At 65.0% G+C, this 47,844-nt stretch carries 49 protein-coding genes and 3 pseudogenes; 15 read left to right on the top strand and 37 right to left on the bottom strand.

The annotated features are described in order from the left end of the window. Positions 1-1,364, bottom strand: a pseudogene (locus RCJ92_RS05820) (ABC transporter); the annotation flags it as partial. Positions 1,365-1,588: 224 nt separating this feature from the next. Between RCJ92_RS05820 and RCJ92_RS05815 the strand changes: the two are divergent. Beyond that, a complete protein-coding gene (locus RCJ92_RS05815) occupies positions 1,589-2,077 on the top strand; it encodes a DUF6328 family protein (RefSeq protein WP_246049574.1) in 489 nt (162 codons plus the stop codon). On the opposite strand, the gene RCJ92_RS05810 is transcribed toward RCJ92_RS05815, so the two are convergent. Beyond that, on the bottom strand, positions 2,074-2,880 hold the full coding sequence (locus RCJ92_RS05810; RefSeq protein ID WP_446754011.1) for an oxygenase MpaB family protein: 807 nt from the start codon (positions 2,878-2,880) through the stop codon (positions 2,074-2,076). The genes RCJ92_RS05815 and RCJ92_RS05810 overlap by 4 nt on opposite strands. Positions 2,881-2,992: 112 nt before the next feature. Between RCJ92_RS05810 and RCJ92_RS05805 the strand changes: the two genes are divergently transcribed. Further along, on the top strand, positions 2,993-3,667 hold the full coding sequence (locus RCJ92_RS05805) for a metal-dependent transcriptional regulator (protein ID WP_446754010.1): 675 nt from the start codon (positions 2,993-2,995) through the stop codon (positions 3,665-3,667). On the opposite strand, the gene RCJ92_RS05800 is transcribed toward RCJ92_RS05805, so the two are convergent. From RCJ92_RS05800 to RCJ92_RS05760, 9 genes and pseudogenes are all read right to left on the bottom strand, one after another. Then, the gene (locus RCJ92_RS05800) at positions 3,664-4,539 is read right to left on the bottom strand and encodes a metal ABC transporter permease (protein ID WP_446754009.1); all 876 of its coding nucleotides are present in this window, start codon (positions 4,537-4,539) and stop codon (positions 3,664-3,666) included. The genes RCJ92_RS05805 and RCJ92_RS05800 overlap by 4 nt on opposite strands. Beyond that, positions 4,536-5,273, bottom strand: coding sequence for a metal ABC transporter ATP-binding protein (locus tag RCJ92_RS05795; protein ID WP_138175897.1), 738 nt, complete (start codon positions 5,271-5,273; stop codon positions 4,536-4,538). Before RCJ92_RS05795 ends, RCJ92_RS05800 begins: the two co-directional genes overlap by 4 nt. Further along, entirely contained in the window at positions 5,270-6,229 is a 960-nt protein-coding gene (locus RCJ92_RS05790; RefSeq protein WP_446754008.1) for a metal ABC transporter substrate-binding protein, read from the bottom strand. Before RCJ92_RS05790 ends, RCJ92_RS05795 begins: the two co-directional genes overlap by 4 nt. A gap of 168 nt (positions 6,230-6,397) precedes the next feature. After that, positions 6,398-6,748 (bottom strand): cupin domain-containing protein, encoded by a 351-nt coding sequence (locus RCJ92_RS05785; RefSeq protein WP_446754007.1) that lies wholly within the window; start codon positions 6,746-6,748, stop codon positions 6,398-6,400. Positions 6,749-6,850: 102 nt separating this feature from the next. Then, positions 6,851-7,501, bottom strand: a complete 651-nt coding sequence (locus RCJ92_RS05780; RefSeq protein ID WP_446754006.1) for an aminoacyl-tRNA hydrolase — start codon at positions 7,499-7,501, stop codon at positions 6,851-6,853. Positions 7,502-7,577: 76 nt separating this feature from the next. Beyond that, positions 7,578-7,928 carry a cupin domain-containing protein gene (locus tag RCJ92_RS05775; RefSeq protein WP_446754005.1) on the bottom strand — a complete coding sequence of 117 codons (351 nt, stop codon included), beginning with the start codon at positions 7,926-7,928 and terminating at the stop codon, positions 7,578-7,580. A gap of 100 nt (positions 7,929-8,028) precedes the next feature. After that, the gene (locus RCJ92_RS05770) at positions 8,029-10,233 is read right to left on the bottom strand and encodes an SH3 domain-containing protein (protein WP_446754004.1); all 2,205 of its coding nucleotides are present in this window, start codon (positions 10,231-10,233) and stop codon (positions 8,029-8,031) included. 249 nt (positions 10,234-10,482) lie between these two features. Further along, positions 10,483-10,938 (bottom strand): flavin reductase family protein, encoded by a 456-nt coding sequence (locus RCJ92_RS05765; RefSeq protein ID WP_446754003.1) that lies wholly within the window; start codon positions 10,936-10,938, stop codon positions 10,483-10,485. 28 nt (positions 10,939-10,966) lie between these two features. Further along, positions 10,967-11,107 (bottom strand): annotated as a pseudogene (locus RCJ92_RS05760) (flavin reductase family protein); the annotation flags it as partial. A 127-nt stretch (positions 11,108-11,234) separates the two neighbouring features. On the opposite strand from RCJ92_RS05760, the gene RCJ92_RS05755 reads away from it, so the two are divergent. Beyond that, on the top strand, positions 11,235-11,768 hold the full coding sequence (locus RCJ92_RS05755) for a sugar O-acetyltransferase (RefSeq protein WP_446754012.1): 534 nt from the start codon (positions 11,235-11,237) through the stop codon (positions 11,766-11,768). Positions 11,769-11,775: 7 nt separating this feature from the next. Here RCJ92_RS05755 and RCJ92_RS05750 read toward each other — a convergent pair whose 3' ends face one another. Further along, the gene (locus tag RCJ92_RS05750; protein WP_446754002.1) at positions 11,776-12,624 is read right to left on the bottom strand and encodes a hypothetical protein; all 849 of its coding nucleotides are present in this window, start codon (positions 12,622-12,624) and stop codon (positions 11,776-11,778) included. 380 nt (positions 12,625-13,004) lie between these two features. Here RCJ92_RS05750 and RCJ92_RS05745 point away from each other — a divergent pair, with 380 nt between their 5' ends. Next, positions 13,005-13,931, top strand: coding sequence for a MerR family transcriptional regulator (locus RCJ92_RS05745; RefSeq protein WP_446754001.1), 927 nt, complete (start codon positions 13,005-13,007; stop codon positions 13,929-13,931). 43 nt (positions 13,932-13,974) lie between these two features. Here RCJ92_RS05745 and RCJ92_RS05740 read toward each other — a convergent pair whose 3' ends face one another. Beyond that, positions 13,975-14,178, bottom strand: a complete 204-nt coding sequence (locus RCJ92_RS05740; RefSeq protein WP_054821201.1) for a helix-turn-helix domain-containing protein — start codon at positions 14,176-14,178, stop codon at positions 13,975-13,977. A 220-nt stretch (positions 14,179-14,398) separates the two neighbouring features. On the opposite strand from RCJ92_RS05740, the gene RCJ92_RS05735 reads away from it, so the two are divergent. Then, positions 14,399-14,884 (top strand): Lrp/AsnC family transcriptional regulator, encoded by a 486-nt coding sequence (locus RCJ92_RS05735; RefSeq protein WP_138175877.1) that lies wholly within the window; start codon positions 14,399-14,401, stop codon positions 14,882-14,884. A 29-nt stretch (positions 14,885-14,913) separates the two neighbouring features. On the opposite strand, the gene RCJ92_RS05730 is transcribed toward RCJ92_RS05735, so the two are convergent. The 6 genes from RCJ92_RS05730 to RCJ92_RS05705 form a co-directional block, all read right to left on the bottom strand. Next, the gene (locus RCJ92_RS05730) at positions 14,914-15,531 is read right to left on the bottom strand and encodes a TetR/AcrR family transcriptional regulator (protein WP_138926771.1); all 618 of its coding nucleotides are present in this window, start codon (positions 15,529-15,531) and stop codon (positions 14,914-14,916) included. A 120-nt stretch (positions 15,532-15,651) separates the two neighbouring features. Next, positions 15,652-16,791: an MFS transporter gene (locus tag RCJ92_RS05725; RefSeq protein ID WP_446754000.1), complete on the bottom strand. Its 1,140-nt coding sequence runs from the start codon at positions 16,789-16,791 to the stop codon at positions 15,652-15,654. Between the two features lie 70 nt (positions 16,792-16,861). Beyond that, positions 16,862-17,266, bottom strand: a complete 405-nt coding sequence (locus tag RCJ92_RS05720; protein WP_138175873.1) for an arsenate reductase/protein-tyrosine-phosphatase family protein — start codon at positions 17,264-17,266, stop codon at positions 16,862-16,864. A gap of 119 nt (positions 17,267-17,385) precedes the next feature. Continuing rightward, positions 17,386-18,897: an APC family permease gene (locus RCJ92_RS05715; protein ID WP_446753999.1), complete on the bottom strand. Its 1,512-nt coding sequence runs from the start codon at positions 18,895-18,897 to the stop codon at positions 17,386-17,388. 70 nt (positions 18,898-18,967) lie between these two features. Beyond that, positions 18,968-19,837 carry a universal stress protein gene (locus RCJ92_RS05710; RefSeq protein ID WP_446753998.1) on the bottom strand — a complete coding sequence of 290 codons (870 nt, stop codon included), beginning with the start codon at positions 19,835-19,837 and terminating at the stop codon, positions 18,968-18,970. Beyond that, the gene (locus RCJ92_RS05705; RefSeq protein WP_446753997.1) at positions 19,834-21,258 is read right to left on the bottom strand and encodes a flavin monoamine oxidase family protein; all 1,425 of its coding nucleotides are present in this window, start codon (positions 21,256-21,258) and stop codon (positions 19,834-19,836) included. Before RCJ92_RS05705 ends, RCJ92_RS05710 begins: the two co-directional genes overlap by 4 nt. 107 nt (positions 21,259-21,365) lie before the next feature. On the opposite strand from RCJ92_RS05705, the gene RCJ92_RS05700 reads away from it, so the two are divergent. Both RCJ92_RS05700 and RCJ92_RS05695 read left to right on the top strand, forming a co-directional pair. Then, entirely contained in the window at positions 21,366-22,010 is a 645-nt protein-coding gene (locus RCJ92_RS05700; protein WP_346921259.1) for a TetR/AcrR family transcriptional regulator, read from the top strand. A 2-nt stretch (positions 22,011-22,012) separates the two neighbouring features. Then, complete coding sequence (locus RCJ92_RS05695; RefSeq protein WP_446753996.1) at positions 22,013-22,228, top strand: hypothetical protein; 216 nt, start codon at positions 22,013-22,015, stop codon at positions 22,226-22,228. Between the two features lie 41 nt (positions 22,229-22,269). Here RCJ92_RS05695 and RCJ92_RS05690 read toward each other — a convergent pair whose 3' ends face one another. The 3 genes from RCJ92_RS05690 to RCJ92_RS05680 all read right to left on the bottom strand — a co-directional run bounded on the left by RCJ92_RS05690 (position 22,270) and on the right by RCJ92_RS05680 (position 23,662). Beyond that, positions 22,270-22,458: a hypothetical protein gene (locus tag RCJ92_RS05690; RefSeq protein ID WP_138175861.1), complete on the bottom strand. Its 189-nt coding sequence runs from the start codon at positions 22,456-22,458 to the stop codon at positions 22,270-22,272. Positions 22,459-22,630: 172 nt separating this feature from the next. Then, entirely contained in the window at positions 22,631-23,002 is a 372-nt protein-coding gene (locus tag RCJ92_RS05685; RefSeq protein ID WP_054821156.1) for a hypothetical protein, read from the bottom strand. A gap of 417 nt (positions 23,003-23,419) precedes the next feature. After that, positions 23,420-23,662, bottom strand: coding sequence for a hypothetical protein (locus RCJ92_RS05680; protein WP_054821157.1), 243 nt, complete (start codon positions 23,660-23,662; stop codon positions 23,420-23,422). Positions 23,663-24,132: 470 nt separating this feature from the next. Between RCJ92_RS05680 and RCJ92_RS05675 the strand changes: the two genes are divergently transcribed. Next, on the top strand, positions 24,133-24,819 hold the full coding sequence (locus tag RCJ92_RS05675) for an SDR family oxidoreductase (RefSeq protein WP_138175857.1): 687 nt from the start codon (positions 24,133-24,135) through the stop codon (positions 24,817-24,819). A gap of 96 nt (positions 24,820-24,915) precedes the next feature. Here the strand turns inward: RCJ92_RS05675 and RCJ92_RS05670 are convergent, their stop codons facing one another. From RCJ92_RS05670 to RCJ92_RS05650, 5 genes are all read right to left on the bottom strand, one after another. Continuing rightward, positions 24,916-25,404 carry an Lrp/AsnC family transcriptional regulator gene (locus RCJ92_RS05670; RefSeq protein WP_374700247.1) on the bottom strand — a complete coding sequence of 163 codons (489 nt, stop codon included), beginning with the start codon at positions 25,402-25,404 and terminating at the stop codon, positions 24,916-24,918. A gap of 97 nt (positions 25,405-25,501) precedes the next feature. After that, positions 25,502-25,984, bottom strand: a complete 483-nt coding sequence (locus RCJ92_RS05665; RefSeq protein ID WP_396277302.1) for a DedA family protein — start codon at positions 25,982-25,984, stop codon at positions 25,502-25,504. Positions 25,985-25,994: 10 nt separating this feature from the next. Beyond that, positions 25,995-27,242: an MFS transporter gene (locus tag RCJ92_RS05660; RefSeq protein WP_446753995.1), complete on the bottom strand. Its 1,248-nt coding sequence runs from the start codon at positions 27,240-27,242 to the stop codon at positions 25,995-25,997. A gap of 16 nt (positions 27,243-27,258) precedes the next feature. Next, entirely contained in the window at positions 27,259-28,395 is a 1,137-nt protein-coding gene (locus tag RCJ92_RS05655) for an NAD(P)/FAD-dependent oxidoreductase (protein ID WP_446753994.1), read from the bottom strand. Next, positions 28,396-28,713 carry a bifunctional 3-phenylpropionate/cinnamic acid dioxygenase ferredoxin subunit gene (locus tag RCJ92_RS05650; RefSeq protein ID WP_446753993.1) on the bottom strand — a complete coding sequence of 106 codons (318 nt, stop codon included), beginning with the start codon at positions 28,711-28,713 and terminating at the stop codon, positions 28,396-28,398. Between the two features lie 183 nt (positions 28,714-28,896). Here RCJ92_RS05650 and RCJ92_RS05645 point away from each other — a divergent pair, with 183 nt between their 5' ends. Then, positions 28,897-29,346 carry a MarR family winged helix-turn-helix transcriptional regulator gene (locus RCJ92_RS05645; protein ID WP_446753992.1) on the top strand — a complete coding sequence of 150 codons (450 nt, stop codon included), beginning with the start codon at positions 28,897-28,899 and terminating at the stop codon, positions 29,344-29,346. 217 nt (positions 29,347-29,563) lie between these two features. Then, a complete protein-coding gene (locus tag RCJ92_RS05640) occupies positions 29,564-31,636 on the top strand; it encodes a hypothetical protein (RefSeq protein ID WP_446753991.1) in 2,073 nt (690 codons plus the stop codon). A 101-nt stretch (positions 31,637-31,737) separates the two neighbouring features. Here the strand turns inward: RCJ92_RS05640 and RCJ92_RS05635 are convergent, their stop codons facing one another. Continuing rightward, a complete protein-coding gene (locus RCJ92_RS05635; protein ID WP_138175845.1) occupies positions 31,738-32,448 on the bottom strand; it encodes a FadR/GntR family transcriptional regulator in 711 nt (236 codons plus the stop codon). Between the two features lie 45 nt (positions 32,449-32,493). Beyond that, positions 32,494-34,173, bottom strand: coding sequence for an L-lactate permease (locus RCJ92_RS05630; protein WP_446753990.1), 1,680 nt, complete (start codon positions 34,171-34,173; stop codon positions 32,494-32,496). Positions 34,174-34,318: 145 nt separating this feature from the next. Between RCJ92_RS05630 and RCJ92_RS05625 the strand changes: the two genes are divergently transcribed. Genes RCJ92_RS05625 through RCJ92_RS05615 form a run of 3 tightly spaced genes read left to right on the top strand, consistent with a single transcriptional unit; the run spans position 34,319 to position 37,181 of the window. Next, positions 34,319-35,083, top strand: coding sequence for a (Fe-S)-binding protein (locus RCJ92_RS05625; RefSeq protein WP_446753989.1), 765 nt, complete (start codon positions 34,319-34,321; stop codon positions 35,081-35,083). Beyond that, entirely contained in the window at positions 35,080-36,552 is a 1,473-nt protein-coding gene (locus RCJ92_RS05620) for a LutB/LldF family L-lactate oxidation iron-sulfur protein (protein WP_212743883.1), read from the top strand. Before RCJ92_RS05625 ends, RCJ92_RS05620 begins: the two co-directional genes overlap by 4 nt. Continuing rightward, entirely contained in the window at positions 36,549-37,181 is a 633-nt protein-coding gene (locus tag RCJ92_RS05615) for a LutC/YkgG family protein (RefSeq protein WP_446753988.1), read from the top strand. The genes RCJ92_RS05620 and RCJ92_RS05615 overlap by 4 nt, the downstream gene beginning before the upstream one ends. 441 nt (positions 37,182-37,622) lie before the next feature. Here the strand turns inward: RCJ92_RS05615 and aztD are convergent, their stop codons facing one another. From aztD to aztB, 4 genes are read right to left on the bottom strand one after another with little or no spacing between them, the layout of a single operon-like run. Beyond that, positions 37,623-38,816: a zinc metallochaperone AztD gene (gene aztD / locus RCJ92_RS05610; RefSeq protein ID WP_446753987.1), complete on the bottom strand. Its 1,194-nt coding sequence runs from the start codon at positions 38,814-38,816 to the stop codon at positions 37,623-37,625. A gap of 30 nt (positions 38,817-38,846) precedes the next feature. Further along, positions 38,847-39,770, bottom strand: coding sequence for a zinc ABC transporter substrate-binding protein AztC (gene aztC / locus RCJ92_RS05605; RefSeq protein ID WP_446753986.1), 924 nt, complete (start codon positions 39,768-39,770; stop codon positions 38,847-38,849). Further along, a complete protein-coding gene (locus tag RCJ92_RS05600; RefSeq protein WP_446753985.1) occupies positions 39,767-41,071 on the bottom strand; it encodes an ABC transporter in 1,305 nt (434 codons plus the stop codon). Before RCJ92_RS05600 ends, aztC begins: the two co-directional genes overlap by 4 nt. Next, complete coding sequence (gene aztB / locus RCJ92_RS05595) at positions 41,068-41,946, bottom strand: zinc ABC transporter permease AztB (RefSeq protein WP_446753984.1); 879 nt, start codon at positions 41,944-41,946, stop codon at positions 41,068-41,070. The genes RCJ92_RS05600 and aztB overlap by 4 nt, the downstream gene beginning before the upstream one ends. Before the next feature lie 53 nt (positions 41,947-41,999). Here aztB and RCJ92_RS05590 point away from each other — a divergent pair, with 53 nt between their 5' ends. Continuing rightward, the gene (locus tag RCJ92_RS05590) at positions 42,000-42,614 is read left to right on the top strand and encodes a metal ABC transporter ATP-binding protein (RefSeq protein WP_446753983.1); all 615 of its coding nucleotides are present in this window, start codon (positions 42,000-42,002) and stop codon (positions 42,612-42,614) included. 202 nt (positions 42,615-42,816) lie between these two features. Here the strand turns inward: RCJ92_RS05590 and RCJ92_RS05585 are convergent, their stop codons facing one another. After that, complete coding sequence (locus RCJ92_RS05585) at positions 42,817-44,643, bottom strand: L-aspartate oxidase (protein ID WP_446753982.1); 1,827 nt, start codon at positions 44,641-44,643, stop codon at positions 42,817-42,819. 92 nt (positions 44,644-44,735) lie between these two features. Here RCJ92_RS05585 and RCJ92_RS05580 point away from each other — a divergent pair, with 92 nt between their 5' ends. Then, positions 44,736-45,683: a LysR family transcriptional regulator gene (locus RCJ92_RS05580; RefSeq protein WP_446753981.1), complete on the top strand. Its 948-nt coding sequence runs from the start codon at positions 44,736-44,738 to the stop codon at positions 45,681-45,683. Here the strand turns inward: RCJ92_RS05580 and bioD are convergent. From bioD to RCJ92_RS05565, 3 genes and pseudogenes are all read right to left on the bottom strand, one after another. Further along, positions 45,649-46,437, bottom strand: coding sequence for a dethiobiotin synthase (gene bioD, locus RCJ92_RS05575; protein WP_446753980.1), 789 nt, complete (start codon positions 46,435-46,437; stop codon positions 45,649-45,651). The two genes, RCJ92_RS05580 and bioD, sit on opposite strands and share 35 nt — an antisense overlap. After that, positions 46,434-47,621, bottom strand: coding sequence for a cytochrome P450 (locus tag RCJ92_RS05570; RefSeq protein ID WP_446753979.1), 1,188 nt, complete (start codon positions 47,619-47,621; stop codon positions 46,434-46,436). The genes bioD and RCJ92_RS05570 overlap by 4 nt, the downstream gene beginning before the upstream one ends. After that, positions 47,618-47,844 (bottom strand): annotated as a pseudogene (locus RCJ92_RS05565) (aminotransferase class I/II-fold pyridoxal phosphate-dependent enzyme); the annotation flags it as partial. The pseudogene RCJ92_RS05565 and the gene RCJ92_RS05570, both read right to left, overlap by 4 nt.

Raw genomic sequence — 47,844 nt, 5'->3', positions numbered from 1 at the left:
TCCTGCAGCCCGGGCACCGGGCCGCTGTAGAGGACTTGTCCCCCGTTGCGTCCGGCCCGCGGGCCGACATCCACGATCCAGTCGGCGGCGGCGACCACATCCATGTTGTGCTCCACCACGAACACCGAATTTCCGGCCTCCTTCAGCGAACCGAGCACCTGGATCAGCGGCTGCGCGTCGGCCGGGTGCAGTCCCGCGGAGGGTTCATCCAGCACGTAGATCACTCCGAACAGGCCCGAGCGCAACTGGGTGGCGATGCGCAGGCGCTGCATCTCCCCCGGGGAAAGGGTGGGGGTGGCCCGGTTCAGACTCAGGTAGCCCAACCCCAGGTCCAGCAGCACCTGGATGCGGGCGCGCAGGTCCGTACCGATGGTCTGGGCGACCTGCTGCTCGGCGGCGGTGGCCTGCTGCTGGGGTTGATAGGTATCAAGCAGTTCGGCCAGCTCGGTGAGCGAGGCCGCGTTGAACTCGGCAATGGTGCGCTCTGCGAAGCGCACCGCGAGGGACTCCTGACGGAACCCGGTGCCCCCGCACAGCGGGCAGGGCCCGGTCTTCAGGAAGCGCAGGGCCTTGGCCCGCATGGTTTCACTCTTGGACTCGGCCACCGTGTGCAGCACATAGCGTTTGGCGCTCCAGAAGCGGCCCTTGTACGGCTTTTCGATGCGGTCCCGTTCCGGGGTCACCTCCACCACCGGCTGCTCGTCCGTGAACAGCAGCCAGTCCCGGTCCTTGCGGGCCAGCTGCCCGAAGGGCTTGTCCACGTCATAACCCAGGTGGCTGGCCACGTCGCGCAGGTTCTTGCCCTGCCAGGCCCCGGGCCAGGCGGCGATCGCGCCCTGTCGGATGCTCAGGGATGGGTCGGGCACCAGCAGCTCCTCGCTGACCGTGTGGGCCTGGCCCAGCCCATGGCATTGCGGGCAGGCACCGACCGCGGTGTTCGGGGAGAACGCGTCCGAATCCAGGCGCGCCGCACCCGGCGGGTAGCTGCCGGCCCGGGAGAAGAGCATGCGCACCGAATTGGACAGGGTGGTCAGGGTGCCCACGCTGGAGCGGGAGCTGGAACCGGCGCGACGCTGCTGCAGCGCCACCGCCGGGGGCAGACCTGAAATGTACTCGACCTTCGGGGTGTGGCCCTGGGAAATCAGCCGGCGCGCGTAGGGGGCCACGGATTCCAGGAAACGGCGCTGGGCCTCGGCGAAGATGGTGCCAAACGCGAGCGAGGACTTGCCCGAACCGGAGACCCCGGTGAACGCCACGATCGCATCCCGCGGGATGCGCACCTCCACGTTCTGCAGGTTGTTCTCACCCGCCCCGCGCACGTGCACGAATCCGTCCTGCCCGGCCGTGGCGCCGGGCGCCGGCAGTCCGGGAGCGGGGTCGGTGCCCGGGGCGGGGTGAATGCTGTCGTCCTGCTGTTCCAAGGTCTTCACCTTCCCCACCCTAGGCGCAAGCGCCCGGGCCGCTCAATGAACTGGCTTACCCTTGTCCGTTGGCAGGAAACACGCTGGACGCCGCTCCGCCAGGCGGCACGCTTGCGGTAGGCTTTCGACACTTGCACGCTGTGTTGTTGTCACGAGGAGTCCGGAATATGGGGAAACGGCGAAGCATGCCCGATGACAGTCCCGAGGCGCCGCACCGCCAGTGGAATGAGCTGTTGCAGGAGATGCGCGTCATGCAGACGGGCATCCAGATCCTGGCGGCGTTCCTGGTGGTGCTGCCCTTCCAGTCGCGGTTCGAGATCGTTGAGCCGCGCGAACAGGTGATCTATGCGGTGCTGCTGCTGGTCTCGGTGCTGCTGATACTGCTGATGATCTTCCCGGTGGCGGTCCACCGCTACCTGTTCGGGCAGCGGGTGAAGGCCACCACCGTGCACCTGGGGCATATCGTGGTCAAGGTCGTCGGGATCGGGGTGGGTCTGCTGATCTGCGGTTGTGTCTGGTTCGTGGTGCAGGTGCTGTTCGGCTGGCAGATCGGCTCGCTGGTCGGCGGTTCACTGATGCTGGTGACCATCTTCCTGCTGGTGATCCTGCCGCGGTTGGTCACCCCGCTGGACACCCTGCCGCAGCAGGACCGCTAGCCCAGCCGTCCCTCGTCAATGCGGCGCAGGCTGTAGCGCATCGGGGCGTGGCGCACCGCCCGGGGCAGTACCCGGTTCGCGGTACGCAGCACCCGAACCACCGCGCCGTAGCGCCGACGCACCGTGGGGGTGAGCCGGTACCCGTAGAGTTCGCGCACCCGCGGCGGCAGCTGGGCAATAGTCACATCCCGCACCAGCGGCAGCACCGCCCGAATCCACCAGGGGGCGTGGCGCCCGGTGAACAGCTCATCTGCTGCCTGGCGCACCTCCTCGGTGACCTGCAGCTGCTCCAGCATCTGCTGGAAGTAGCGTTCAAATTCCGCGCGGTCCGCCGGCCAGAAACCGTCGGGCATCTGCAGCGCGCTTCCCAGCACCGCGTACTCGCGGTACAACGCCTCCTCATCGTTCGCTTCCAGGGCCGGCAGCGTCAGCCGGGCGGCGAGGGTCGCCGAATCGTAGAGGGTTGCCGCCACCCACACCTGTAGCCGGGGGTCACGGGCGGAGTAGGCCGGGGTCCCGTGCCGCGGATCGCGCGGAGCGCGCACCGGCCGGTGGGCGGCGTCCACGAAGTTCACCACGCGCTCGCGCTGCCGTTCGTTGCCGGCACCCAGTGCGTAGACGTAGGCAAGGGTGTTGTGCAGCCGGGAGAGCGGGTCGGCGACAAAGTTCGAGTGGCGCACCACTGCGGTGCCGATGCGCGGTTCGGCCAGCTGCAGCAAGATGGCCCGCCCCGCCCCCAGCAGCAGGCTCGCCTCCGGGGCGATGCGACGCAGAAGGCCTTCTTGGGGCTGGCGTGGATCCATGGTGTCCAGAATAGGTCAGCGCCCTGCATGCCCGATGGGAAGGCGTCGGTGCGGCCACGCCTGGACCTGTCCACCAAGCTGGCACCAATCAGCATTGACTATGATGTAAGACGTGTCAGTCACCCAGCTTTCGGATAGCGCGCAGAACTACCTGAAGATCATTTTCAGTCTCAAGGAGTGGTCTGATAAGCCGGTTACGCCCACGGTGATTGCCGAGCGGGCCGGGGTGAAGCTATCCACTGTCTCCGGGGCTTTGGGCAAGCTGCGTCAGCAGGACCTGCTGGATCACGCCCCCTACGGAGAAGTCAGTCTCACCGAGACCGGGCGCGCCTACGCGGTGGCCATGGTCCGCCGCCACCGGCTGATTGAGACGTTCCTGGTGCAAATGCTCGGGTACCGCTGGGACCAGGTCCATGCGGAGGCCGAACACCTGGAGCACGCGGTCTCGGATTTCATGATCAGCCGGATCGACGAGCTGTTGGGCCACCCGACCCGGGACCCGCACGGGGACCCGATTCCCAGCGCCGACGGACTAATCGACATGCCCAACGCCCACCCCTTGGGGGAAACCGCCCCGGGCAGCGACGTGGTGGTTGAACGGATCTCGGATGCGGATTCGCAGCTGCTGCAGTACTTCTCCGACCACGGCATTGTGGTTGGCGCCCGGTTGCACGTCACCGGCGGGGATCCGTTCTCGGACACCATCGAGGTCAGCGCCGGGCCCGAGGCCAAGACCGTGGTCCTGGGCAGCCGGGCCTCCGGCGCCGTGTGGGTCTCCGCGACTTAGGCGCGGGCCGTTAGCGCCTTGCGCCGCCGGGCCGCGCGCACGGATTTGGCGACCATCCCCTGCCTCGGGCTGAAGAGGTAGACCCCCAGGAAGATCAGGCCCTGGGCCAGTACCACCATGCCGCCGGTCGAGGCGTCCAGGTAGTAGCTGGCGTACACGCCCACCACCCCGGCTGAGGCGGCCAGCACCGGTGCGATCACCAGCATTCGTCCAAAGCGGTCGGTCAGCAGGTACGCGGTGGCACCCGGAATGATCAGCATGGCCACCACCAGGATCACCCCCACCGCCTGCAGCGCGACCACCGAGGTCATGGCCAGCAGGCCAAGCAGAACCGCTCCCAGGATCCTGGGGTTCATGCCCAGCGCATGGGCGTGGATGGGGTCAAAGGCATAGAGCGTGAAGTCTTTGCGCTTGGTGATCAGCACCGCGAAGGTGACCGCCCCCAGGGCCAGCACCTGCCATAGGTCTGCCCGGGATACACCCAGCAGGTTGCCGAACAGGATGTGGTTCAAATCCAGGTGGCTGGGAGTCACGGAGATCAGCACCAGACCGAACGCAAACAGGGTGGTGAACACGATCCCGATTGCCGCGTCCTCCTTCACCCGGCTGGTGTCGCGCAGTCCCCCGATCAGCGTCACCGCCAGCAGCCCGAACACCACCGCCCCTAGCGCGAACGGCGCCCCAAGGATGTAGGCGATCACCACCCCGGGCAGCACCGCATGGGAGACCGCATCCCCCATCAGTGACCAGCCGATCAGCACAAGCCAGCAGGAGAGCACCGCACACAGCACCGCGGCGATCACGGTCACGGCCAGGGCGCGCAGCATGAAGGTGTAGCCCAGCGGCTCGGAGAGCAGTTCGATCAGATTCATTTTCCGCCTCGGTTCATCGGGTCCAGGCCAAAGGCCAGCGCCAGGTTCTCGGGTTGCAGCACGCTCTGCGGGCTGCCGTGCATCAAAACCCGGGTCATCAGCAACACGGCTTCATCGGCCAGGTTCGGCAGGGCATGCAGGTCATGGGTGGAGATCAGCACACTGCCGCCCTCCGCGGCGATCTCACGCAGCAGTTCGGTGATGGTCCCCTCACTGCGCTTGTCCACCCCGGCGAACGGCTCGTCCAGCAGCATGATGGTCGCCTCCTGGGCGATGCAGCGAGCCACGAAGGTGCGTTTCTTTTGACCCCCGGAGAGCTGGCCGATTTGCCGGTCCGCGTGCTTGGCCAGGCCCACGCGTTCCAGGGCAGTGTCAACGGCCCGGTGATCGGCCTTGCTGGGTCGGCGCAGGAAACCCATCCGCCCGTAGCGTCCGGTCATCACCACTTCACGCACGGAGATTGGAAAGTCCCAGTCCACCGCCTCGTTCTGCGGCACGTAACCGATGGCGGCCCGCTTGCGCGCCAATTGCGGATCCATTCCGTTGATCCGCACGGTGCCGGTGTCCGGGCGAATCAGGCCCATGATCGTCTTGAACAAGGTGGACTTGCCCGAGCCGTTCATGCCGATCAGCGCACACACGCTGCCGGGGTGAACCTGCAGGCTGGCCGAGTCCAGGGCCAGCACCGGCCCGTAGTGCACGGTGGCGTCACGCACGTCGATTGCTGGTGTCATTTTCCGTTTCCATTCAGGGCCCGGGCGATCGCCCGGGTGTCGTGGGTGATCAGATCCAGGTAAGTGGGTACCGGACCGTCGGGCTCGGAGAGCGAATCCACATAGAGCGCTCCCCCGTAGACGGCGTCGGTGGACTCAACGACCCGCTGCATCGCGGCATCGGAGACCGTGGATTCGCAAAAGACCGCAGGCACCTGGTGCTCACGCACATAGTCGATGGTGGAGGCCACCTTGCGGGGGGTGGCCTGGGATTCGGAGTTCACCGCCCACAGGTACTGTTCATGCAGCCCGGCATCGCGGGCCAGGTAGGAGAACGCGCCTTCGCAGCTGACCAGCGCCCGCTTGGTCTTGGGCAGGTGGGCCACGTCGGCCAGCAACTGATCGTGCACCTGCTGCAGTTCCCGCTGGTAGTCGGCCGCGTTCCGCCGGTAGTCGGCGGCGTGCGGCGGATCCAATGCCGCAAACGCCTCTGCCATGTTCTGCACATAGGTTTGCACGTTGACCGGGCTCATCCAGGCATGGGGATTGGGTAGGCCGCTGGCATCCCCGTGCGCGATGGCAATCGGTTCGATGCCCTGGCTGACGTTCACGTGCGGCGCATCGACGTCCGCAACGAACTGCTCAAACCAGGCTTCGAGCCCCAGCCCGTTGTCCAGGATCAGATCCGCCCCGGCTGCGCGGCGCAGGTCATCGGGGGTAGGCTCATAGCCGTGGATCTCCGCCCCGAACTTGGTGATCGATTCGACGCGCAGATGCTCACCGGCAACGTTGTGTGCGATATCGGCCAGCACGGTAAACGTCGTGAGCACGGTGGGGCGTGAATCGGCGGCGGGTTCGGCGCTGGGATCCGTGCTGGCTGGCGCCGCGCAGCCTGCCAGCAGCAAGGCCAGGACCAGTGCGAGCGCTGCTGGGCGGGTCACGGCGTGCCGCCGTTTCCAGCTTTCGGGTAGGTGCATCAGCGGACCCCGACTCCATTCTCAGTGTGCAGAATGCGGCACCTCTGCGTGCCACACCCCCAGAGTAATGTTTGAGGGGTCAAACATTCAAATTTGATACACCTGACCTTGGGTTCGTGACAATGGATTCCCCACGGCGAACCGTGAAGGTTCCGGTGTGCCCCGCAGCTAGTGGTACAGGAAGATCAACAACAGCCGCGCCTGCTCCAGGGCGGTGACCGAATGCTCCAGGGACGCCTCCAAATGCATCATCGCCCCGGCGGCCAACTGATGCACCGTTCCACCGATCTCCAGCTCAACGCTTCCGGAGGCTACCTGGATGATCACGGGGTGCGGCGAGGAATGCTCACTGAGGACCACCTGGTCGTCAAAGGCCAGCTCGGTCACTCGGAAGTTATCGGCCTTGTAATAGGTGTGCGGGGAAATTCTTCCCGGCTTAAAAGGATTGGTCTCGGCCAGCTGATCGACCCCGGTCGTAATTACGCCCCGAGGCAAGTCGCCGTTGACTGGGTGCTCCATCTGCTGCGTCCCTTCGCTCGCTGCCGCTTAGTGCAACCTTGGCACAACTGACGGCAAGGAACCAGAGCCAACGTTGCCCCGTGGGGCTCTACCGCCCCAACGCTATCCGGCCAGCAGCACGTAGGCCGTGGCCGAGCCCGGTTCGATCTCGGTGCGTCCGGCGTCATGAATCACCGGGCCGTGGGCAAGCTCCATGCTGGCGGTGAAGTCATCACGGCTCAGCTGCCGCACCCCCAGGGTGGCGCCGTCGGCGATCCATTGCTGCACGATGTCCTCGTCGGTTTCCAGCAACCAGGCAAACAGGGCGTGGGCGGCCTGGGCGCTGGCCTTGCCGGTGGACATCTCCAGGGAGGTGTCCAGGACGATCACCACTTGCCCGCCCAGCACCCCGCCGGATTGCGGCAGCTGTGTGCCGGAGACCTGCAGCTTGGCCAGGATCTTGGGCATGTCATCGGCCGGAACCGGGGCAAGCCCGGCGGCCTGTGCACCGCCAATTTCAATGAGGGCGTGCTCGGGGAACTCCCGCCGCACCTTGGCGAACGCCTTGGGGTTCGCCCGTCGCACCGACTTGCCGAAAGCACCGTGCGCCCAGGGCTGCCAGGCTGGGTTCACCGGATCCTGCAGGAAAGCGGCGATCGAAGCCAGTGCGACGGCGGCAATGGCTTCGTCCTCGCCGGCCGGGTCTTCCTTGTCGACCAGCAGGATGATGGGTTGAATCAGCTCCGAGGCGACACGTTCGGTATATTTGCTCATTGCTTCATCTTCGCATTCCCGGGCGGATTACGGCACTCGTTGACTTCGGCGGCGTCCTTCGTCCGGGTGAGGACGTTTAGCGGTTGAGGAAGGTGACCGTGATGCGTGCCGGTTCGGGGGCGAAGACGGCGTGGGGAACCATCTCCTCCAGGTGGATCACGCCGCCGACCCCCAGGCGGTGGACTTCTCCACCCACTGTGAAGTCGACTTCCCCGTCAATGACCTGCACCAGGATTGGGGTCCGGGCCTTGTGATCGGGCAGTTCCACCCCGGCGTCGAATGTGATCTCGGTAATCTGCACCATCTGACCGGCGAAGATCCTTTTTGCCGAATACTTGCCCGACTTAACAGGGTTGCGCTCGACATAGTCCTGCACGCTCTGTGCAATCAGCGTCGATTCCTGCGGCGTGCCGCTTTCCTTCGCCACTACGGTGTCCTCCTTGGATGCTGGACGTTGAACTGCCTTGCCACCATCATCTCCCCAAGGGCACGGCCTTGTCTGCCGGGGCGACACGCACGGCGGCGGGTCAGCGCACCGCGCTGTCGTCCAGCTTGCCGCCGGTTGCGGCGTTGCCATAGGTTTCCACGTGCACGTGGTCATTGTGCAAGGTGGTGTCATTCCAATTGCCGGTGAACTGGGTCCCGTATTTTCCGGACTTGGAGTACTCAGTCCACCCGGTGGTCGGCAGCCAGATCTTGTCCCGCCAGATCAGGTACTCCACGCCCAGCTCCATGCGGTTGTCCAGCAAGAACTGCGCGATTCGGTTACCGGCGGCGATGGACTGCGGGTCCTTGTAGTTGCGGATCATGATGTCCACCGCGCGGCCACTGCTGTGCCCCACGGATCCGGAGCGCAGGGTTCCCATGGACGTGTAGTAGCCAGCGAACCGCTGTTGGACGGCTTTCATAACGGCACGGGTGTCGGGCTGCACCGTCGCCGGGCCGGAGGTGCTCAGGTAGCGTTCACTGACCCAGCCGGTGCCCTTGGTGCTGGAGATGTACGCCCACCCGGAGTCCGCCTTCAGGTAGGTGACCTTTTCGGCCGGGGGAACGACTGCCTTGCTCGGGTAGCTGGTTCCAGCCCCGGTGCGCAGGTTCAGGTTGGCGGTGGTCCATCGATACTGGATGGCTTCGGGGCGGGGCGCTTGGGGCTTGGGCGGGGCCGGCTGCTGCGTGGGCGCAGTGGCCGCCGGGGCCTTGGAGGAGAGATAGCTGCTGCTGACCCAGCCGATTCCCTTGCTGGTTTGGACCCGGCTCCATCCGGCGGAGGTCCCCTTGACCGTCAGACGTTCCCCGGTTGGCAGCACACCGACCGACTTGTACATCGTGCCGGCCCCCGACCGCAGGTTCAGGTTCGTGGTGGTCCACCGGTATTGTCCACTGACCGGGGTGTAGGCGGTGGTGATGAGTGATGAGGTGGGCACCCAGCCGGTTCCCTTTGAGGTTTTCACCTGGCTCCAGCTGCCCTTGCTCTGCAGCAGGTCCACCTTCTGGCCAGCAGGAACTGTTCCCAGCGAGCCGGCCGTCGTGGAAGCACTCTTGCGAACGGCGGTGGGGTCAACGAACCAGCGCTGTCCAATGACCTTGGGAGCCTGCGGAGTTGGCTTGGCAGGAGGCTTCGGAGCGCTGGTGGACAGCTGCTTCGAGGCAACCCACACGGGGCCCTTCGCCGTGGAAACCTGCGACCACGAACCCGAGGACCGCAACCACTCGACCTTCGTCCCGGCCGCCAAACTCACGACCTTACTCGACTTGGTACTGGCGCTCTTATACCCGGTCTGCTTCGAAGTCAGCCACCGGTACGAAGCCGCAGGAGCCTTCACCCCCAACTGATTCGAAGGCACGAAACCGGTCTTGCCAGAGACCTTGACCTTGCTCCACGAACCAGACGCACCCAGGTACTGGACCTTGGTCTTACGCGCGACCGCGCCCAGCGACTTCGACTTCGCCGACGCCGAAGCCCGCAACTCCTGATACGACTGCGCATACCGATACACCGCAGGCTTCGGAGCGCTGGTGGACAGCTGCTTCGAGGCAACCCACACGGGGCCCTTCGCCGTGGAAACCTGCGACCACGAACCCGAGGACCGCAACCACTCGACCTTCGTCCCGGCCGCCAAACTCACGACCTTACTCGACTTGGTACTGGCGCTCTTATACCCGGTCTGCTTCGAAGTCAGCCACCGGTACGAAGCCGCAGGAGCCTTCACCCCCAACTGATTCGAAGGCACGAAACCGGTCTTGCCAGAGACCTTGACCTTGCTCCACGAACCAGACGCACCCAGGTACTGGACCTTGGTCTTACGCGCGACCGCGCCCAGCGACTTCGACTTCGCCGACGCCGAAGCCCGCAACTCCTGATACGACTGCGCATACCGATACACCGCAGGCTTCGGAGCGCTGGTGGAAGTCAGGTACTTGCCGGAGACCCAACCCGTTTTTGACGCATATTTCACCTGCTCCCAGGTGCCGCTCTTCTTTAGGACGGTCAGCGTGACGCCTGTAGGAATCACCAGAAGCGACTTGGATGAGGCCGTTGGTTTTTGGCGCAGGTTGAGGTTGGTAGTGGTCTTCTTCTTGATCGTTGCCTTGGCTGTGGCAACGCTGGCAGATGCGACAGGAGAAGCCAGCGCTGCCGCTGCGACGGGATCTGCCGTAGCGGCGGGCAGGGCTCCACCGACGACAACGGACAGGGCAAGCAGCAGCGCTGTGCCGCGTAGTGTGCGAGCCATCTATTCAACTTTCACCCGGGGCTGCTCTGCGCCCCGGGTGCCTCAGTACAGCCGGTCGCCAGTCTTGCCTAGCATTCCAAAAGATTGCGCATGCCCTTCGAGCACGGCGCGGGGAAGGGCGACGAGCAGATTCGAAATGTCACGGCTGCTTAATTTTATGTCAGGTTCGGCATAAGAAAGTACACTTTTTCTGTTTAGTGCAGCTCGCTCAGTAAGTCGCCAAGTGGTGCGGCAAGAATTGTCGCTTGCTTAGTCGGCGGCGGCTCGCTGTTCGTCCCATTTCTCCACCGAAATTCGGCGAATGCTCATGATGTCGCCGATGGAACACCACTGGGCGCCACCCAATCGCGCCACCGGATTCAGCAGCTGGGCATCCGGGCGCTGCTGGTCATTACAGACGTTGTCATCCACCGCAACGTGCACGACCTCGCCGAGCACCAGGAAGGAATCGCCCACCTCAATGATTTGCTCCAGTTCGCACTCAAGTGCGGCAGGGGAACCAGCCACGCGTGGGGACTTCACACGGAAGCCAGGCTCGGATTCGAGAGCTATTTCCGCGAATTCACTGCGGCCGGGCTCGAACTCTGTGGCGCTGGCGTTGATTTCCTCGACATGGTGACGAGAGGCGAAGCAAATGGTGAATTGGCCTGTCTGTATCAATGTTCCGTAGCGTGTCTTTTCGCCCCACTGAGGTGAACTGAACAATGGGTGGATTCGCACTGGCAACCGTGAAGAAGGAATGCGGCGCAAGATTCGGCGTCCCGCGCTGATCCACGGTTGACACCCAGGCAATCGGGCGGGGAATGATGAGATTCTTCAACAGGTGATAGACATCCGCAGCAGCAACTTGCTGCGGATCCGTTTCGATGCGCATGCCAACCAGCTCACCAGATTTACCTGCGCATTTCCATCAGCGCCTTTGGCCTGGATGCGAAACCATTTTCTATGCTGATGCCATAACTGAGCTATTTGCCGATGACTCCCGCTCCAATCGGGAACGAATGCTTGCCGGTGACCCATACATCGCGGACGCCGAATTGGCGCAACTATCGCAGCAAGCGTTGTCCCGAACCTACGAATATGAGCGGGCCTACCTTGAGGATCCGGCGAGCGCCCGTCGCATCCTGGAAAATCTGATCGGCGAGCTGGGAACCGGGGTCGACATTCGCCCGCCCTTGCGAGTCGATTACGGAAGCAATATCAGCATCGGTGAAGGCACGTTCATCAACTTCAATTTTACGGCCCTTGACGTCGCACCCATCAAGATCGGCGCCGATTGCCAGATCGGCCCGAACGTCCAACTGCTTACCCCCACTCATCCGCTGGATCCGGAAGAGCGTCGCAGCAAGATCGAGTCCGCGCAGCCCATCACACTCGGGGATAATGTGTGGCTCGGCGGGGGCGTCGTCATCGTCCCCGGAGTCAGCATCGGACACAACTCGGTCATCGGTGCCGGCGCGGTGGTTACCCGTGATATTCCCGCAGGGGTTGTGGCCGCAGGCAATCCTGCTCGGGTCATCAAACAGCTTGCATGAGCGGCAATCATCGGTGTCGCGCCCGGCGTACGAAGAGGAGGATGACGCTAAGCAGCATGGCCGTGGCCAGCGTGCCCAACCCTAGATAGACGTGGTGAAGCTGGAGCAGCTGCTCGCGGCCGACGGCCCAAAGGTTGTTCGGGGACCGCAGGTCCTCGGCGGACGAGGAGAAGCTGGCAGCCACCGACAACACTGCGGGCATGATCCATTGCACCAGTAGCGCGGCGCACCACAGCAATAGGGCACTACCCCGGGCAAATCCCAGGTAGCCCAAGGCGATGCCCAGCATTATGGGTCCGAGGAAGTCCAAGTGTGTTTGCACCGCGTCCACTGCCAGAACTTCGCCGAGCCAGTACCCCGGCATCAGGCTCAACACCGCCAGGGCTATGGAGAACCCGCCCAAGGGTGCCAAGGACAGTCCGGCATGGAGGACTAATACGCCCACCACCATCGACAGTGTCAGTCCGAGATGCACGCCCAGCTGCTCCACGTCGAGCACCGCGGTGCGAAGCACCGTCCAGGATTGGTAGATGGCCGCCGTCCATCCCGTCAGCAGTCCAAGGCCACAGAGTACCGCGCACCTTCCACGCCGGTCGGCAAGCAGCCGGGTGCCCAGGCCGGTCAGCAGCGCCGAGGCGCCGCCCATGAGGAAAAGAAGGTGGGGCTTCTTGCTCGCAAGGGGAAGCAGGCTCGTGGCCGCCTCTTGCCCCGCTGTGGCTTGGATTCCAGGTTCGGCCGTCAGCCAGGGAAGCAAGGCCAGCACAACGGCGGCTATTCCCAGCAACCACTGCACCCACCAAACGGTCAGGGCCGAGCGGACGGCGGAGACGAAACGTGAAGTAGTTCGAGGGCTCACACTGCAATTCTCCCAAAACCGGCCAGCGAATCGATGAGTCCCGCGCGCGTCAAGGATTTGCGGGGCCGACAGATGGGCTGGGGAAGGACCGGGGAGACATGGGCCACGAGCATCAATATTGCCGCGTCCGGAATAGCGACGGACGACCGCTGAACATGCAGATGGTCCGAAACGCTTCGCTCTGCCACGAAGCCTTTCGGACCATCTGTAGTATTTCTGCTGACCCGGTTCGGCTGGTAAGCGTCCTCTGCACCCTGAACATGAATATGCTTGGTTCACGTTCCGGTGGGTCCTCGGCCCCGCTGGCGGTAGCCCTCGGTTGCCTGTTCTGGTTCTAGTAAATACGCATTCGACAGACTGAGCAATAGGCACATTAATCGTTGATCAATCTGATCAAGCGACGACGAGTCGCCTGTCGATTCCTGGTCATTCTGCCGAAAAAGCTAGTGGATGTGACTTGCGACATATCTAATTCGACGCGAAACCCCCTTGACCCTGACGTTGCGTCAACCTTTAGCGTTGTGGGCATGCAAACCAATTCCTCCCGCCCAGTCGAGCGCTACTCGATCCAACAGGTCGCCAAGGCCGCGTCGGTCACCAGCCGCACCCTGAGGCACTATGACCACATCGGGCTGCTTGAGCCGGTTGAGGTTTCCACCGCCGGATACCGCCTCTACGACCAGGCATCGATCGTGCGGCTTCAACGGATTCTGCTGCTGCGCAACATGGGCATGGAGCTCAAGGCCATCGGCGCGATCCTGGATCAGGAGCAGGACCAGATTGCGGCACTCACCGAACACATTGAGGTATTGAAAGGACAGCGCGCGGCCTTGGATCGGCAATTGGAAACCCTGCAGAAAACCATTGAAAGGCTCAACCGAGGAGAGAGCATGGACTTAAATGAATTTTTCGAAGGAATCAACGAACAATACCGGAAGGAGGTCATCGAGCGCTGGGGTGAAGAGAGCTACACCGCTTCTGACCGCTGGTGGAAAGCCCTGTCCGCAGACGACCGGGGAGATTTCATGGCGCAGTCCAAGGCCCTGATCGCGGCGTGGACCAATGCCGGGACACGGGGCCTGAGCCCCGATTCGGCCGAGGCCCAGCAGCTGGCGGCAGAACACGTGCGGTGGCTGCGTGGCATTCCCGGCACTCCAGGCCACGGGAGTGACGACCCCAGCGTCCTGCACCGGTACGTGCGCAACCTCGCGGAAATGTACGTGGCGGATCAGCGCTTTGGCGATACCTACGGGGGCCAGGCACAGTTTGTGCACGATGCCCTGATCCACCATCTCGACCAGCAGTAGCCCCGACCGGGCACCGGTCAATCCCCGGTGCCCGGAAGGGTTCTCACTTGGTTTCGCGGGCAATGTCCTCCCGCGCCTCCGCGTAACGCCGTTGAATGTAGTTCTCCAGCTCCACACGCTCCACCCGCCACATCCCGCGTCCACCGATCTGGATCGCCGGCAGCTCTCCGCTTTTGACCAGGGCACGCACCTGGGGCAGCTTCACATTCAGCTCTTCGGCAACATCTTCGAGGCGTAGGAATCTCATAACCAACACGTTACGTCCATTAGCTGTCTTTGGGTTCGATTTACTGCGGTTTTGTGGATAACCGTGCGTTTCGGTTAGCCGAGAGGACCTTCCGGGCAGCCGACACATTACCGGTCATACCGTGCAACACGCTTGGGGGTGGCTGATCATTTTGACTAGTATTTCACGAAGGCAACCCGCCTGATTGTTCGATTTGACGCTACCGCGCAGGAGAGACCCCATGATCCCGGAGACGTATCAGCTCGATGAAACCGACCGGCGGATCCTGCTGGCGCTGGACAACGATCCCCGGGTGCCGATCATGATGTTGGCCCAGCAGTTGGGCCTGGCCCGCGGAACCGTGCAGACCCGGCTGGAGCGCCTGGCGCACTCCGGCGCCCTGCGCCCTAACACTGCACGCATTCGTCCGGCCGCACTGGGGCGTGGGGTCTCCGCTGTGGTCAGCGCCGAGCTGGATCAGGCGCGGCTGGATGAATCGATTGAGGCCTTGCGCCAGATTCCCGAGGTATTGGAGTGTGTGGCTCCGGCCGGGGACACCGACCTGCTGATCCGGGTGGCCGCCAAGGACCCGGATGACCTTTACCGCGTCAGCGAGGTCATCCGGCTGTGCCCGGGCATCACCCGCACTTCGACCTCGATGATCCTGCGCGACGTGATCCCCTACCGCACCACCGCCATGCTCAAGCACGACACCGCCACCAAGTAGCCGCGAGTCTTCCGGCTGCCCTGCCGGGCCTAGTTCACCGCAGCTTCTTCAGGCACATCCGCCCGCAATTCGCTGATGCGCCGGCGCAGGTGCCCGGCATGCTGTTGGATTGTTTCTTCCCGGTCATCAAGCTGAACCATCACGTGTGCCCCCACCGTCAGCGTCAGCAGCTCATCGGCCACCGTTGACGGGTCCCACCGGCTGTGCAGCTGCCCGAGGCTCACCGCCTGATGCAGGTACATCACGGCCAGGTTGCGCCAGGGACTGAGGTTGCGCAGGAATGCCTTGCTCAGTTCCAGGTTGCCAATGGACTGCTCCCAAAAGGTCAGCAGCACCCGGGCCAGTTCCTTGTTGTCCTGCCGGTCGGGCAGGGTCTGCTCGAAGATCGCCGAGACCGCGTCCATCCCCTGCAGCCCGGAGACAGTGCGCTGCAGACGCTCAACCAGGACCGCGGTGGCGTACTGGCTGGTGGCCATCAGGATCTCGTCCTTGCCCTCGAAGTATCGTTTGAGGGCACCATTGGCGTACCCGGCGGCCGCCGCGATCTCGCGCATGGTCGCCGCCCGGAAGCCGCCGTCGATGATCAGCTTTTTGGTGGCCAGCACGATTTCCAGGCGCCGCTGATCATGGTCGATAATTTTCGGCACCAAGTACCTCCTCGGGCTGAAGTTCAGCGTCGGGGTTTCCAGCTGGGAATTTCATGAGTGCAGTCCTCGTTCCCAGGGAACCTGTGATAGCGGGCCACACCAGCTTACTGAGCGTTGGGGTTAACTACCAGATTTTACCGGCTGCATCTTGGGTCCGGCCAACAGTGTCCGATTGCTGAGCACGCAAACCAAGCTGAGCACGCACAGCACCCCCAACAGGAGGATGAAATACAGCGGGTCGGCGAACAGCCGCCACAGTGAGAGCAGCGTGGGAATCAGGAAGCCGATGTAGCACACCGAGTAAAACCGTCCAGTCAACTTGCCCACCTCGCCGGAACCGGCCAACGCCAGCACCTGGCCCAGCCCACCCAGCAGCAGGATCCCGTTCGCGCAGCCGGCCAGCACCGAGGCCACCAGGCCCAGGGCGGTGGAACCGGTCAACGCCACGGGGATCATCACCAGGTAGGTGGTGATCGCGGTCAGCAGTCCAATGATCAGCAGCCTTGCCGTTCCCGGCCGGTCCCAGCGCCGGGCAAAGGGCTGGATCAGGGCCCCCAGGCCCATGGTGACCGCCACGGTGATGGTGGAGAACAACAGGCTCGCCCCGGCACCCCTACCGGTCAGCGCCGGGACCACCGCGAAGCCACTGGTGGCCAGGCCAAAGACCCAGGGGGCCATGGGCAGTACCAGGCGGTTGAAAATCTTCAGGCCCTGCGCGCTGGTGCCCTGCACCGCCTGCTGCACCGGTTCCGGCCGGGGAGTGCCGGGTTGGAAGGCAATGAGCACCAGCCAGGCTGCGGCCGTGATCGCGTGCACCAGGTAGGCCAGTTCCGGGTTCCAGGTCGCCCCCACCAGGGCACCGGAGATCACCGGACCGACCGCGAAGCCCAGCGACGTGCACAGTCCGGCGCGCACCGCACCGCTGGCCCCGGGGCTGACCTCCTTGATCCAGCTGGTCACCGCAACCATGGCCAGGCCCATGCCCACCCCGGTCAGCACCCGGCCGGCATGCAGCCACACCTCGGCCTGGGCGCCGAGCATCAGCAGCACCGATCCCCCAATCGAGGCGATCAGCGCCAGCAGGGTGAAGGGCTTGCGTCCCAGCCGGTCCGCCCAGGAACCGGCGAACACCAGCATCGGCAGCAGACCCACCACGTAGCTGGCCAGCACCAGGAACGCGGCCACCTCGCTCAGCTCGCGGTGCTGCTGGTACCAGCCGATCAGGGAGACGTACTGGTTGGCGCACCAGCCGGTGAGCACCAGACAAATTCCGGGGAACCACCAGGAGCCGGCGCGCTGCGTCCGGATGGCCGCGGTAACCGCCGTGATGCTACTGCCCCAGGTCGTAGCTCAGCGAGCGGACCCGCTCGGCGATCTCGTCACGGATCCGGCGCATCCGCTCGGCCCCGGTGTAGCCCTCGTCGCTGGGTTCGGAAAGGATCCAGCGTTCGGTGCGCACCGAGGAGTCGAACGTCGGCTGCGCCTCGCTGCCCAGGATCACCACCCGGTCCACGGTGGCCACCACCTGCGGGTCGATGGCCTTGGGTGTTCCGGCGGACATGTCCGCCCCGGTTTCGGCGATCACCTGCACCGATTCGGGGTTGATGCCCCCGCCCGGGTTGGTCCCTGCGGAGTAGGCGGTGATCTTCCCGTCGGAGAAGTGCTCCATCAGCGCGGCGGCCATCTGGGATTTGCCGGCGTTGCGCGAGCAGATGAACAGTACTGAGTTACCCATGCAGTCATTCAACCACCCCAACGAACAATAGCGGCAACCCGCCGTCCAATTGTTATGCCGTGGCCATGGTGGCCGTCCGGCGCAACAACCTGGCGGGTGCCGCTATTGCGTGGGGGGTGCTAGCGCTTGGTCTTGATCGTCTCCCCGCGGAAGAACGCCGGGTGCTTGACGCGCATGACCAGCATGATCACCACGCCCAGGGCCAGCACGCCGACCCCGAGGATGAACACCATGCCCACCCCGCCAATCGAGGAGCCCGAACCGTAGGCGGGGTCCATGGAGTCGATGCAGGTGCGCACGAACATCACCAGCAGCACCACGCCGCCGATCAGCGGAGCCAGGAACTTGAACAGGATGTTGCGCACCGAGTCGAACAGTTCGGTGCGGAAGTACCACACGCAGGCCAGCGCGGTCAGCCCGTAGTAGAAGCAGATCATCATGCCCAGTGCGGTAATGGTGTCCCACAGCGCGTTCTCGGACAGGATGCGGGTCACCACGTAGAACCCGGCCGCGGCCACGGCCGCGGTGACGGTGGCCACCGACGGGGACATGAAGCGCGGGGAGATCCGCGCGTACTTCTCCGGCAGCGCCTTGTAGTAGCCCATGGACAGGATGGTGCGCGCCGGGGAGACCAGGGTGGACTGCAGCGAGGCGGCGGAGGAGGAGAGGATCGCCAGGCTCATCAGGATGGCCAGCGGACCCATCACCGGCCCGGAGAGCACCGCGAAGATCGATTCCTGGTTCTCCGGGTTGCCGGCGCCCAGGCCCTCGGTTCCGATGCCGGCGTAGTAGATCACGCCCAGGGACACGGCCATGTACAGGGCGATGATGATCAGCACCGTCAAGGTGGCCGCGCGCCCCGGAACCTTCTCCGGATCGGTGGTCTCCTCGTTCATGGTCAAGGTGACGTCCCAGCCCCAGAAGATGAAGATGGACAGGCTCACGCCCGCGGCAAAGGCGGTGAAGGACTCCACCGCGGCCGGGTTGAACATCTCCAGGGTGATCGGCGTGCGGTCAAAGGGCTCGGGGTTGGTGAAGCACATGATCGCGAACAACAGCAGCACCGCCACCTGGAAGCCCACCAGCACGTACTGGAACGCCTTGGTGGCGTTCAGCCCGCGGTAGGAGATCCAGGTCGCGACCGCCACGAACACCAAGGTGGTGGGAATGTTGATCCACAGGTTGCGGGTCAGCTCCGCGATCCATTCCTGCCCGGTCAGCTGCGCGATGAGCAGGTAGAAGAAGTCCACCGCCACGGCCGCCAGGTTGGAGAGCACAATCACCGTCGCGGCGATCAGCCCCCAGCCGCCCATCCAGCCGATCAGCGGACCAAACGCGCGGGTGGCCCAGGTGAAGCTGGTGCCCGAATCGGGCATCACATTGTTCAGCTCCCGGTAGCCCAGCGCCACCAGCAGCATGGGCAGGAACCCGGCCAGGAAGATGGCCGGCAGGTTCGTGCCCACCTCGGCCACCGTCGGGCCCAGGGCTGCGGTGAGCGTGTAGGCGGGGGCGATACAGGAAATGCCGATCACCACGGTGCCCAGCACGCCCACGGTGCCCTTGCTCAGGCCCTTTTCATGCAGGCCACTATCGGACCCCGGCGGGTGCTCCCGCTGCACATCGTTAGACATCTACGGTTCCTTGCTCGTCGTTGAGGTGTACATCCCGGGCAGCTGGGTGCGCGGGCAGGAATGGAAGGCGCTACCGGCCCGACCCGCCGCTGCGGTGTGGAACCACCGCCATCGGCACGGGCAGGTGGCGCAGCATGCGCTGGGCCTTGGAGCCCAGGAACAACCGGCGCGGCGGGGCCAGACGGGAGGAGCCGAAGACGGCCAGTTCCCCGTCCAGCCAGCCGATGGAGGCGATCGCCTCATCGATGCTGGCCCCGGTGACCACTTCCGGCTCCACGTGCTCGCCCAGCCCGCTGGTCAGCTCGTCGAGCTGTTGGCGGGTGGCGCGCAGCACCGGGCTGTCTTCCCCGGCCTGCTCCTGGCTGGTCACCAGCGTGGCCACGCGCAGCCCCATGCCCAGGCGTTCGGCGCTGCGCACCGCCTGGTCGATGACCTCCCCGGCCCCGGGCAGGTCCCCGACGAAGGCGGTGATCCGCGAGATCCTGCCCTTGGCCTGGCGCAGCGCGGCCACCCCGCGCGGGTTGGACATCAGCACCGGCACCGGTGAGGCGTGCAGCAGGCTGGTGGCCACCGCGCCGGGGGCGAAGAACCCGGCCTTGTGGCGGCTGCGCCCGCCGAGCACGATCGCCTCGGCCCCGGTCTCGGCAGCCAGCTCGATCAGCCCGTGCGCCACCGAGGAGACGGTGCGGGCGGTGACCCGGGCGCTGATGCCCTCCGGCACCAGCGCCAGCGCCTGCTCGGCCCAGCGGTCCGCCTGGGCGGAGAGCACGGTGTGGTACCCGTGGTCCCCTCCCGGGTAGGTGGCCTGGAAGGGGGTGTCCTCCGGCAGCACCATGGCCAGTTCCAGCGAATCGACCGCGCGGTCGCTGATCAGCGCGCAGGCCAGCTCGATGGCCTCGGCCCCGCGCTCGTCTGCGGTGTAGCCGATCAGCAGTTTCATGCGCCGACCTTGTTGCCGGCCACGAAGGAGTCCACCCCGTCGTAGTTCCGGTCGTACTCGGTGCCCTCCAGGGCGGCCACGATGCGCGCGGCGGTGCGACGGCCCATGCGCACGGCCCCGTCCACGTGCTGGTAGCCCTCTCCGGCCAGGTCGGAGGAGGAGAAGTAGATTGGGCCGACGTTATCGTTCTGTGCCGGGCCGAAGCGGTACAGCCCGCCCAGGTCATAGCTGGTGGCGTAGGCCCCGCGGGTCCATTCCTCGCTGCCGAAGTCGGAGAGGTAGAAGACCTTGGGCTCCAGGGCCTTGGGGCCCAGGTACTCGGCCATGGCCTTGAGGATGTGCTGCTTGCGTTCGCCCTCGTTGAGGGCGAAGACCTCATCGGCCTTCACGTCGGAGACGAAACCGACCAGGGTGCCGGTGCTCTCCCCGTGGTAGGTGTTGTCGTAGATTTCCTGGACCAGGCTGGTCGGGCCGAAGCAGGTGCCCGACAGTCCCTCTTCACGCCAGAACGGGGTGTCGTAGACGGCGTGCACCTTGATGACCAGGCCCATGGACTGGTGCTGGTGGGTGATGTGCTGCTTGCGCGGCAGCGGCGGCTCGTAGCTGATGCGCGAGTACAGGTTCGGCGGGATGGCCAGGATCACCTTGCGGGCCTTGACGCTCAGGTCCTTGCCGTGGGCGGTGACCCCGTCCTCGGACCATTCCAGGCGCAGCACCGGGTTGTCCAGGAACAGCACGCCCTCCTCCAGGCGTGCGGCCAGGGCCTTGGAGACTCCCTGCATGGTGCCCACGATGCGGCGGTCCAGGATGAAGTCCTCATCGACCAGGTTGTCGAAGGAGCCGGCCGAGGCGGCCATCAGCACGGCCTGCAGCGCGGAGAAGGTGTGGGCCGGCTTGGTGAGCATGCCGCCGGCGATGAACAGCCCCACGTTCTGGCAGGCGACCTCGTCATCGCTGTGCTGGGCCAGGAAGTGGTGGAAGGAGATCTTGTCCAGCTCCTGGGCCTGGGGGTGGTTCCACGGGTGGTCCGGATCCATCTGGGCGGAAAGGTCGTTGAGCAGCCCGATCAGCTTGTTCATCTCGGCCACGGTGGATTCGGCGACCGGGAAGTCCTCGCCCTCATAGCGGATGGACTCGCCCTCGGCGGTGCGGTAGACGCTCTTGCCCTGCTTGTGGCGCTCGAAGGTTTCCAGGCCCAGCTCACCGATCAGCGAGTACAGGGCGGTCTGGTCCGGGCTGATCCACTGCCCGCCGATCTCGATGGTCGCCCCGTCCATGGTCTCGGTCCAGGTGCGCCCGCCCACGCGGTCGCGGGCCTCGAGCACGGCCACGGACTTGCCGGCCTTCTGCAGTTCGTAGGCCGCGGTCAGCCCGGAAGGTCCCGCTCCAACGATGACAACGTCGCGTTCCAGCTGTTTCATGATCGATCTCTCCTGAAGACTATAAAATGAACATGATTCATTTACGCATTAAAGCATAGAATGTTTTCAGGCAAATGTGAAGCAGACCACGTCAGGGGAGACATTTCATGGGCACGACGGCACCGCGGCGCGCTGGCCGACCACGCACGGCCATCCTGGACCGGGCACGGATCACCCAGCACGCCATGGGCGTGGTTCTTGAGTCAGGCTACGAGTCTCTGACCATGCAGCGCCTGGCCCGATCTCTGGGGGTCTCCCCCTCGGCGCTGTACAACCACGTCTCCTCCAAGAACGACCTGTTGCAATGGATTCAGGAAACGGTGATGGATGAGGTGGACCGGGACTGCTTTGACACGATGGAGCTGGGCGCGGCCCTGGAAACCTGGGCGGTGAGCTACCGGTCGGTGTTTGCCCGGCATGTCCCGCTCATCCCGGTGATCGCGGTGCTGCCGGTGGCTGATTCCCCGAACACCCTGACCATGTATGAACGGGTGGCGCGGGCGTTGCATGAGCACGGGGTGCCCCAGGAGCAGATCGTGCCGATCATCGTGGCGCTGGAGTCCTTCATTTTCGGCTCGGCCATCGACACCTCGGCGCCTGCGGACATCTTCGACCCCGGAGAGCATCAGGCCAGCGCGCAGTTCTTTAGTCGCTCGCTGGATGCCCAGCAGGCCACGGGACGGCGCAACTCGGATGACGCCTTTACGATCGGCCTGCGCGCGATGATCACCGGTCTGCTGAAGGGAAGGTAGACATGCAGGAACAGAAACCGCACTGGATTCAGCGCATCACCATCAAGCAGTGGAGCGCGGTGACATTGACCGTGATCGCGCTGGTCTTCATCCTGCAGAACCTCTACCGGGTCCGCGTGCAGCTGTTGTTCTTCCACACCAGCGCACCGCTGTGGGCGGTCATGCTTGGCACGCTGGTGGTCGGCTACTTGATCGGGCGCTTCTCCACCCGGCGGTGACCCGGCCAAGGCGGATGGGCTAGAACCTCCCGGACTCGACGCTATTCGTCGAGGATGGCCCACTCCCCCACGGCTTCGTTGTTCGAATCGAACACGTCCTCCTGGGCGCCGGCCTCCATGGGATACAGCTCCAGGTTCTTCGCCCAGTGCCGCAAGATCTCCTGCAGCTCCTCACGGGGCTTGAGCTGCATGGTTTCCGTGTCGAAATTTACCTCTAGGACGAAACGCATCAGGAACTTCCAATCTCTCGGATTGTGGTCATCCTATGCCTTCGTGCGCTGAAAAAGCGAGAAACGCACACGTGAGTCGCGCAATGGCCTTCAGGGGCAGCGGCGGGCATGAAAAAAGCGGGACCATTGGTCCCGCGATTTTTCTCCCCGCCCACGGCGATCGCCGTGGCCTTTACATTGGGTAGTAGCTGTAGGCCGCCGACAAATTGTCCAGCAGCTCACTGCCTCCGACCTTGTAGGCCAGCAACAGCAGCCCGCCAAAGACTGCGCCGGTGAAGGCGCTGAAGCCCAGCGACAGCTTCGCCAGCGAGCGAACTTCCTTGCGGCTCACGGCGGCTTCGTCGTTCAGGTAGGTCTGCACGCTCTGCCCGAAGGTGGCTGCCGGAGTCAACGCCGGCACGCCCAGCACGTTGGCGGCGGTGTCAGTGGCCCCGTCCCGCAGGTACGCCACGGTCTGGCGGTTCTTGCGGTCCTGGCGCAGCTTTACGATGTTCGATCCGTGACGGGCCAAGAGGATGTCTTCACCGAGTGGGATCGTACTCATAATCGCTGCTCCTTAGAAAATTGTCGGGGTGTTATTTACAAGCTAACAGCCTTTTTTGACCCCTTAATACAAAACCCCGCTATTCGTTCACAACCTCACATGCCAATGTGAGCGGAACCGCATGATTCCGGGGCAAACCGGTGACCTGGGGCACCTCACGCACCGCCGCGAAAGGATCTGGAGGCGGCCAAAACAAATGTTGTTGAACTTTTAACCAAACGTTTTTACCACGTTCGTTTAGTTCAGCGAAGGCAATGCTGTGGCAGGCGTCGGCCGCGGGTCGCTGCGCGGAAGGTCTTGCCGCCGCGCGACTGTCGGTCGCCAAGCGGTGCGCCGGATGCCGGGCAGCGCATGGCAAAGGGTCCACAGCCTTCGCTGCGGACCCTTTGCGGTCTCTTGCTGTATTTCTAGGCGCCGCTACGCTGTCTTGGGCTTGCCGCTGCGTGCCTCGTGGCGCGCATGCTTCACCTGCGCGCGCAGCTCGTCATTGCTCACTGCCGGATCCACGCGCAACCCCAACTGCTGGGCCTTGGCCAGCAGGTCCTCGCGGATCTCAGTGGCGTGCGTACGCCGGTAGCCCACGACCAGGACAGCACTGATGATTCCCAGCGCCACAATGGTCAATAATGCGGTCAGTACCAACACGTCAAATTGCTGCATCTGCCATCCTCCTTCCAATCTCCCACTAGCTTCAACAACCGCAACCATCGATACATTCCCAAAACATGCCTAGTCACAACGGCAAGAGGGAAAACCCTGGAGCGGCAGAATCCAAAGAGGGGATTAACAATCCTAGCAAGAATATTCGAATAAAGCATACTTTGTGTTCAATTACGCTTTGGAGACGGAGCTAGCCAGTACTGCACGGGAGGCGCCCAGGGAGGCGCCCAGGCTTTTATCGGTAAACCACCGGCGAAGGAACGGTCAGGCTTCGACAGCTTGATGCCGGTTCACGGACGAGCTTCCTAACCCCTGGCGTCATGCCACCTTGTGAACGTCCTGGCCAGGCGGTAGCGTCCACAGTAGGTCCTGAAAGCCGGGACAACGAAGACCAACCACGTCGGAGGGCCGGCGGGCCCAGGGCCTGCCGCGAAGACAGAAACTGTCGCCGATCACGAAGGAGTCGGATCATGGCTGAAAAGCGTCGTGTCGTAATTGTCGGGGGTCACGGAAAGGTGGCCCTGCTCGCTGCCCCGCGGCTCGTCCGGGAGGGGTTCGAGGTCCATTCGCTGATCCGCAATCCGGAACACATCACCGATATCCGTGCGGTGGGTGCCACCCCGGTGGAAGTTGATATTGAAACCGCCAGTGCCGAAGAACTGGCCAAGACCTTTACCGGAGCCGATGCCGTCGTGTTCTCGGCCGGTGCTGGCGGCGGAGATCCCGAGCGCACCAACGCCGTGGACTATGAGGCGGCGGTGCGCACCATGCAAGCCGCCAAGCAGGCCGGAGTCAACCGCTATGTCATGGTCTCCTACGCGCGCGCCCTGGTGGACGTCGACAACCTGGACCCGAAGGATTCGTTCTACCCTTATGCCAAGGCCAAGCACGACGCGGATGAGTACCTGCGCGGCACGAGCCTGGAGTACACCATCCTGGGGCCCGGCGCCCTCACCCTGGAGCCGGCTACAAAGAAGCTGCGCCTGGCCGACAGCCGCGGCCGCATTTCCGGGCACGAACCGGCGGGCACCGAGGGGCGCACCGCCCGGGAAAACGTTGCGGAAATGATCGCGTACGTGCTGGCCCACAATGCCGGAATCCGCCAGACCGTGAATTTCTTTGACGGAGACACCCCGATGAGCAAGATCGTCTCCTAACGCTCAACGGACTTCAGTGGCCGGTTCCCAAGGCCTGAGCAACGAAACGTCCAGGGATGCACCGTGGTGCGGCCCTGGACGTTTTGCTGCGGGACTTCAGTATTCGGCGCTGCCGTGGCTGTGCTCAAAGACCAGTGAGGTCTGGGTGGTCGCCACGGCCGGGTTCGAGGACAGGTAGTCGAGCACGAACTGGCGCACGTCCGCGGAGTTGCGCACCGCCACGTGCAGCACGAAATCGTCGGCGCCGCCCAGGAAGAACAGCTGACGCACTCCGGGCTTGGCCTGCATGTCCTGGGCGAAGGTCGACATCAGGTGCCGGGCGCCGGGACGGATGCGAACGAAGATCAGCGCCTCCAGCTCTCGTCCGAGCACCTGTGGATCCACCTCGATGGTGAACCGGGAAATCACGCCGGTATCACGCAGCTGATTCAGCCGGGCCAGGCAGGTCGAGGGGGCGATGCCCAGCTCCTCGGCCAGGGAGTTGTTCGTGCGGCGGGAGTTCTCCGACAGCAGCCTGAGCAGTTTACGGTCCAGCTCATCGAGCTGCGCACGCTTGATCTCGGCCGAGACCGGATTATTCACCACTGTCGCACCTGCTTTCCCCTGGTTCGGCACTTGGGCGCCGGCCTGCAGTGCCGATACCTGCACCTTTGACTGACGTTGTGATTCACCATCATAGGTCTCACTTGATTTCTTCCGGGCCTATTACCCGGCGGGCGCGCTTCCTGCGACGCAGGATCAGCCACAGCGCCATGGCCAGCAGCACCACGATGCCCACCAGCCACGGCCAGTCCAGCGCGATCCACGCATAGATGAACGCCAGGCCCACGGTGGTGTACACCAACGCCCAGATCAGACAGCCGACAATCACCGCCGGCAGGTAGCGCCGCAGCGGCATCCGGGTGATTCCGGCGGTCGCGTTCACCGCCGTCTGCACCCCCACGGTCAAGAAGCTCAGCGGCACGGCGAAGACGCCCCACCGGGCCAGCAGGGCCTGGGACTTGAGGTAGATCGGGCCGCGCAGCACCCGCTGGAAACGCGTCTGCTTCACCCCCGCGGCGATGCTGCGCCCGACCCAGTAGGTGGTGTTCGCGCGGATCATCGCCCCAAGGAAGAAGAACAGGTACGTCACCAGGTAGGGCGCGTCCTCGATCCACTGCATCATGGCAACGCGCCTACGGAACCATCTTGATGCGGCGCACCAGCAGTCCGCCGGCCACGCTGACCACGGCGGCGCAGACAAACAGGGTGGGGTACCCGCCCAGCCAGCTCACCGCGATCCAGGCGATCAGGGGCGCGAAGACCTGCGGCAGGGAGTTGGCGATGTTGATGACGCCCAGGTCCTTGGCCCGGGAATCGGCGTGCGGCAGCACCTGGGTCAGCAGCGCGTAGTCCACCGCCAGGAAGGAGCCGAATCCCAGTCCGAGCAGCACCGCTCCGCCGATCGCCACCGGGAAGGAGGGGGCCACGGCCATGACCAGCGCCGCGGCGGCCACAATCAGGGAGGAGATCACCACGTAGCGCTTGCGCTTGCCGTCCCGGTCGGAGAGCTTGCCGGCCACCACCGAGGAGAGGATCACAAAACCGGCGTAGATGCTGCTGAGCACCAGCACCCCGGCGGCCGGATCGGGATGATTCAGCCCATCCTGCAGGAAGTACAGCAGGTAGACCAGGATCAGCTGGCTGGAAAGGTAAAGCAGGAAGCGGGTCAGCCAGGCCCAGCCGAAGTCCGGGTAGCGGACCGGGTTGATCCAGAAGCTGCGCAGGAAGCTGCCCCAGGCGAACTCCTCGCGGGCGCTGGCCGGCAGCACCACGTCCTGGCGCAGCAGCACGAAGGGCACCGAGCACAGGGCAATCACCACCGCGACGATCGCGTAGCCGAACACCAGGTCGCTGGCGGCGACCATGCCGATGCCGGCGCCCACCAGGATGCCCAGGGTCTGGGCCAGGGCGATCAGCCCACCCACGGTGCCGCGCTGGGCGACCGGGACCTTGTCCGGCACGACGGCGAGCACCGCGGCCAGCGCGGCGTTGCCCGCGGCCTGCATCAGTGCCCAGCCCAGCACCAGCACCGTGACGGTCTGTGCGGTGGACATCAGCAGCAGGGCCAGCGCACCGCCCAGGGTGCCGGCCACGATCCAGGGGACGCGGCGGCCAAAGCGGGAGGTGGTTCGGTCGCTGAGGGCGCCGAACAACGGGTTCGCGATCATCGAGACGACCGCGCCCACGCCGGTCACCAGCGACAGGGTGGCGTTTTTCTGCTGCGGGGAGATCGCCTCGGAGTGCAGTCCCAGCAACACCTGGATGGGTGCGAAGAAGCCGACGTTGATGCCGATGTGCACAATCAGTACCGCGGCGATCCAGCCGACGCCCACGCGAGCGGTGGGGGTCCGGAGTGCTTCGACTGCCTTGTTAGATTCCATGCTGCTGCGTACCCGCCTACCGTTTGCGACCCAGATTGCGCGGAGTGATCCCCGGATCTTCCAGGTCGGTGATGGGAGGGGTGATCTCCTGTTCAATCAATTTTCGCACGGCCCGGCCCATCAGCCCGCCATCGACCATGGAGGCGGCCACCAGGCGGTCCTGCCCATCCAGACCGAAGAGCACCTGAATCTTGCCCTGCCGGGTGTGGCGGGCCACGGTGCGCGCCACCGCGGTGAAGTCCCCGACGACTTCCACGTGGGATTCGTGGCGGTCGGACCAGAACCAGGGCACCTTGCGCCGTGGGGCGCCGGTGCCCATGATCGTTGCGGCGGCGAGCGCAGCATCCTCATTGGCCCGGTCCCAGTGGCGCAGGGGGCGGGCCCCGGCCTCGCGGGCCACATCCCCGATCGCCAGCACCTGGGGGACGCTGGTGCGCATGCCCGCGTCCACGATGATGCCGTTGTGCGTTTCCAGGCCCAGGGTGTCGGCCAGGGTGAGGTTCGGCTCCACCCCGATCGCGGCCACCACGATGTCGGCCTCGATGCTCTCCTGATTGACCTCGACGCTGTTTTCGGTGATCCGTTCGGCCATCCCGGTCACCACCCGGATCCCGTTCAGCCGATGGTCCTCGTGCAGCTGGCGGGCCATGGGTTCGCCAAAGGCGGTGACCAGCGGCACCTGCTGGTTGCTGATCAAGGTGACCATGGCACCGAACTGTCGGGCCGCGGCGGCGAATTCGGCCCCAATGAGCCCGGCACCGATGACCACCACCTGGGTTCCGAAGGCGCGGAAGGACAACTTCTGTGACAGGTCCTCGGCGTCCTTGGCCGTATGGATCACCCGGGCATGTTCGGCCCCGGGCACCTGCAGTCTCCTTGGTGTGGTTCCGGTGGCCAGCACCAGCCAGTCCTGTTCGGATTCCGGTGTCTGGACCTGGTCAATGCGCTGCGGCTGCAGCTGCACCGAATGCTCAATAAACCATGCAGGGGGTGCGAGGTTGACCCGTTCCAGCGTCTTGCTCAGGGGCGGGCGGTCGTAGGGCAGCCCCTCCGGATCGCTGAGCGTGATGTTTCCGGCATAGCCCGCCTGAACCAGCGTGTGGGCCAGGGAGAAACCGGCGACCCCGGCCCCGACGATATGCACTGAACCCATTTAGAAGTGCAGCTCCAGCATCCCGTCGATGACCTCCACCTTGTAGGTGCGCGCATCAACATAGGCTGGCAGGCACATGACCTTGCCGGTCTTGAGGTTAAACCGGGAAGCGTGCAGCGGGCATTCGACTTCGCAGTCTTCAATCCATCCTTCGGACAGGGAGGCGACTTCGTGGGTGCACTCATCCTGCAGGGCGTAGAAGTTGCCGTCCTCGGCATGGAAGATGGCGATGTCCTCCTTGGCTCCGCTGTCATCGGATTCGACCTTCAGCGCCTCACCGACCGGAATCATGTCGACTGGACCCACCGTGTAGCTCACTGCTTCTCCTTCGGTTCTAAAATTAGTCTTTCTCATCTTGTCACCTTCTGCGGACGCTCACGTAGTATCTCGGTCACGTCCTGCTGGCCGTAGCCCTGGGCCAGCGATTCCGGCTTTGGCGTAGGAAGCCCGAACTGAGCGGGTAAATCATGGCTGGGGTGTGCGCCCGCCTAGAATGATTCCATGCATGACGAAGAACTTTTCATCACGGTGGAAAGAGAGTTCACCACGACCTTGTTGCGCGCCCGCCAGACCCTGATGCGGCGCGCCAAAGCGATCCACCCGGAGCTGCAGGCCCCTGGTTACCGCATCCTGTCGATCCTGGTGCATCACGATTCTCAGCAGCAGGGGTTCCTTGCCGAATCGCTGCAGCTGGACAAGGCCACGATTTCCCGGCTGGTCAAGCAGTTGGAGAGCCAGGGACTGATCACCCGGACCGCGGATCCCAAGGATGGCCGGGCCCAGCTGGTGTCCATCACCGATCGGGCACGTGACGCCTGGTACGTCAGCGGCCAGGCGCAGCGCCAGCGCCTGCGGGACAAGCTGGAGGACTGGTCCACCGAGGACGTGCAACGTTTCGCCGATCTGCTGCACCGTTTGAACGACAACTCCGACCCCGCCGACGCCGGTTAACCGCAGCCGCAGTCAAAGGGTGCGCAGCGTGGTGCCGCTTGCCATGAGGGCCGGGGTGCTGCTGGACGCAATACCTGATTTGCCAGCCGTTTCTGTTTCCGTTGTGTCCCGCCCCATTTTGATACGGCTGCGATGTTCGGCACCGTCCTGCTGCGACTAGGATTTACCTCATCATCGCTGACGTTCCTCTCGGGAACCCACACAAGGGACACCGCACATGCGCTCCACTGGCACGCTCATTCTGTCTGCCCTACTATTCCTGGCCTTCGTGTTCATACCTGCTGTCCCAACGTTGGCTAGCACGACCTCGGATGATGTCACCCCGCCAGAAATCATTGAGATCACCATCGACAAACCAGTGCTCAAGCCAGGTGATACCGGTACCTATACCGTCCGGCTGAAGGACGATAACCCACCAACGGCAGATAGCTACCTTAGCTGGTCACCCCAGTCCCCACAATTTGGCTGGACGTTCGAAACCAGCAAGAAGCTGCATGACGGACGGATAGTGCCCGGAAGCTTAGGGACCGATGCTTCGGGCGTCACGTCTTTCCAGCTTCAATTTCAAGTACTGTCGGACGCCCCCTATGGTCATTACGACAATTCCAGTTCGATGACCATTTCTGACTCAATCGGGAACTATACGTTCGGAACAGCCCCCTCCTTTGACGTTAACGACCCTCTGCACCAGATCGACAATGAGCCGTCGATCGCCGGGAAGAAGACCGTCGGGCAGACGATCAGCGCATCCATCAATGCCCCCGGTGCCCGCACCACATTCAGCTGGCATTCGCAGGCGTTCGGCAAAGATGAGGTGGTGGGCACCGGCGCGGAACTCTTCCTGCCGACGAAATGGTACTGGAACTCCATCGAATTGCGAGCCACAGCCGTCTGGCCTGACGGGAAAATGCTCACGCGGCGAGCCTGGACCGGATATCTGGAGGGCATACAAGTAGACATTGGCAAGCTTTCCTTCAGCTCGCCTCCGACGGTCGGGATGAAATCCACCGCCGTATTCACCCCGAATCCTGATTTACCGTTCCAGCTGCCCAGAACAGAGATCCTGATCAGCTCAGCGCCCGGCCCGGACATCACCACCAGCAATGGCGCGTTCACACCATTCCCTGCGGATGCCGGTAAGAATGTTAGGGCCGTGCTGCATTTCGAGCTACCCGTGGGCTACGAAGCCACCGAATTCCCCGAAGCCAGCGCCTATATCCGCCCGGGCAGCTGGCTGACCGGACCCCCGAGCATCACTGGGGTCCCAGAGGTGGGGCATACTCTAAAAGCTAAGGCTGGTCTATGGTCTGGTGAACCAGAGCTTTTTAGTTACCAGTGGCTGCGCAACGGCAAGGCCATCGAAGACGAGATATCCCCGGAATACGATGTGAAGGCCGAAGACGTCGGGACAGCGCTCACCGTGCGTGTCACGGCCAGCTGGACTCATACCGCCGATGCCTTCTCCGCTACGTCTGCTCCTGCCGCTGCTAAAAAAGGCACTTTACCTCCCTTGAAGGCCCAATTACATGGAACTGCCAGGGTCGGCCAAAGGCTTAGCGCCAGCGTCAGCGGCGGGTTTGATGGCACCAGGCTCGGCTACCAATGGCTACGCGACGGAAAAGTGATTACCTCCGCCACCAAAAGCAGCTATGAGCTTACCGCGGCGGATTACACTACGAGAATTTCGGTTAAGGTCACGGGCAGTAAGCCCGGTTTCACCACCGTGAACGCCACCAGCACCGGCCGCACCATTGAGGCCGGCACCCCGGCCAAGGGCACCATCCAGGTCACCGGTACCACCAAGGTGGGAAACACCATCAACGCCAAGACCAGCGGCTGGTCGTCCGGCAGCACACTAAGCTACCAATGGCTACGCAACGGCAAGCCGATCGCCTCGGCGACCAAAGCTAGGTACCAACTCACCGCAGCCGATCGCTCACAGAAGGTATCCGTGAAGATCACGGCACGCAAGACTGGATACGCCACCGTAAACGTCTCTAGCGCCCGTCACTCCGTCTCAGCCGGAACGATGTCCAGGGGCACCGTGGAGGTCTCCGGAACTGCCAAGGTGGGAAGAACACTCAGTGCTACGACCAACCGGTGGCCCTCCGGAGCCAAGCTCAGCTACCAATGGCTGCGCAACGGCAAGCCGATCGCTTCCGCCACTCGGGCCAGATACAAAGTGTCCAGCAAGGACCGTTCAGCAAAACTTGCAGTGAAGGTGGGTGCATCAAAACCGGGGTACACGAGCACTAGCTTTGTCACCAGTAAACAGGTGACGGCCCGGTAGGTCAGGCTATTTATCCGTCGCTCGAAAACCGCGCCACACGAATCCAGGAGTTAGTTCATCGGCGCCGCAAGAAACGCTGACAGTGAAGTGATCAAGGCTCGCTAGAAGCGGGTCTGTTGGTAGAACCAGTTGATGTGTTCCTCCAGCATGTGCGCGGCCCGTTCCCGGTTGTTGTTGGCAAACGCGCGGTGGATTGCCTTGTGCTGGCGGCGCAGCACCTTCACGATCGGCTGCCAGGTCGCATCGTCCGGGATGGCCGAGGCCACGTAGTCGCTGATCGAGTGGCGCAGGGATTCCATCATCGCCTCCACCACCGAGTTGCCGGCCATCGAGGAGAGCAGCACATGGAACTCGGCGTCAATGCGGTGGAACTCGTCGCGGGAAAGCTGCGGGTCATCCATGCGCATGATCAACACCGCGGTGCGCTCGATCACCTGTTGGGCGTGGATCGGGTCGCGCGGGGTCATCTGCGCCGCCCAGGTCTCCAGCAGGATCCGGGACTCCACGATCTCCCGGACCTGAATGCCCTTGGCCGCCACGTGCAGGCGCAGCGCCTGGGACAGCCCGGCCGAGGGGTTGGAGATGATCACCGCCCCGGAGTTCGGGCCCGAACCGGTGGAGGTGCGCACCACGCCCATCACGTCCAGGATGCGGATTGCGTCGCGCACCGAGGCCCGGGAGATCCCATGGGTTTCGGCCAGCGCCCGCTCCCCGGGCAGCTGATCGCCCAGATTCAGCTTCCCGGTTCGCAGGTCACGCTCAATGGCCTCCAGGACCACCTGGTAGGCACGCGGAGTTGGCTTTGTAGACATCAGAACCCATTTTAGTGTGTTGCGCCGTTGGCCAGGGCCACAGGCCTAGTGCGGCAGCATCCAGCTGAGCACCGGGGTGGACTGCAGGTAGACCAGCACGCACAGCACCAGCAGCATGCCCACCGACCAGCCGGCCACCTTCTTCAGGATCACCGACTCCTGGCCTTCCATCTTCACCGCGGTCGCCGCGATGGCCAGGTTCTGCGGGGAGATCAGCTTGCCGACCACGCCGCCGGAGGTGTTGGCGGCCACCAGCAGGGTCGGGTCGATGCCCGCATTGACCCCGGCGGTCTGCTGCAGCTTGGCGAACAGGGCGTTCGCGCTGGTGTCCGAGCCGGTCACCGCGGTGCCGATCCAGCCCAGGATTGGTGAGAGGAAGGCGAACGCGCCACCGGCCCCGGCCATCCAGGTGCCGATGGTGATGGTCTGCCCGGACAGGTTCATCACGTAGGCCAGGCCCAGCACCGAGAGGATGGTCAGCGCCGCGAAGCGCATGTTGTACACGGTGCGCCCGATCTCGGCGATCGCGTTGCCCACGGCGATCGGGTACTTGCCCCCGTCATCGAACTTGGAGTACACGATGGCCACGATCAGCCCGGTGATCAGCAGCAGGGTGCCGGGGGTGGAGAGCCAGTTGAAGTTGTAGATCGTCGAGGAGACCGCCTCGCCGTTGCCGTCCACGATGTTCCCGTGCAGCCCCGGCCAGCCGAACTTCACGTCGGTGGCGGCCAGCGCCGCCGGGATGTCCACGCGCAGGCGCCACAGCTTGGCCACACCGAAGATCAGGATCACCAGCACGTAGGGGAACAACGCCATCCAGGTCGCCCCCGGGCGCAGGTTGCGGTTCGCGTCCACCGGCTTGGCCAGCGCCTCGGGGGTGAGGATGCGCTCGCGGGCCTCGTCGGCGCCCTTGGGCTTCCACACCTGCAAGAAGAGCACCGCAACGCCCAGGCCCACCAGCGAGGCGACGATGTCGGTCAGTTCATAGGAGAAGTAGGTCGCGCACAGCCACTGGGCGATGGCGAAGGAAATGCCGATCACCAGGGTCACCGGAAGGGTTTGGCGCATGCTGCGCCATCCGGCGATGACCAGCACCAGCACGGTGGGGACGAACAGGGCCAGCACCGGGGACTGGTGTCCGACGGTGGCGCCGATCTCCCCGGCCGGGATCCCGGTCAGCGCACCGGCGGTGGTGATTGGGATGGCCACGGCGCCAAAGGCCACCGGGGCGGTGTTGGCGATCAGCACGGCGCTGGCCGCACGCAGCGGGGAGAGCCCCAGGGCCAGCAGCATGGTGGCGGTGATCGCCACCGGGGCACCGAACCCGGCCAGCGCCTCCAGCAGGCCGCCGAAGCAGAACGCGATCAGCACGGTCTGGATGCGCACATCCCCGCCGCCGATCACGTCAAAGACCCGGCGCAGATCCTCGAAGCGCCCGGAGACCACGGTGACCTGGTAGAGCCAGATCGCCATGACCACGATCCACACGATGGGGAAGGCGCCGAACACCACGCCCATCACCCCGGAGTTGATGGCCAGCCCCACCGGCATCTGCCAGCCAAAGATCGCCACGATGATCGCGACCAAAAGGGAGCTGAGTCCGGCATAGTGGGCCTTGACCTTAACTACGGCCAGCATGACGAAGAAGGTGAGCAGCGGGATCAGGGCGACCAGCGCGGAAATGGCCACGCTGCCGGCGATCGGCTCGGTTGATGGTGTAAACACGGTGTGGGCGTCCTTACTAGTGATGGTCAGACCACATATGGTCAGACCACCGATAATACAAGGTGAGTGCTATCACAACAAGTCTTGACGGGATCCGAAAGATGCGCCTAGTATGGTCAGACCACACAGCGAGAGAGTTATTCTTATGCGTATTGCACTCTTTGCCACCTGCATCGTCGACGCGATGTACCCGGAAACGGCCAAGTCCACGGTGAAAATCCTGGAACGCCTTGGCCATGAGGTGATCTTCCCGGCCGGCCAGGCCTGCTGCGGGCAGATGCACATGAATTCCGGCTACATGCCCGAGGCGCTGCCGGTGGTTGAAAACCATGTCCAGGCCTTCGAGCGCGCCGACTACGACGTGGCCGTGGCACCCTCCGGATCCTGCGTCTCCTCACTGAAGCACCAGCACGGCATGCTGGCCGAGCGGCTGGGCAAGCCGGACCTGAAGTCCCGCGCCGCGGAGGTCGCCGGACGCACCTACGAGCTCTCGCAGCTGCTCACCGACGTCTTGGGCATCACCAACGCCGCCGAACAGCTGGGCAGCTACTTCCCGCACAGCGTCACCTACCACCCCTCCTGCCACGGCATGCGCCTGCTGAAGCTGGGCGACCGGCAGCTGGACCTGCTCAAGTCGGTGGGCGGGATTACAGTGGAGGAGCTGCCCGAGGCAGACCAGTGCTGCGGCTTTGGCGGCACCTTCTCCATCAAGAACTCCGATGTCTCCTCGGCGATGCTGCAGGACAAGGCCCGCAACATCGCCTCCACCGGCGCCTCGCTGTGCGTCGGCGGAGACGTCTCCTGCCTGATGCACATCAGTGGCGGGCTCTCACGCAATGGCCAGAAGCCGGGCACCATGCACCTGGCCAACATCCTGGCCAGCACGAAGGAAGAGATGGTGGCACTGTGAGTCAGGTATTTTTGGGCATGCCGGCGGCCGGGGAAGGCAACCTGTTTGCCGATGAGTCCTTCCCGAAGGCCGCCCACCACGAGCTGCAGAACACCCAGCTGCGCGCGAACCTGCGCCACGCCACCCACTCCATCCGCGACAAGCGGCTGCGCGTGGTCGGCGAGCTGCCGGACTGGGAGTCGCTGCGCAACGCCGGGGAGGCGATCAAGAACCAGGCGATGGCACGGCTGGATGAGCGCCTGGAGGAGTTCGAGAAGAACTTCACCGCCCGCGGCGGCATCATCCACTGGGCCCGCGACGCGGCCGAGGCGAACCAGATCGTCACCGACCTGATCAAGCAGACCGGCTCCACCGAGGTGGTCAAGGTCAAGTCCATGGCCACCCAGGAAATCGGCTTGAACGAGCACCTGGAAACCCAGGGCATCGCCGCCTTCGAAACCGACCTGGCCGAACTGATCGTGCAGCTGGACCACGACAAGCCCAGCCACATCCTGGTCCCGGCGATCCACAAGAACCGCACCGAGGTGCGCGACATCTTCCTGCGCGAGATGCCGGATGTGGATCCGAACCTGACCAATGAGCCGGCCAAGCTGGCCGAGGCCTCGCGCAAGCACCTGCGCAAGAAGTTCCTCTCCACCAAGGTGGCGATCTCCGGGGCCAACTTCGCCCTGGCGGACACCGGCACCCTGGGCGTGGTGGAGTCCGAGGGCAACGGGCGAATGTGCCTGACCCTGCCCGAAACCCTGATCACCGTGATGGGGATCGAGAAGGTGCTGCCCTCCTGGCAGGACATCGAGGTCTTCATGCAGCTGCTGCCACGCTCCTCCACCGGGGAGCGGATGAACCCGTACACCTCGCTGTGGACCGGGGTCACCGAGAACGACGGGCCGCAGAACGTGCACCTGGTGCTGATGGACAACGGGCGCACCCGGGCGCTGTCGGACCGCTTCGGGCGCAGCGCGCTGAACTGCATCCGCTGCTCGGCGTGCATGAACGTCTGCCCGGTCTACGAACGCACCGGCGGGCACGCCTACGGCTCGACCTACCCGGGTCCGATCGGCGCGATCCTCTCCCCGCTGCTGACCGGCATCGAGGCCGAGGAAAACAACTCCCTGCCCTACGCCTCCTCACTGTGCGGCGCCTGCTTTGACGCCTGCCCGGTGAAGATCAACATCCCCGAAATCCTGGTGCACCTGCGCGGGGAGGACGTGGATTCCCAGCGCGGCAAGAAGCTGCTGCCCACCCAGATGGACCTGCTGATGAAGGGCGGCTCCTGGGCGCTGGGCAAGGGCCGGAACCTGGACCTGCTGGAAAAGGGGCTGCCGCTGGGCAAGCTGGCCGCCGGCCGGGACAAGAAGATCAAGCGCCTGCCGGGCATCGCGGCGGGCTGGACCGCCAGCCGCGACATCCCGGCACCGCCAAGCAAGTCCTTCCGCGACTGGTGGAAGAGCGAGAAGGAGGGCAAATGAGCGCCAAGGAAGAGATCCTGGGCCGGATCCGCACCGCGCTGGCCGATAACCCGCACGTGGAACCGGTGGTGCGCGACTACCGCACCACCTCGCAGCTCAGCGAAACCGAGGTCATCGAGCTGCTGGTGGACCGCCTGGTGGACTACAAGGCCGGGGTGGATGTCATCGAGGCCGAGCAGATCGCCACCCACGTCGCCGCGAAGCTGGCCACCGCCCGCTCGGTGGTTTACCCGCACGGGCTGGACACCGGCTGGCTGGAGCAGCTGCCCGAGTCCATTGAGCGGCGCATCGATGCCCCGGGCCACGCCCTGGACATCCCGGTGCTCGATGAGACCAGCGCCGTGGTGACCTCCTCGGCGGTGTCCATCGCCGAGTCCGGCACCATCATCCTGGACGGCGAACCCGACCAGGGCCGCCGCGCGATCTCCCTGGTGCCCGATCACCACGTGTGCATCGTGCCGGTCTCCACGATCGTGCAGCTGCTGCCCGAGGCCATGCTGCGCATGGACGTGACCCGCCCGCAAACCTGGATTTCCGGGCCGAGCGCCACCAGCGACATCGAGCTGGAGCGCGTCGAGGGCGTGCACGGGCCGCGCACCCTGGATGTGCTGATCGTGCGCGGGCTATAGACCCCTGCGCCCCAATTCGATGGCCGGTTTCCCCGTTCCAAAATCTCCAAGGGAAGCCGGCCATTGCTTGTACGACCGTCCAATAGGCTGCGCATCGCGCGCAGAAGATTCGGCTGGTCGGGAATGCTGGATGCTCCCCTACCCCTGGTCGCGCAGGTGCTCACGTAATCCCGGGATGGAGAATTTTACCGCTCCGTGCCGGGCTGGGGGCGAAGGTCGGCCGGAAGGGATTCTCAGACACCATCAATTCTCCTATGCAGAGGTATTTATTTTGTTTATACACATCTCACATAGCAGTACATGTTTCTCCCCGCCTGTCTCGCTCCCGATCCAGGACAGCACAAAGCCGCCGGTGGCATCCGAAAGGAGATGACACCGGCGGCTGGAAACTCCAGATGCGACAAGGCATGCCGCTGCTGAAGCCTTTTGAGCCCGTGCTGGTTAGCCGTCGAGCGCCGCAGCCATCTCGTTCGGCACTCCGTCGAGCGTGACGCTGGCGGTTTTCTCACCGGTTTCCAGGTTCACCGCGTGGACCTGCTTGTTCTGCGGGTCGGCTACATAGGCGGTGTTTCCGTTCACGGTCAGCGCCGGGTGCGGATCCTGCCAGTTCGCCGGACCTTCCCACGCGTCGATCACCGGGTACTGGCCGGTGATCTTGCCGGTGGAAGGATCAAGGACGTGGATCGCGCCGTCGGTCGAGAGGATGTAGGCGTTCTCCCCTGGTCCGCGCACCACTCCGCGCCAGGTGTATTTGATGTTCTCTGGCAGGTCGAGGACCTCGTAGCTGTGCTGTTCGGTGTCGATCAGCACGACCTTCTCCAGCAGGTATCCCTCATCATCCGGATCGTTCTTGTAGTCTCCGACGATCAGCGGGCTGCTCTCCGAGACAAAGGCGTTGCCCATGCGGCCGTATTCGTCCGGTGCGGTGAACTTGTCGAAGTGCCCGTCGTGGTAGAGCAGCGCCCCGTTCTCGCAGCCGAAGACCACCGCCTCGCTGGCGGCGGTGCCCTCCCCGTGCACGCCCGGGCAGTCCTCGCTGCGGGCGATCTCGTGGCCGTGCTCGTCCAGCGCCTTCGCGCCGCTGCGCGATTCGGCGTTGCCCACGGTGGTCACCAGCGTGCCGTCGGAGAGCTTGATCGAAACCCCGTGGTGGGCTTCCTGGCCGGGTAGGACCTCGGTTTGCGGCAGGTCCTGCCCGCTGTCGGCCAGCTGCGTGGAATCGAAGATGGTGGTATCTCCGGTGCCGTCGTCAAACAGGATGGTCTTCCCGTCGTGGCGCACCACGTGGCCGGGCGTCTTGGCGGCGAAGGTGGCCTGGCGCAATTCGGGGGTCATGGTGTCGAGCACCTGGAAGCCCTTCGAGGTCGTGACCAGGACGCTGCGTCCGTCACCGGCGGCGTTCAGCCGGGTGAACGCCTCGCTGTCGAAGGTCTGCTTCACTTCCAGGCTCTGCCCGTCGAGCACCGCAATGGCGTTTTCGTAGGAGACCGCCAGCGGCGCGGTGCCGCTGGCCTGCTGCGATCCCGAAGATGCGCTGGCTTCTGGTTCGCCGCTGCCCGCGCAGCCGGTGGCGGCCAGCGCCAGCACCGCCAACGAGGAAAGCATGCCGAGGGATCGGCGATATGTCTTGTTCATGTTGTTCATTACCTTTCAAGGATGGGCTCGTCAGCTGAGCCCGCGGGTGATTCTTTCGGTATTGGCTTGCATCATTTCCAGGTAGTTGGCTGCCCCTTGCCCGGGTTCGGTCAGCGATTCGGTGAACAGCTCGATGACCTCCACCTGGACCCCGGACTCGCTGGCCAGGGCCTGCACCAGCCGGTCGGGCTGCGAGGAGTCGGCGAAAATCGCCGGGACGTTCGCCGTACGGATCGCGTCCGCCAGCTCCTTCAGGTCGGCGGCGCTGGGCGAGGCCAGCGTCGTGCCGCCGGGGATCACCGCCCCGATAACGCGGAATCCGAAGCGCTGGGCGAGATAGCCGAAGACGTGGTGGTTGGTCACCAACGCGCGTCGCTCGGCGGGGATCTGGGCGAAGGAGCTGGACATCTGCTCGTCGAGCTGGGCGACCTGGGCACGGTAGGCGGCGGTGGATTCCTCCAGCTGCCCCACGTCGATGCCCTCGATGCCGCGCAGCTCGGTTTCCAGCGCGTCGATGACATCGAGCACCCGCGCCGGGTCGGTCCAGAAGTGCGGGTCCGCCGCCGTGCTCCCAGAATCCGGGGCATAGTCGATGGCCTGAAGATGCTCCCCGGCTTCGAACAGCCAGGCACCGGAGGCCGTAGCGGTTTCCAGGTGCCGTTCCAGCCCCTCCTCCAGTCCCAGCCCGTTGGCTACCAGCAGGTCGGCGTCGCCCAGCGCGGCCGCCTGGCGCGCCGAGATTTCGAAGGAGTGCGGGTCCGCGTTCGGCTTCATCAAGGTCGTGACCTCGGCAGCGTCCCCAACCATGTTTCGGGTGACGTCTCCCAGGATATTAGTGGTGACCACGATCCTGGGCGGTTCACTCCCGCCGGCATCCGGCGTGCAGCCGGCCAGCAACAGGCCGGTGGCCAGCCCTGCTGCAGCAGCGAGACGACGGGCGAAGCGGCCGCTCACCGCCCGGTCTCCGCTATAAAGTCCGGCGCGGTCGGGGTTTCGATATGCCGGGCGATCCGCGCCCCGTCCGTAAAGGCGATTTCATGCACGGCCTTGGCCGCGGGGTCGTTGAGGTAGGCACGCTGCTGGTCCACCACGAGCTCCACGCCGGCCAGCGCCTTCTTATCGGCCATGGTCTTGGCCAGCAGGGGTTCGGAGACCTTGGCGGGCTCATTGCCCATGAGCTTCTGCACGTGGATGCGCCCCGCGGTATCAAGCGCCACCACGTGTCCGTCCTTGTCATCCACCGCGCTCACGCGCAACAGCGGAACGTCGGCCAAGATGCGCTGCCATTTGCCTTCGCGCACGTCGAGCACCCAGGCGCCGTGCTCGCCGGCCACGGCCGCGACGCTGGTGCGCCCCTTGCGGCCATCGAAGTCGGTGGCCCGCTCCCCTGCCTTGGTTCCCTTGGGGTAGGCGGCACGCTGGTACTGCGGCGCCTCATCCCCATCCCCGCCCAGGGAGACCACCAGCGCACCGTCGGCGCAGCCGATGACGAGGCCGGCCGCAGTGGTGATGGCGTCACTGGCCTGGTCGCATTCGACTTCCGTGCCGTTGACAGGTTGGCCGTCCGGGCCGTGGAAGCGCACCTGCGTCGCTTTGCCGTCCTTGCCGGGGACGCTGACCACGGCACCCTCGCCCAGCGGTGCCACGAGCCCGTCGTGCTTGCCCGTGTCGATCTCGAAGGTCGGATGCACATGCCCCTCGGCCAATTCCGCATTGTTCAGCAGCACCGCGCGGCCGGTGTCCCGGAAGAATACGCCGGTGCCGCCGGCGGTGGGCAGCGCCGAACCGGTCACCACGGCGTCTTTGCCTCCTGCCAACGTGCCCACGCTGCGTGGGGTGGCGCGGTAGTAGTGGAAATGATCGCCGTGGGCCCAGCTCCACATGCCGCTGTCAATCACCGAGAGCCCCTCGGCGGTGGAAGCGAAGACGTAGCGCCCATCGCTATACACCGAGGTGGGCGCGGGGATGGCTTCGAGGCTGCTCTCCTTGCCGTCCAGCAGGTCGGTCATGCCGGCGTTTCCGGCGGAGTCAATGGAGACGATATGCAACGGCGCTTCGGTGGTTTCCTGGGCTCCCTCGATTTCGCCGTGTCCCTCACTGCTTTCATGGTCATGGTCGTCGTGGTCGTGCTCGTCGTGGTTCGAGGATTCGCTCGGAGCCATTGACTGCTCGGCTGACGGCCCGGCGGGGGCACAGCCGGTGAGACCGGCGAGCAGCAGAGCGGTAGCGGCCAGGGGTGGGATGATGCGATTCATGGGGTTCTTTCAACTTCGTGGATTGCGGTGGGCGCAGCGGTTTCATGGTGTCGATCGGTGCTGCACAGCCGGGCAAGGCCGGCCCGCGCGACACCCGAAAATGCCGCGGCGAGGATCGCCGTGCCGGCAATTGACGCCCCGGCCGCGGTACCCAGATACCAGGAGGCGCACAGGCCCACTGCCACCGCGGCGGAGCCGAAGACGGCAGCCAGCGCCATGGTGCTGGGAATCCGGGTGGTCCAGCGGTTCGCCGCGACCACCGGGGCCAGCAACAACCCAACAACCAGCAGCGTGCCTACCGCCTGGAAGGAGGCGACCACCGCCAGGGTTACCAGCCCGACCAGCACCACCTGCGCCATCCGGGGCTTCAATCCCAGGGTGGTCGCGATGCGCTCGTCGAAGGCCGCAGCGGTGAATCTTCGGTGGAACGCGACGGCGATGACCAGCGCGGCGAGCAGCCCGAAGCACAGCACAAGCAGGTCGCCGGGGCCGATGGCAAGAATGTCCCCGAAGAGCATTGCCGTCGCGTCCGTGGCGAAACTGCGTGAATGCGAGACGATGATGACGCCGGCAGACAGCATTGCGACGAACAGCAAGCCGATGCTCGTGTCATAGGACATCCGTCCGCGTCGTTGCAGGGCGCCGATGGCAGCGCTCATGGCGACCGCGCTCACCGCGGCGCCAGCCAGCAGCGGGAGGCCAAGCACGGTGGCCAGCGCAACGCCGGGCAGCATGCCGTGGCTCAGGGCCTCCCCCAGGAAGGCCATGCCGCGCACCACAACCCAGGTGCCAGCCACCGCGCAGATGGCGGCGACCAGCACGCCGCCGGTCAGGGCGCGCAGCATGAAGTCGGTTTGCAGGGGTTCAATCAACACACAGGAGAATTTAGCGTTAATGAGAATCATTAGCAATTTGCTACGCTGGGTGCATGTCGAATCTCCCTTCTACGATCAGCGCCGCCGGCCTCTGCTTTGCCTACGCCGGCGAGGACGTGCTGCACGATGTCAGCGCCGAACTCGTGCCCGGCAGCATCCTGGGCATCGCCGGGGCCAACGGCTCGGGCAAGTCGACCCTGGTCTCAATACTGGCTGGGCTGCGGCGCCCGCGACGCGGCACGATCGAACGGCATGGACCCGTGGCTTTGGTGGTGCAGCGCGCCGCGGCACCGGGTTCGCTGCCCCTCACTGTCCAGGACGTGGTGCTCATGGGCACCTGGCGGCGCCGGCTGCCGCGGCGCGAATCGCGGCGCATGGCCGCCGAGGCACTGAGCCGGGTGCGGATGGAGGGGTTCGAGAACCGGCCTTTCGCCGCCCTGTCCGGGGGTCAGCGACAACGCGTGTTGCTGGCCCAGGCGTTGGCCCAGAACGCCCCGACACTGCTGCTCGACGAACCGGCCGCCGGGCTGGATGCGGCAAGCCGGCAGCGGATCCATCAGGTGCTGCGCGAGGAGGCTCTCCGTGGCTGCGCGGTGGCTATGGTCAGTCACGACTCTCATGAGTTGGCTATAGCAGATCAAATACTGCACTTGGAGCCTCAGGTGTAGCGCATCCAGACACCACGATGGATAAGGACGTCCATCATGACGTACTCCACTATGACGGATTCTTGTGTCCTTTTGCCTCGGTAAGTTGACGAATGCACGGTTTCTTCGGTGCCGAACTGGGCGAACTTCCGGTTGTTGCCCTCAGCCAGCTTAAAGGCCCGCAGGAGTGCGATGGCTCCAACGGGTCTCTAAACTCGCGGGACTACTCCACCAGCTTCCCGGCCGTGTCCACCTCACCGATCAGCTCACTGATCTCGGCGGGCACCGGCGGGATCGACTCGCGCACCACCCCGCCGTGCGGGGACCAGACCAGGTTCACCTGCAGCTGCGGATCCTGCTCGGGGTAGTCGCTGCGGTTGTGGCAGCCGCGGGTTTCGCGCCGTTCCAGCGCCGCCTCCAGGGTGGCCCGGGCGGAGAGCGCCGCGGATTTCAGGTCATAGGCGTGCGCCAGGTCCTGGAAGCCGGCAATGTCCGGGTGGATTCCCACGTTGGCCATCCGCGCTTCGATCTCATCCAGCCGGCGCAGCCCTTCGAGCAGGCCCGCCTCGTCACGCACCACCCCGGCGCACTCGGTCATCATGTCCCGGATCGCCCATTGCAGGGAGCGCACGTTTTCCTGTCCGTCGGCGGCCAGCAGCCGCTCCAGCTCGGCGCGGGCCCGCGTCACCGCGGCGGCCGAACGGGTGTGGGACTCAAGCCCGGCCGAATACTCGGCGGCCGCCCGGCCCACGATCCGCCCAAACACCAGCAGCTCAATCAGCGAGTTGCCGCCCAGGCGGTTCGCCCCGTGCAGGCCGCTGGAGGCCTCACCGATCGCGTAGAGCCCCTCCACGTGCGTGGAGTGGTCTTCGGGACGCACCCACACCCCACCCATGGAGTAGTGCGCGGTCGGCGCAATCTCGATGGGTTCGCGGGTGATGTCCAGCATCTGCACCTCCAGCATGGTCTGGTACACCCGCGGCAGCCGCTCCATGATCAGCTGGCGCGGCAGGTGGGAGATGTCCAGCCAGACCCCGCCCTTCTTGGTGCCGCGTCCTTCCTTGATTTCCGTGTAGGCCGCCAGCGCCACCCGGTCGCGGGTGGACAGTTCCATGCGCTGCGGGTCGTAGCGTTCCATGAACCGCTCCCCCAGCCCGTTGCGCAGGATGCCGCCCTCGCCGCGGGCTGCCTCGGAGATCAGGGTGCCGGCCGCGTTTTCCGGTTCAATGATTCCCGAGGGGTGGAACTGCACCAGCTCCGGGTCGCGCAGCCGGGCCCCGGCCTCCACCGCCAGGCGGAAGGAGTCCCCGGTGTTCTCATCGCGTCGGGAAGAGGTCCGCCGCCAGATGCGGTTGTGTCCGCCGGCGGCCAGGATCACCGCATCGGCGTGGATCAGGTAGCGGGTGCCGTTGTTCACGTCGAAGCCGTACGCGCCGAACACGCGGTTGTCATGAGTGAGGATGTCGGTGATGTACACGGTATCCAGGATGGGGACCTGCAGCTGTTCACTGCGGCGGACCAGGCTGCGCTGGATTTCCAGGCCCGTGTAGTCCCCGGCGAACGCGGTGCGGCGGAAGGTATGGGCGCCAAAGAAGCGCTGGGAGATCCGTCCGTCCTCTTCACGGGCAAAACCCATCCCGTAGCGTTCCAGGTCCGCGATGCCCTCGGCCGCTCCCTGCGCCACAATCTGCACGGTGTGCGGGTTGGCCAGGTAATAGCTTTCCTTGATGGTGTCCGCCGCATGCTGCTGCCAGCTGTCCTCGGCGTCCATGGTTCCCAGCGCGGCGTTGATGCCCCCGGCGGCCAGGGAGGTGTGGGCGTCGTGGCGGGGGCGCTTGCCCACGGCCAGCACGTCCACCCCCAGTTCGGCCAGTTCAATGGCTGCGCGCAGCCCGGATCCACCGGTGCCGATCACCAGCACGCCGGTGGAGATCTTGCGTTCCCGGATCTTGCCGGTGCCGCCGTCGAACCGGTGGCCGGTGGCGTTGTCGTTGGATTCGTTGTTCGTGGTGTCGCCGTTGTTGCCCGCGACGGAGCTGTTCATACCCATGGCTTCCACGCTAGAAACCCGGAAACCATTAGTCCAATGAATTATTTTTCTGGTTTCGATGCGTTTTTGCTATTGTCTTTTAGGCTGGAGCCATGAACCTCGACCAGCTCAAGAGTTTCCTGACCGTCGCGGACCTGGGTCACTTCACCCGGGCCGCCGAGCAGCTGCACCTGGCTCAGCCCTCGCTGAGTCGGCAGATCGCCACCCTGGAATCCGAGCTGGGATCCCAGCTTTTCCACCGCGCCCGCGGCAACATCACCCTCACCCCGGCCGGGGAAGCGCTGGTGCCGCTGGCTTCCCGGATGCTGGCCGATGCCGACCGGATCCGCCACCAGATGCAGGAGCTGGCTGGGCTGCGTGCCGGCCGGGTGCGGCTGGGTGCCCCGCCCTCGATGTGCATTTCCCTGGTCGCCATGGTGCTGGGTGAGTTCCACCGGCGCTATCCGGGAATCGAGCTGCACCTGAGCGAGGCCGGTTCGCGTCTGCTGCTGGAGCAGCTCTCGGCCGGTCAACTGGATTTGGCCCTGGTGGTGGCCTCCGAGCACGAACCGGCCGCCTTCGAGTCCCTGGATGACATTCCGCTGCTCTCGGAGGAGCTCATGGTCATTGCCGCCAACACCGGCCAGCTGCCGGCGGGGCAGGGCCCGCTGAGCCTGGCCCAGTTGGCCCCGGTGCCGCAGATCGTCTTCTCCCCCAGCTATGACCTGCGGGCAGCCACCATGCAGGCCTATCGCAGCTGCAATCTGGAACCGAACGTGGTCCTGGAGGGCGGGGAGATGGATGCGGTGCTGCGTTTCGTGCAGCTCGGCCTGGGGGTGGCGGTCGTACCGGCCACGGTGCTGCTGGACCGCAGCGAGTTCCATACCCGCCGGCTGGAGCAGCCCTCCCTGACCCGCACCATTTCCCTGGCCCACCGCAAGGATGTGGGGTTGACCCGGGCGGCGGCGGCCATGCAGCAGATGATCACCGCCACCGCCGCGCAGCTGGCCGGGCGCAGCCCCGCGATCAACGCCCTGGCCGCACCCGGTGCGCAGCGCTGACCCGCGCTTCCCACAGCTCCCCGGTCTGGGCAATCTTCTGCCCGGCGGCGTGCAGTCGTGCGGTGAGCGTTCCCGCGCCCTGCCGAACCACGCCAGCCGGCGGGCCGGGCGCCCACGTCCAGCCGAAGTTTGCGGCCAGCCCGCGCAGGTTCGCGCGGTTCACTTCGTGCAGCGCCTGCGGTTGCCCCGGCCAGCTGCCCATCACGAGCAGGCCCTCACGCAGCCCACGCTGGCTGGCCGCTTCCAGCGTCAGTTCGGTGTGGTTCAGGGTTCCCAGATCCGGTCGCGTCACCAGGACCGGCCGGGCGTGCAGTTCCCTGGCCAGGTCCGCCAAGGTCTGCTGCTGCTGCGTGAGCTTCACCAGCAGGCCGCCGGCCCCCTCCACAAGCACCACCTGATGGGTGCGGGCCAGTTCCCCCACCCGACGCACATGCTCCTGCAGACTCAGCAGTGAACCGGCGCCGCCGCTGGGACGACGCCGCGCTTCCTGGCCCAGCGCATCCAGTGGCGCCATCGCCGGGGCCAGGCGCACCCCTTCGGCCACGGTGAGCTGGGCGGGGTGCGACAGCCAGCGCGCGACCGCCTGCACGTCCCCTTCCTCGCCCGGCCCCACCCCCGTCTGGGTGGGCTTGTAGACCGCCACGCGGTGGCCGCGTTGCAGGGCGGCTGCGGCCAGGACCGCGGTGACTACGGTCTTGCCGACCTCGGTATCGGTCCCGGTGACCGCCAGGATCCTGGCGGCGTCCCCGCTCATGCCCGCACCCCGGCCGCAGCCAGCCGTGCCGGCACCGTGAGCGGGGCCTGGAAGGAGAGCAGATGCAGCCAAGGCGTTTCCGGCTCGGTCAGGGTCAGTCCCGGGAGCTGTTGCGCTGCGGTGCGCAGCACTTCCTCGGCCTGCATCCGGGCCAGCCCGGCCCCCAGGCACCGGTGAACTCCCAGTCCAAAGGCCAGCGAATCATCCTGCTCCTGGCCCAGTTGGCCTCCGGACAGCTGCAACACCAGCTGCTGGCCAGCCGAGAATTGCTCACCGCCACATACCGTGTCCCGGGCCACGACGCGCCGCCAGGTCGGCACCGAGGACTGGGCGGCCAGAACCGCACCGACCAGCTGCGCGGCGGTGTGTGGGTTGTGGGCGCACTGCTCCCAGCGGTCCCGGTCCAGTGCGGTGTGCAGGACGGTGTGGATGAGCAATGCCGTGGTCTCCTGGCCGGCGATGGTCAAAAAGTAGCTCAGCGAGCGGATCCGGTCCGTGTCCACCCCTTCCCGGTGCAGTTCGGCGTAGAGGTTTCCGTCCCCGGCGGCGATGGCCTGCAGGACGCTCTGGCGCAGCCAGGCATGGAATTGCGCGGCGGTGCGTGCCAGCTCCAGCTGGCGCTGGTGATCCGGCCACCCCCAGAACAATTCCAGTGAGTGGCGGCTGAAGCGCTTGAGCAGGTCCGCCGGCGGCACCGGCACCCCGCTCAGGCGCTGCATCACCTCTGCCGGAATCGGCGCGGCCAGCCGTGCGCTCAGGTCCACCGGTTCCCTTTCGGTCCCGGCGGCCAGATCCTCGCAGATCTCCCGCGCCCGACGCTGCACGAACCCACGTTGGGCGGCCACCTTGGCGGGGCTGAAGAACCCGGCAACGATGCGCCGCACCCGGCGGTGCTCCTGCCCGCCGGCGCTGGCCAGCACCGGTGGCAGGAAGAACTTTTCGGCCGCGAGGATCCGCAATGCGCTCGGGGCCAGGTCGATCGCGGTGAGCAGCGCATTATCCGGGGTGAACAGTTCCGGGCGCAGCAGGATCCGGCGCACCTGCCGCGGATCCTCGATGATGCGGTAGCGTTCGGTGATTTGTGGCGGGTAGGCCCGGTGCAGGTTTCCGCCCAACGGCGCCCGTCGTGTTGTCGTTGCCGGTGGGCCGGGCATGCTGGGTTCGGTGGCGAACGGGCAGCTCATGAATGCTCCTCCTGGGTGACGGTGCTGATGATGGCGTGCAGTGCCTCCTGCAGCGCAGTGGTTTCATGGTGGGCGTGCCCGGTGATGCGCAACCGGGAGATGCCATCCGGAACACTGGGCGGGCGAAAGCAGGCCACGGAAATCCCCTGCGCCGCCAGGCGTCCGGTGGCGCGGACCGCCGTGGCGGCACTGCCCATCCGCACCGAAAGGATCGGCCCGGTCC

The sequence above is a fragment of the Glutamicibacter sp. BSL13 genome, assembly GCF_052928425.1.
Note: the sequence above shows the minus strand (reverse complement) of the source record. Positions and strands in the feature narration are given on the sequence as shown.

Coding starts and splice junctions, on each gene's coding strand:
- RCJ92_RS05815 (WP_246049574.1), top strand. CDS start 1,589: ATGGGGAAACGGCGAAGCATGCCCGATGACAGTCCCGAGGCGCCGCAC.
- RCJ92_RS05810 (WP_446754011.1), bottom strand. CDS start 2,880: ATGGATCCACGCCAGCCCCAAGAAGGCCTTCTGCGTCGCATCGCCCCG.
- RCJ92_RS05800 (WP_446754009.1), bottom strand. CDS start 4,539: ATGAATCTGATCGAACTGCTCTCCGAGCCGCTGGGCTACACCTTCATG.
- RCJ92_RS05795 (WP_138175897.1), bottom strand. CDS start 5,273: ATGACACCAGCAATCGACGTGCGTGACGCCACCGTGCACTACGGGCCG.
- RCJ92_RS05790 (WP_446754008.1), bottom strand. CDS start 6,229: ATGCACCTACCCGAAAGCTGGAAACGGCGGCACGCCGTGACCCGCCCA.
- RCJ92_RS05785 (WP_446754007.1), bottom strand. CDS start 6,748: ATGGAGCACCCAGTCAACGGCGACTTGCCTCGGGGCGTAATTACGACC.
- RCJ92_RS05780 (WP_446754006.1), bottom strand. CDS start 7,501: ATGAGCAAATATACCGAACGTGTCGCCTCGGAGCTGATTCAACCCATC.
- RCJ92_RS05770 (WP_446754004.1), bottom strand. CDS start 10,233: ATGGCTCGCACACTACGCGGCACAGCGCTGCTGCTTGCCCTGTCCGTT.
- RCJ92_RS05755 (WP_446754012.1), top strand. CDS start 11,235: ATGCTTGCCGGTGACCCATACATCGCGGACGCCGAATTGGCGCAACTA.
- RCJ92_RS05740 (WP_054821201.1), bottom strand. CDS start 14,178: ATGAGATTCCTACGCCTCGAAGATGTTGCCGAAGAGCTGAATGTGAAG.
- RCJ92_RS05735 (WP_138175877.1), top strand. CDS start 14,399: ATGATCCCGGAGACGTATCAGCTCGATGAAACCGACCGGCGGATCCTG.
- RCJ92_RS05720 (WP_138175873.1), bottom strand. CDS start 17,266: ATGGGTAACTCAGTACTGTTCATCTGCTCGCGCAACGCCGGCAAATCC.
- RCJ92_RS05715 (WP_446753999.1), bottom strand. CDS start 18,897: ATGTCTAACGATGTGCAGCGGGAGCACCCGCCGGGGTCCGATAGTGGC.
- RCJ92_RS05710 (WP_446753998.1), bottom strand. CDS start 19,837: ATGAAACTGCTGATCGGCTACACCGCAGACGAGCGCGGGGCCGAGGCC.
- RCJ92_RS05705 (WP_446753997.1), bottom strand. CDS start 21,258: ATGAAACAGCTGGAACGCGACGTTGTCATCGTTGGAGCGGGACCTTCC.
- RCJ92_RS05700 (WP_346921259.1), top strand. CDS start 21,366: ATGGGCACGACGGCACCGCGGCGCGCTGGCCGACCACGCACGGCCATC.
- RCJ92_RS05695 (WP_446753996.1), top strand. CDS start 22,013: ATGCAGGAACAGAAACCGCACTGGATTCAGCGCATCACCATCAAGCAG.
- RCJ92_RS05690 (WP_138175861.1), bottom strand. CDS start 22,458: ATGCGTTTCGTCCTAGAGGTAAATTTCGACACGGAAACCATGCAGCTC.
- RCJ92_RS05685 (WP_054821156.1), bottom strand. CDS start 23,002: ATGAGTACGATCCCACTCGGTGAAGACATCCTCTTGGCCCGTCACGGA.
- RCJ92_RS05680 (WP_054821157.1), bottom strand. CDS start 23,662: ATGCAGCAATTTGACGTGTTGGTACTGACCGCATTATTGACCATTGTG.
- RCJ92_RS05675 (WP_138175857.1), top strand. CDS start 24,133: ATGGCTGAAAAGCGTCGTGTCGTAATTGTCGGGGGTCACGGAAAGGTG.
- RCJ92_RS05665 (WP_396277302.1), bottom strand. CDS start 25,984: ATGATGCAGTGGATCGAGGACGCGCCCTACCTGGTGACGTACCTGTTC.
- RCJ92_RS05660 (WP_446753995.1), bottom strand. CDS start 27,242: ATGGAATCTAACAAGGCAGTCGAAGCACTCCGGACCCCCACCGCTCGC.
- RCJ92_RS05655 (WP_446753994.1), bottom strand. CDS start 28,395: ATGGGTTCAGTGCATATCGTCGGGGCCGGGGTCGCCGGTTTCTCCCTG.
- RCJ92_RS05645 (WP_446753992.1), top strand. CDS start 28,897: ATGCATGACGAAGAACTTTTCATCACGGTGGAAAGAGAGTTCACCACG.
- RCJ92_RS05640 (WP_446753991.1), top strand. CDS start 29,564: ATGCGCTCCACTGGCACGCTCATTCTGTCTGCCCTACTATTCCTGGCC.
- RCJ92_RS05635 (WP_138175845.1), bottom strand. CDS start 32,448: ATGTCTACAAAGCCAACTCCGCGTGCCTACCAGGTGGTCCTGGAGGCC.
- RCJ92_RS05625 (WP_446753989.1), top strand. CDS start 34,319: ATGCGTATTGCACTCTTTGCCACCTGCATCGTCGACGCGATGTACCCG.
- RCJ92_RS05615 (WP_446753988.1), top strand. CDS start 36,549: ATGAGCGCCAAGGAAGAGATCCTGGGCCGGATCCGCACCGCGCTGGCC.
- aztD (WP_446753987.1), bottom strand. CDS start 38,816: ATGAACAAGACATATCGCCGATCCCTCGGCATGCTTTCCTCGTTGGCG.
- RCJ92_RS05600 (WP_446753985.1), bottom strand. CDS start 41,071: ATGAATCGCATCATCCCACCCCTGGCCGCTACCGCTCTGCTGCTCGCC.
- RCJ92_RS05590 (WP_446753983.1), top strand. CDS start 42,000: ATGTCGAATCTCCCTTCTACGATCAGCGCCGCCGGCCTCTGCTTTGCC.
- RCJ92_RS05585 (WP_446753982.1), bottom strand. CDS start 44,643: ATGGGTATGAACAGCTCCGTCGCGGGCAACAACGGCGACACCACGAAC.
- RCJ92_RS05580 (WP_446753981.1), top strand. CDS start 44,736: ATGAACCTCGACCAGCTCAAGAGTTTCCTGACCGTCGCGGACCTGGGT.
- bioD (WP_446753980.1), bottom strand. CDS start 46,437: ATGAGCGGGGACGCCGCCAGGATCCTGGCGGTCACCGGGACCGATACC.
- RCJ92_RS05570 (WP_446753979.1), bottom strand. CDS start 47,621: ATGAGCTGCCCGTTCGCCACCGAACCCAGCATGCCCGGCCCACCGGCA.